The 57,671-nt window shown below is 46.2% G+C and carries 61 protein-coding genes, 1 riboswitch and 1 other annotated feature (1 of these 63 only partly in view); of the genes, 6 read left to right on the forward strand and 55 right to left on the reverse strand.

The window, feature by feature from the left end:
* The 19 genes from MHH57_RS14575 to MHH57_RS14665 form a co-directional block, all read right to left on the reverse strand.
* Window positions 1-927, reverse strand: the 5' portion of a protein-coding gene (locus MHH57_RS14575; protein ID WP_342434255.1) for an ABC transporter permease. The gene continues 60 nt to the left of window position 1, outside the view; 927 of the gene's 987 nt are visible here — the first part of the coding sequence; it begins with the start codon at window positions 925-927; the stop codon falls past the left edge of the window.
* On the reverse strand, window positions 924-2,441 hold the full coding sequence (locus tag MHH57_RS14580; RefSeq protein WP_165147000.1) for a sugar ABC transporter ATP-binding protein: 1,518 nt from the start codon (window positions 2,439-2,441) through the stop codon (window positions 924-926). Before MHH57_RS14580 ends, MHH57_RS14575 begins: the two co-directional genes overlap by 4 nt.
* Window positions 2,442-2,507: 66 nt before the next feature.
* On the reverse strand, window positions 2,508-3,623 hold the full coding sequence (locus MHH57_RS14585; RefSeq protein WP_340885733.1) for a sugar ABC transporter substrate-binding protein: 1,116 nt from the start codon (window positions 3,621-3,623) through the stop codon (window positions 2,508-2,510).
* Between the two features lie 429 nt (window positions 3,624-4,052).
* Window positions 4,053-5,531 (reverse strand): stage IV sporulation protein A, encoded by a 1,479-nt coding sequence (spoIVA, locus tag MHH57_RS14590; protein ID WP_029517326.1) that lies wholly within the window; start codon window positions 5,529-5,531, stop codon window positions 4,053-4,055.
* 38 nt (window positions 5,532-5,569) lie between these two features.
* Window positions 5,570-5,707 (reverse strand): hypothetical protein, encoded by a 138-nt coding sequence (locus MHH57_RS14595; RefSeq protein WP_013371690.1) that lies wholly within the window; start codon window positions 5,705-5,707, stop codon window positions 5,570-5,572.
* Window positions 5,708-5,951: 244 nt separating this feature from the next.
* Window positions 5,952-6,302: a 2Fe-2S iron-sulfur cluster-binding protein gene (locus MHH57_RS14600; protein ID WP_029517325.1), complete on the reverse strand. Its 351-nt coding sequence runs from the start codon at window positions 6,300-6,302 to the stop codon at window positions 5,952-5,954.
* Between the two features lie 39 nt (window positions 6,303-6,341).
* The gene (locus MHH57_RS14605; RefSeq protein ID WP_023989184.1) at window positions 6,342-6,992 is read right to left on the reverse strand and encodes a hypothetical protein; all 651 of its coding nucleotides are present in this window, start codon (window positions 6,990-6,992) and stop codon (window positions 6,342-6,344) included.
* 177 nt (window positions 6,993-7,169) lie between these two features.
* Window positions 7,170-7,445 (reverse strand): stage VI sporulation protein F, encoded by a 276-nt coding sequence (locus MHH57_RS14610; protein WP_013310741.1) that lies wholly within the window; start codon window positions 7,443-7,445, stop codon window positions 7,170-7,172.
* 166 nt (window positions 7,446-7,611) lie between these two features.
* Complete coding sequence (locus tag MHH57_RS14615; RefSeq protein WP_029517324.1) at window positions 7,612-8,652, reverse strand: NAD(P)H-dependent glycerol-3-phosphate dehydrogenase; 1,041 nt, start codon at window positions 8,650-8,652, stop codon at window positions 7,612-7,614.
* Window positions 8,645-9,253 (reverse strand): glycerol-3-phosphate 1-O-acyltransferase PlsY, encoded by a 609-nt coding sequence (gene plsY / locus MHH57_RS14620; protein ID WP_029517323.1) that lies wholly within the window; start codon window positions 9,251-9,253, stop codon window positions 8,645-8,647. The genes MHH57_RS14615 and plsY overlap by 8 nt, the downstream gene beginning before the upstream one ends.
* 11 nt (window positions 9,254-9,264) lie before the next feature.
* Window positions 9,265-10,587 (reverse strand): ribosome biogenesis GTPase Der, encoded by a 1,323-nt coding sequence (gene der, locus MHH57_RS14625; protein ID WP_013310744.1) that lies wholly within the window; start codon window positions 10,585-10,587, stop codon window positions 9,265-9,267.
* A 147-nt stretch (window positions 10,588-10,734) separates the two neighbouring features.
* The gene (gene rpsA / locus MHH57_RS14630) at window positions 10,735-11,961 is read right to left on the reverse strand and encodes a 30S ribosomal protein S1 (protein ID WP_029517322.1); all 1,227 of its coding nucleotides are present in this window, start codon (window positions 11,959-11,961) and stop codon (window positions 10,735-10,737) included.
* A 120-nt stretch (window positions 11,962-12,081) separates the two neighbouring features.
* The gene (locus MHH57_RS14635) at window positions 12,082-12,675 is read right to left on the reverse strand and encodes a lysophospholipid acyltransferase family protein (RefSeq protein ID WP_029517321.1); all 594 of its coding nucleotides are present in this window, start codon (window positions 12,673-12,675) and stop codon (window positions 12,082-12,084) included.
* Window positions 12,672-13,379, reverse strand: a complete 708-nt coding sequence (gene cmk, locus MHH57_RS14640; RefSeq protein WP_342434256.1) for a (d)CMP kinase — start codon at window positions 13,377-13,379, stop codon at window positions 12,672-12,674. The genes MHH57_RS14635 and cmk overlap by 4 nt, the downstream gene beginning before the upstream one ends.
* A 129-nt stretch (window positions 13,380-13,508) precedes the next feature.
* Window positions 13,509-14,168: a flagellar brake domain-containing protein gene (locus MHH57_RS14645; RefSeq protein ID WP_342434257.1), complete on the reverse strand. Its 660-nt coding sequence runs from the start codon at window positions 14,166-14,168 to the stop codon at window positions 13,509-13,511.
* Between the two features lie 165 nt (window positions 14,169-14,333).
* A complete protein-coding gene (gene ypeB, locus MHH57_RS14650) occupies window positions 14,334-15,719 on the reverse strand; it encodes a germination protein YpeB (RefSeq protein WP_340885743.1) in 1,386 nt (461 codons plus the stop codon).
* Window positions 15,720-15,982: 263 nt separating this feature from the next.
* A complete protein-coding gene (gene prsW / locus MHH57_RS14655) occupies window positions 15,983-16,678 on the reverse strand; it encodes a glutamic-type intramembrane protease PrsW (protein WP_029517317.1) in 696 nt (231 codons plus the stop codon).
* Window positions 16,679-16,764: 86 nt separating this feature from the next.
* Window positions 16,765-17,379, reverse strand: coding sequence for a genetic competence negative regulator (locus MHH57_RS14660; RefSeq protein ID WP_013310751.1), 615 nt, complete (start codon window positions 17,377-17,379; stop codon window positions 16,765-16,767).
* Window positions 17,380-17,576: 197 nt separating this feature from the next.
* Window positions 17,577-17,954 carry a hypothetical protein gene (locus tag MHH57_RS14665; RefSeq protein ID WP_029517316.1) on the reverse strand — a complete coding sequence of 126 codons (378 nt, stop codon included), beginning with the start codon at window positions 17,952-17,954 and terminating at the stop codon, window positions 17,577-17,579.
* 94 nt (window positions 17,955-18,048) lie between these two features.
* Here MHH57_RS14665 and MHH57_RS14670 point away from each other — a divergent pair, with 94 nt between their 5' ends.
* Window positions 18,049-18,972, forward strand: a complete 924-nt coding sequence (locus MHH57_RS14670; RefSeq protein WP_029517315.1) for a polysaccharide deacetylase family protein — start codon at window positions 18,049-18,051, stop codon at window positions 18,970-18,972.
* A 142-nt stretch (window positions 18,973-19,114) separates the two neighbouring features.
* On the opposite strand, the gene MHH57_RS14675 is transcribed toward MHH57_RS14670, so the two are convergent.
* Window positions 19,115-19,456 (reverse strand): hypothetical protein, encoded by a 342-nt coding sequence (locus MHH57_RS14675; protein ID WP_029517314.1) that lies wholly within the window; start codon window positions 19,454-19,456, stop codon window positions 19,115-19,117.
* Window positions 19,453-20,040 carry a type II CAAX endopeptidase family protein gene (locus MHH57_RS14680; RefSeq protein ID WP_069012705.1) on the reverse strand — a complete coding sequence of 196 codons (588 nt, stop codon included), beginning with the start codon at window positions 20,038-20,040 and terminating at the stop codon, window positions 19,453-19,455. The genes MHH57_RS14675 and MHH57_RS14680 overlap by 4 nt, the downstream gene beginning before the upstream one ends.
* A gap of 185 nt (window positions 20,041-20,225) precedes the next feature.
* Window positions 20,226-20,475: a binding site (T-box leader), on the forward strand.
* Window positions 20,476-20,736: 261 nt separating this feature from the next.
* Between MHH57_RS14680 and serA the strand changes: the two genes are divergently transcribed.
* Window positions 20,737-22,329, forward strand: a complete 1,593-nt coding sequence (serA, locus tag MHH57_RS14685) for a phosphoglycerate dehydrogenase (protein ID WP_013310756.1) — start codon at window positions 20,737-20,739, stop codon at window positions 22,327-22,329.
* Between the two features lie 218 nt (window positions 22,330-22,547).
* Here serA and MHH57_RS14690 read toward each other — a convergent pair whose 3' ends face one another.
* From MHH57_RS14690 to MHH57_RS14715, 6 genes are all read right to left on the reverse strand, one after another.
* Window positions 22,548-23,990: an ATP-binding protein gene (locus MHH57_RS14690; protein ID WP_342434258.1), complete on the reverse strand. Its 1,443-nt coding sequence runs from the start codon at window positions 23,988-23,990 to the stop codon at window positions 22,548-22,550.
* Between the two features lies 1 nt (window position 23,991).
* The gene (locus tag MHH57_RS14695) at window positions 23,992-24,708 is read right to left on the reverse strand and encodes a response regulator transcription factor (protein WP_029517311.1); all 717 of its coding nucleotides are present in this window, start codon (window positions 24,706-24,708) and stop codon (window positions 23,992-23,994) included.
* A gap of 109 nt (window positions 24,709-24,817) precedes the next feature.
* Window positions 24,818-25,576, reverse strand: a complete 759-nt coding sequence (locus tag MHH57_RS14700) for a pseudouridine synthase (RefSeq protein WP_023989197.1) — start codon at window positions 25,574-25,576, stop codon at window positions 24,818-24,820.
* A 78-nt stretch (window positions 25,577-25,654) separates the two neighbouring features.
* A complete protein-coding gene (locus MHH57_RS14705) occupies window positions 25,655-26,185 on the reverse strand; it encodes a spore maturation protein (protein ID WP_209947369.1) in 531 nt (176 codons plus the stop codon).
* Between the two features lie 7 nt (window positions 26,186-26,192).
* Window positions 26,193-26,948 (reverse strand): nucleoside recognition domain-containing protein, encoded by a 756-nt coding sequence (locus MHH57_RS14710; RefSeq protein ID WP_342434259.1) that lies wholly within the window; start codon window positions 26,946-26,948, stop codon window positions 26,193-26,195.
* Between the two features lie 57 nt (window positions 26,949-27,005).
* Window positions 27,006-28,268 (reverse strand): D-alanyl-D-alanine carboxypeptidase family protein, encoded by a 1,263-nt coding sequence (locus MHH57_RS14715; protein WP_165147018.1) that lies wholly within the window; start codon window positions 28,266-28,268, stop codon window positions 27,006-27,008.
* Window positions 28,269-28,478: 210 nt separating this feature from the next.
* Between MHH57_RS14715 and MHH57_RS14720 the strand changes: the two genes are divergently transcribed.
* Entirely contained in the window at window positions 28,479-29,204 is a 726-nt protein-coding gene (locus tag MHH57_RS14720) for a protein-glutamine gamma-glutamyltransferase (RefSeq protein WP_342434260.1), read from the forward strand.
* 91 nt (window positions 29,205-29,295) lie between these two features.
* Here MHH57_RS14720 and ytfJ read toward each other — a convergent pair whose 3' ends face one another.
* From ytfJ to MHH57_RS14820, 20 genes are all read right to left on the reverse strand, one after another.
* The gene (ytfJ, locus tag MHH57_RS14725) at window positions 29,296-29,787 is read right to left on the reverse strand and encodes a GerW family sporulation protein (RefSeq protein WP_029517307.1); all 492 of its coding nucleotides are present in this window, start codon (window positions 29,785-29,787) and stop codon (window positions 29,296-29,298) included.
* 132 nt (window positions 29,788-29,919) lie between these two features.
* On the reverse strand, window positions 29,920-30,633 hold the full coding sequence (locus tag MHH57_RS14730) for a DUF2953 domain-containing protein (protein ID WP_209947362.1): 714 nt from the start codon (window positions 30,631-30,633) through the stop codon (window positions 29,920-29,922).
* A gap of 168 nt (window positions 30,634-30,801) precedes the next feature.
* Window positions 30,802-31,413, reverse strand: coding sequence for an SMC-Scp complex subunit ScpB (gene scpB, locus MHH57_RS14735; RefSeq protein WP_165147027.1), 612 nt, complete (start codon window positions 31,411-31,413; stop codon window positions 30,802-30,804).
* Entirely contained in the window at window positions 31,382-32,176 is a 795-nt protein-coding gene (locus MHH57_RS14740) for a segregation/condensation protein A (RefSeq protein ID WP_029517304.1), read from the reverse strand. The genes scpB and MHH57_RS14740 overlap by 32 nt, the downstream gene beginning before the upstream one ends.
* A gap of 174 nt (window positions 32,177-32,350) precedes the next feature.
* Complete coding sequence (gene ribE, locus MHH57_RS14745) at window positions 32,351-32,815, reverse strand: 6,7-dimethyl-8-ribityllumazine synthase (RefSeq protein WP_023989205.1); 465 nt, start codon at window positions 32,813-32,815, stop codon at window positions 32,351-32,353.
* 29 nt (window positions 32,816-32,844) lie between these two features.
* Window positions 32,845-33,528 (reverse strand): 3,4-dihydroxy-2-butanone-4-phosphate synthase, encoded by a 684-nt coding sequence (ribB, locus tag MHH57_RS14750; RefSeq protein WP_080710688.1) that lies wholly within the window; start codon window positions 33,526-33,528, stop codon window positions 32,845-32,847.
* A 60-nt stretch (window positions 33,529-33,588) separates the two neighbouring features.
* Window positions 33,589-34,254 (reverse strand): riboflavin synthase, encoded by a 666-nt coding sequence (gene ribE, locus MHH57_RS14755; RefSeq protein ID WP_342418461.1) that lies wholly within the window; start codon window positions 34,252-34,254, stop codon window positions 33,589-33,591.
* A 325-nt stretch (window positions 34,255-34,579) separates the two neighbouring features.
* A riboswitch (FMN riboswitch) is annotated at window positions 34,580-34,753 on the reverse strand.
* A gap of 71 nt (window positions 34,754-34,824) precedes the next feature.
* On the reverse strand, window positions 34,825-35,289 hold the full coding sequence (locus tag MHH57_RS14760) for an IDEAL domain-containing protein (RefSeq protein ID WP_029517301.1): 465 nt from the start codon (window positions 35,287-35,289) through the stop codon (window positions 34,825-34,827).
* A 219-nt stretch (window positions 35,290-35,508) separates the two neighbouring features.
* Window positions 35,509-37,797, reverse strand: a complete 2,289-nt coding sequence (locus tag MHH57_RS14765) for a thiamine pyrophosphate-dependent enzyme (protein ID WP_165147036.1) — start codon at window positions 37,795-37,797, stop codon at window positions 35,509-35,511.
* The gene (locus MHH57_RS14770; protein ID WP_029517299.1) at window positions 37,797-38,810 is read right to left on the reverse strand and encodes a 2-oxoacid:acceptor oxidoreductase family protein; all 1,014 of its coding nucleotides are present in this window, start codon (window positions 38,808-38,810) and stop codon (window positions 37,797-37,799) included. Before MHH57_RS14770 ends, MHH57_RS14765 begins: the two co-directional genes overlap by 1 nt.
* Before the next feature lie 252 nt (window positions 38,811-39,062).
* A complete protein-coding gene (locus MHH57_RS14775) occupies window positions 39,063-39,497 on the reverse strand; it encodes a peptidylprolyl isomerase (protein ID WP_013310775.1) in 435 nt (144 codons plus the stop codon).
* Between the two features lie 162 nt (window positions 39,498-39,659).
* Complete coding sequence (gene lysA, locus MHH57_RS14780) at window positions 39,660-41,027, reverse strand: diaminopimelate decarboxylase (RefSeq protein ID WP_069012713.1); 1,368 nt, start codon at window positions 41,025-41,027, stop codon at window positions 39,660-39,662.
* Window positions 41,028-41,137: 110 nt separating this feature from the next.
* A complete protein-coding gene (locus tag MHH57_RS14785; protein WP_029517297.1) occupies window positions 41,138-42,832 on the reverse strand; it encodes a spore germination protein in 1,695 nt (564 codons plus the stop codon).
* 26 nt (window positions 42,833-42,858) lie between these two features.
* Window positions 42,859-43,281, reverse strand: a complete 423-nt coding sequence (locus MHH57_RS14790) for a stage V sporulation protein AB (RefSeq protein ID WP_029517296.1) — start codon at window positions 43,279-43,281, stop codon at window positions 42,859-42,861.
* Window positions 43,278-43,931: a stage V sporulation protein AA gene (locus MHH57_RS14795; protein ID WP_029517295.1), complete on the reverse strand. Its 654-nt coding sequence runs from the start codon at window positions 43,929-43,931 to the stop codon at window positions 43,278-43,280. Before MHH57_RS14795 ends, MHH57_RS14790 begins: the two co-directional genes overlap by 4 nt.
* A 176-nt stretch (window positions 43,932-44,107) precedes the next feature.
* On the reverse strand, window positions 44,108-44,863 hold the full coding sequence (gene sigF / locus MHH57_RS14800; protein WP_023989213.1) for an RNA polymerase sporulation sigma factor SigF: 756 nt from the start codon (window positions 44,861-44,863) through the stop codon (window positions 44,108-44,110).
* An 11-nt stretch (window positions 44,864-44,874) separates the two neighbouring features.
* On the reverse strand, window positions 44,875-45,330 hold the full coding sequence (gene spoIIAB / locus MHH57_RS14805) for an anti-sigma F factor (protein WP_069012715.1): 456 nt from the start codon (window positions 45,328-45,330) through the stop codon (window positions 44,875-44,877).
* Window positions 45,327-45,680: an anti-sigma F factor antagonist gene (spoIIAA, locus tag MHH57_RS14810; RefSeq protein ID WP_013310782.1), complete on the reverse strand. Its 354-nt coding sequence runs from the start codon at window positions 45,678-45,680 to the stop codon at window positions 45,327-45,329. The genes spoIIAB and spoIIAA overlap by 4 nt, the downstream gene beginning before the upstream one ends.
* Before the next feature lie 96 nt (window positions 45,681-45,776).
* The gene (locus MHH57_RS14815) at window positions 45,777-46,970 is read right to left on the reverse strand and encodes a D-alanyl-D-alanine carboxypeptidase family protein (protein WP_029517293.1); all 1,194 of its coding nucleotides are present in this window, start codon (window positions 46,968-46,970) and stop codon (window positions 45,777-45,779) included.
* Between the two features lie 214 nt (window positions 46,971-47,184).
* Window positions 47,185-48,831, reverse strand: coding sequence for a glycosyl hydrolase family 28-related protein (locus MHH57_RS14820; protein ID WP_342424977.1), 1,647 nt, complete (start codon window positions 48,829-48,831; stop codon window positions 47,185-47,187).
* A 203-nt stretch (window positions 48,832-49,034) separates the two neighbouring features.
* Between MHH57_RS14820 and MHH57_RS14825 the strand changes: the two genes are divergently transcribed.
* Window positions 49,035-50,246, forward strand: a complete 1,212-nt coding sequence (locus MHH57_RS14825; protein WP_029517291.1) for an O-antigen ligase family protein — start codon at window positions 49,035-49,037, stop codon at window positions 50,244-50,246.
* A gap of 124 nt (window positions 50,247-50,370) precedes the next feature.
* Here the strand turns inward: MHH57_RS14825 and MHH57_RS14830 are convergent, their stop codons facing one another.
* The 7 genes from MHH57_RS14830 to MHH57_RS14860 form a co-directional block, all read right to left on the reverse strand.
* Window positions 50,371-51,195: a purine-nucleoside phosphorylase gene (locus tag MHH57_RS14830; protein WP_013310786.1), complete on the reverse strand. Its 825-nt coding sequence runs from the start codon at window positions 51,193-51,195 to the stop codon at window positions 50,371-50,373.
* A gap of 72 nt (window positions 51,196-51,267) precedes the next feature.
* Complete coding sequence (gene xerD / locus MHH57_RS14835) at window positions 51,268-52,212, reverse strand: site-specific tyrosine recombinase XerD (RefSeq protein WP_029517290.1); 945 nt, start codon at window positions 52,210-52,212, stop codon at window positions 51,268-51,270.
* A gap of 108 nt (window positions 52,213-52,320) precedes the next feature.
* On the reverse strand, window positions 52,321-52,563 hold the full coding sequence (locus MHH57_RS14840) for a YqzK family protein (RefSeq protein ID WP_029517289.1): 243 nt from the start codon (window positions 52,561-52,563) through the stop codon (window positions 52,321-52,323).
* A gap of 166 nt (window positions 52,564-52,729) precedes the next feature.
* Window positions 52,730-53,227 (reverse strand): Fur family transcriptional regulator, encoded by a 498-nt coding sequence (locus tag MHH57_RS14845; RefSeq protein WP_013310789.1) that lies wholly within the window; start codon window positions 53,225-53,227, stop codon window positions 52,730-52,732.
* 99 nt (window positions 53,228-53,326) lie between these two features.
* Window positions 53,327-53,980 carry a stage II sporulation protein M gene (spoIIM, locus tag MHH57_RS14850; protein WP_342424978.1) on the reverse strand — a complete coding sequence of 218 codons (654 nt, stop codon included), beginning with the start codon at window positions 53,978-53,980 and terminating at the stop codon, window positions 53,327-53,329.
* Between the two features lie 188 nt (window positions 53,981-54,168).
* The gene (locus MHH57_RS14855; RefSeq protein ID WP_029517287.1) at window positions 54,169-55,365 is read right to left on the reverse strand and encodes an endonuclease Q family protein; all 1,197 of its coding nucleotides are present in this window, start codon (window positions 55,363-55,365) and stop codon (window positions 54,169-54,171) included.
* A gap of 4 nt (window positions 55,366-55,369) precedes the next feature.
* Complete coding sequence (locus MHH57_RS14860; protein ID WP_029517286.1) at window positions 55,370-55,981, reverse strand: NUDIX hydrolase; 612 nt, start codon at window positions 55,979-55,981, stop codon at window positions 55,370-55,372.
* 125 nt (window positions 55,982-56,106) lie between these two features.
* On the opposite strand from MHH57_RS14860, the gene mciZ reads away from it, so the two are divergent.
* Window positions 56,107-56,250 carry a Z-ring formation inhibitor MciZ gene (gene mciZ, locus MHH57_RS14865; protein WP_080658620.1) on the forward strand — a complete coding sequence of 48 codons (144 nt, stop codon included), beginning with the start codon at window positions 56,107-56,109 and terminating at the stop codon, window positions 56,248-56,250.
* Window positions 56,251-56,321: 71 nt separating this feature from the next.
* Here the strand turns inward: mciZ and MHH57_RS14870 are convergent, their stop codons facing one another.
* A complete protein-coding gene (locus MHH57_RS14870; RefSeq protein ID WP_029517285.1) occupies window positions 56,322-57,455 on the reverse strand; it encodes a tripeptidase T in 1,134 nt (377 codons plus the stop codon).
* 85 nt (window positions 57,456-57,540) lie between these two features.
* On the opposite strand from MHH57_RS14870, the gene prli42 reads away from it, so the two are divergent.
* Window positions 57,541-57,645: a stressosome-associated protein Prli42 gene (gene prli42, locus MHH57_RS14875; protein WP_023989226.1), complete on the forward strand. Its 105-nt coding sequence runs from the start codon at window positions 57,541-57,543 to the stop codon at window positions 57,643-57,645.
* Window positions 57,646-57,671 lie beyond the last annotated feature (26 nt).

A 57,671-nucleotide genomic window follows, 5' to 3' on the forward strand; every position in this document is an offset into this window, starting at 1 on the left:
TCCTTTGACAATATCATGGGCAAAATATTGCACATTCATCATCGTTAGTCCATTAACCAACACACCGATCAAAACCGCACCAATAAATGTACCAATGACATTGGGTTTACCAGCACCAAAGACCGAAAAACCGACGAATACTGCAGCTACCGCTTCCATAAGCAAGGGGGAACCCGCGTCAATTTGGCCTGAGCCTACGCGCGATGCATACAAAATACCGGCAATCGCCGCAAATACGCCTGAAGCAACATAGGCCAGAGTACGGACTTTTTTTACACGTATACCCGACAGACGAGCAGCTTCCTTATTTCCACCCGTTACATACATTTGACGCCCATGCTTTGTATAGGTCAAGAAAACATGCACCGCCGCCACAGCCAACAACAGTAAAATAACCGAAATCGGGATACCCAACCATTTACCTTGCCCCAGCAAAAGAAATGCAGGAGATATCTCCCCCGGCGCCTTGCTGCCATCGGGAAACTGCATATGATTATATATGGTATAGCCCTGGGCGTACGTTTTGTGAATCCCGCTTACAATATACATGATTGCAAGGGTTGCGAGCAAATCAGGAATACGCAGTTTAATGATCAATAATGAATTCAACAGTCCTACCAAAGCGCCAACAACCAGAGACACAACAATGACCACCGCAACAGGCTGCTCATACCAGACCATTAAAGAAGCGGCAACGACCGTTGTCAAAGATACTGTAGCTCCCACTGACAGGTCAAAACCGTCCACGATAAGTGACAATGTCACACCAATGGCAACGAAAGTCACAATGGCAATGGAGCCAAGAATGTCCATTAAATTATCATAAGTCCAGAAATAAGGTAATGTAGATGAAAAAAACGCCAACACACCTATAATGACAACTACGGCACCGTAACGAAATGAGATGTTTAACCATTTTTCCTTCATGAATGCACCTCTTCACCCCCGCTGGCATACAACAGAAGCTGTTCCTGTTCCACTTCGCCCCGAGCAAATTCCTTTATAATTTTGCCATCATACATCACTGCAATCCGATCACCAATGCCAATCCCTTCAGCAAATTCACAGGTTAGATAAATGATCGCTTTTCCTTGCTCCGCCAACTCACCAATGATACGAAAAATATCACTTTTTGCCCCTATATCTACACCCTTGGTTGGCTCGTCAAAAACAAATACATCCGCTCCGGAATGCAGCCATTTCCCAATAGCAACCTTTTGCTGATTCCCGCCACTTAAATATTTAACATTCTGACGGAGCGATGGTGTCTTAATACCGAGAGAGGCGACAATCCCATTACCGTTATTTCGTTCTTTACGCCGACTGATGAAACCAAGGACACTCAGTTTGCCCAAAAGCGGAAGACTAAGGTTTCTTTCCACACTCTCCTCAATTAGCACCCCCTGCTTCCGTCGCTCCTCGGGTATGGACACAATTCCTTGAGCTACCGCATCCGCTGGTTCTCTCAATCGAATGGAGCGACCTTTAAAGGTCAGCTCTCCCTTATCCGGCTTGTCTGCTCCTGTAAGAAGTCGTGACAACTCTGTCTTGCCTGCACCAACCAAACCTACAATAGAGAGAATTTCACCACATCGGACCTGTACATCAATGCCGTGCACTCGTAATCCTTTGTGAAGCCCTTTCGCTTCCAATACCGTTTCACCAATCGGTACCTCTGTTTTTGGGAATTCCTCCTCAAATGTTTTCCCAAGCATATGCGTAACGATGTCGCCTACACTTAAATCAGACGCAGGTCCCGTGAACACGCGCTCACCATCACGCATCACCGTAACACGGTCACTGTGTTCGATAACCTCCGGCAATCGGTGTGTGATGAGGATACATGCAACTCCCTCATCCTTGAGTGTATGGATTGTGCGGAACAAACGTCGCGTTTCTTCTTCGCTGAGCGGCGCCGTAGGCTCGTCAAAAATGATGGCATTGGCTTGCTGTGTCAGAATGCGTGATATAAGTACAAGCTGTTTTTCTGCCAACGTCAATTCAGACACATATCGTCGCACGTCAATATCTATCTCCAGACGTGCTAATGCCTCACGCGCTCGTCTGCGCATAGAAACCGGTGCAGTCCACCATCGACCATCAGGGGCTGACAAATCGTCCATTACAATATTTTCAGCAACAGTTAACTGTGGTACAAGCGCTGAATCGACCTCCTGATACACACAGTGAATTCCCGCTCTTTTGGCCTCCCACGGTGAACTAATGTTCAGTTCCTTGCCACCAACTACGATAGCTCCCTGATCGGAATGATACGCACCGGACAGAATCTTCATCAATGTACTTTTCCCTGCCCCGTTGGCGCCCAGCAGAGCGTGAATCTCGCCACCCTGCACTGTAAAATCCACGGCTCGCAGCGCATCTACACCAGCAAACTGTTTGCTAATTTTCTTCATTTCCAATGTATATACTTGTGAACTCATGGTGCCCCCTCACGCCTGCTTATGATAAAAGCGCGCCGAAGCGCGCCTTTGCGTTATGCAAACATTTTATTTGGACGTTTCATATTCCTTCATCCAATCCTTATAGCCCTGTTCGCTTTGGCCCCAGCCCTTCACATATTGGGACAGCTCGGATGTGGAAATTTGCTTATCCGGCAACGCTTCGCGTTGCACATATACAGCCTTCAGTACGACTTTCTCCTCCGGATTATCCCCATGCAGCTTCTGATATGCATAGCGCACTTGTACGCGCCCGATATCTGTTGGATCTACGGCTGCCGAGGCCACCCAAGGATTTTTCGGGTCTTGGATCATTTGCAAGTCCTCGTCGCTCATGTCAATGCCGTAGACTTTAATTTCTGTACGTCCCGCTTGTTGGATGGCACGGGCTGCGCCTTTGGCAAATTCATCCCAAGCCGCCCAGACGGCTGTAATTTCACCCTTAGGATATTGCTTTAATACAGCTTCCATTTTGGCTTGCGTATCCAACGCAGGATTCTGAGCCGAACCAAAAGTCGCAATTTCTTTAATATCCGGATTGGATTTCAAAAATGCACCATAAGCAACCTGACGACGTTCCATCGGCGCAAATCCGGCAACCCATACTTTCACAATGTTGCCTTTGCCACCGATATCCTTCTTCATTTGCTCCAGCGTTAGCTCAGCCATGCTTTGGTCATCCTGTGAGAGCACTACCGCACCCGGAACATTGACGGCAGCATCGAACACGATAACTGGAATATTGCGGGAAACTGCTTTTTTCAACCCTGTTTCCAGTAATGCATCACCGTGATCAGTCAAAATGACATCAAACTGCTGGTTAATCGCACTATCAAGCAGAGAAGCCATTTTAGCCTTATCGTTATCTGCCACAAACTTAGTCAGCGTACCGCCAAATTTTTTAACTTCCTCTTCCACACCTTGAACATACTGTTGCGAAAATGTGCCCGTGTTAAACTCCATGATCAACGCAACCCGTTTACCCTTTAGATTTAAGTTGTCCGTTTTTTCGTTTGTTGTATTCGATTCCGCAGTGCTTGTCCCTTGAGTGCCGCTCTCTGTTTTCGGCACGCCACATGCAGTGACCAGCAAAACCAGCACCAGTAGCATGATACCTCCCAGTCCTAGCTTTTTGTGTCTTTGGAACTCTTTTTGGATATCCATGATTTCATTTCCCCCTCGTTCAACCACAAAATGATTCAAATTTGATACTTAATATATCGCTTTAAACCAAGTATGTAAATAGGTTTTATGAAATATAGAAAAATTTCTGTTTTATAGGCCAGAACACAAAAATCAACCGTCCCCGATTGAATACCGGAAAACGGTTGCTGTTTAAATGTAAAATCAAGGCGGAGCCTAGCTCTCTACTTGTGAAACTCATTAATCGGATTGTTATATTTGAACCTACATCCTGCTACGAGAAACGAAAAGCTCAATAAAAACAGAGGTAGTCTAGGACTTTATTTTCTCGTCCATGGCTACCCCTGTCTGGTTTTGGAGGTCAGTCTAATATTTTGTTTTTGCGAACCGTAGAGAGCAAATTGCTCTCCACGGTATTTCTTTTATACATTTTTTAGGTGTGGCTTACCCTTAAAGAATAATAGCAATGAGACCGCCGGAGCCTTCATTAATGATACGACCCAGCGTTTCCTGCAGCTTATAGCGTGCATTGTCCGGCATCATGGCGATTTTACCCTGAATGCCTTCCCGTACAATGGAATGCAGCGAACGTCCGAAAATGTCTGACTCCCAAATTTTGATTGGGTCATTCTCAAAATCTTGCATCAGATAGCGCATAAGCTCTTCACTTTGCTTCTCTGTTCCGATAATCGGAGCAAATTCCGATTCCACATCGACACGAATCATGTGTATAGAAGGTGCTGTCGCCTTGAGCCGCACACCAAACCTTGTACCCTGACGAATCAACTGCGGATCGTCTAGTGCCATCTCAGATAACGACGGCGCGGCAATGCCATATCCCGTTGTCTTGACCATTTCCAGCGCCTCGGCGAAGCGGTCGTACTCTCGTTTGGCATGGGCAAAATCCTGCATCATTTGCAGCAAATGATCCTTGCCACGAATCTCTACCCCGACGACTTCGACCAAAATCTGGTCATACAGCTCATCGGGAGCATACAGATCAATTTCAGCTACGCCCTGCCCCATATTCATCCCGCTCAATCCGGCCCTGTCGATGAATTCATATTCCATAAACTGGCCAACCACTCGATCTACATCACGCAGGCGTCGAATATCTTTAACCGTATCGCGAACGGAATTTTCATAATTGCTACGCAGCCAGTGCTCTTCGTTCAGTACCATGACCCAGCTCGGCAGGTTTACATTCACCTCATGCACCGGAAATTCATACAATACTTCACGAAGTACGCCTGTAACATCATCTTCCGTCATCGTCGCCGCGCTGAGTGTCATAACTGGTATATCGTACTTGGCAGCCAGCTCACCGCGAAGCTGGAGTGTTTCATCACTGCGAGGATGCGTGGAGTTGATAACCAAAACAAATGGTTTGCCAACTTCCTTCAACTCCTCAATGACGCGTTCCTCCGACTCTACATAAGAGCTGCGCGGGATTTCCGCAATCGTGCCGTCTGTAGTGACTACCACACCGAGCGTCGAATGCTCCTGAATAACCTTGCGTGTACCAATTTCTGCCGCTTCCTGAAAAGGAATGGGTTCTTCGAACCATGGTGTGGAGATCATCCTCGGACCATTTTCATCCTCGTACCCTTTTGCTCCTTCTACTGCATATCCTACACAGTCAACCAGACGTACATTCACATCCAGTCCTTCCGTTACTTTGATCTGGACGGCATTATTCGGTACGAATTTAGGCTCCGTCGTCATGATCGTCTTGCCTGCCGCACTTTGCGGCAACTCGTCTACGGCGCGGGCACGGTCCGCCTCACTTGTAATGTTTGGCAGAACAATCGTCTCCATAAACCGCTTGATAAACGTTGATTTTCCTGTTCGGACTGCGCCGACGACCCCAAGATAAATGTCTCCTCCGGTACGTTCGGCAATGTCTTTAAAAATGTCTACTTTCTCCAATGAAATCCCCTCCTAAAAAGTCTCCGAAGGAAAAATGCTTAAAGAGCATCCGCTTCGTGTTCAACCAACTGCTTGATCCCAGATGCGGCAGAACAGCCTTTAAAATGCCCGGAAGTCGTCCGCCGCCGAGATTCAGGAGACTGATGGAATCGGCGAAACGGCGTAAACTCGTACATGCATTTGGACTGATACCATCATATGTATCCCCTCCGTAAAATATGTTTAGTTTTTTGAAAAATAGATTACGACAGAGCGATCATTGCAGAAACGATATTTTACGTTTGGTTCCACTCACCTAATATATGCGGGGCAAGACTCTCCCATGACTTCGTCGCTAGATTAAATAAAAAAAGGATGTTTCTCCTGACCGTTTAGAGTCGTCGGAAACATCCTTTTTCTATTCTCCTGATATAATCGGCATTACCACAGTTCATCATCCAGCGCCTGACGCTCCAGTTGCCGTCTGATAGCCGCCTTGAGCCTATCCTCCGGTATGGTTACCTCCATATCGCCTTGGACACGTGCCTGGCAGGATAAGCGCATTCCTTCATCCAGTAAAGGCCCCAGCTTACGCTGCTCTGCATCTCTGGGTTGGTCTGCAAATTCAGCCCATTCCGGTGATATTTGTACCTTACACATCAGACAGGCTGCTTTTCCGTCACAACGAGTGGGGATATATACACCCGCTTTACGAGCAGCCTGAAGCAATGACGTACCCTGACCGACCTGTACGCGCCTACCTGACGGCCTAAACGTAATCTGCACATTCATGAATAGTCCTCCAGTTGTCTTTCTCCTAACACACACAACTTATACTTCATTGCCCATCTGGATGACGGAGTGCAACTCTGGCCAAGGCAGAAGTTCTACAAGCTTGTCCAATTGCTCCTCATTCCAAATATTACTGACTAGTAGCTGCTTCAGTACAATTATATGACGTCGCGGGTCGCGCTTCATGACTTCTGCAATCGCTTTATATCGGTCGGGTCGATTTCGCAATATATTGAATAAAAGTTCATGACTGAGCGGCATCAGACGCAGTGAAGCACTCCCCAGCTCAAGCTGAACACCAGCCGACCAAAGTAGTCGCTCGATCTCTAAGCGGTATAACGCTCCGTCACATAATACTTCAAATCCCCCCACCAACTCGACTGGAAATCCCTCCAGATCATAGTGGCTCAGCAATGAAACGTAAGAGCCGCTACGATCAACCTGCTGTCGATCTATACTTATACCCAGGGGGTGCGCATGAAGTTGCTTTGCTGCATGAATATCCGCATAAATATCAATGTCCCGAGGCAGGCGATCCAGTTCAACTTCATGTACAAGTAGTGAACAACTCCCGCCTAGCATCCACGGAACCGACACTGTTGACCAGTTCTCAGCCAAGCTACTCAGCGCAACTGCCAGATTGTGAGGAAGCCTGTCTACTAACACCGATGATATTGCCTCCTTCAACATTGTTTCCTCCTTTGCTGTCTTTCCTTCCGTTTCCTGATGGGCATCATTATAACATGTTCGACAGGGCAGTTCGATATTTTGTGTACTGTAAAAGCGGTTACCCACTCCAAAATATAAAAAAACCGCGAACCTTCCCGGTCCACGGTGAATAATACTAACTGGCGTGCGGCCAGCGGTCTATTTTTTCATCATCATTTTCATCAACGCTTCCATATTGGAAGGATTCATTCCGCTCTTTTTGACGGCACCAACAATATCCCTTACTGTATCTTCCGACACCGGAATGTTGGCCATCGCAGACACTTGCTTGATAAGCTGACGCAGTTGCGCTTCGCTTTGAAGCGTGTCCGCCTTTACCGTGCCTGCCAGCTTTTTCACTGCATTTTCGGATATGTTTTTGCCGCCTTTTTTGTTAATGGCCTTCAATGCATCTTTCGGAAAGTTTTTATTCATAATCTCCCCTCCTCCGCCATTGCTCAACTCAGTCTATGAGTGGCGGAGACAAAAGGTGATTAAGCGTACATAAGACATGCCAAACGCCTAACTAAAAAAGGCTATCTCATTATAGAAAAAATCTACCATGAGACAGCCTTTATATTATTAAAGCTCATCTGAGCCTTTAAGAATGCCATTGCTCCCAAGTCTGAAGTGGCATGACTTCCATCTCGGTCTTAGGGTCGCGACCCATCAGCGCCTCAACGGCCTTACGGACGTCACGTCCTTCAAACAGTACTCCATACAGTACCTCTGTAATAGGCATCTGAACACCTAATTTTTGAGAGATGGCGTATGCCGCTTTTGTCGTTCGAATCCCCTCTACGACCATGCCCATAGATTCCAGCACATCATCAAGCTGTTGGCCCTGTCCTAATAGTGACCCTGCACGCCAGTTGCGACTGTGACGACTCGTTGCCGTGACCACTAGATCGCCAATCCCAGCCAGACCGGCAAAGGTTAATGGATTAGCACCCATCTCAACTCCGGCACGGGTAATTTCAGCCAATCCACGGGTCAATAAAGCCGCTTTGGCATTATCACCGAAACCAAGTCCATCTGACATTCCCGCACCCAATGCGATAATGTTTTTTAGCGCCCCGGAGAGTTCCACGCCTAGCAAATCGCGGTTTGTATAGACACGGAAATAGGAGTTCATGAACAGCCCCTGAGCAGCCTGTGCAGCCTGCTCATTGGAGGAAGCTACAACGACCGTTGTAGGACATTTCCTCACCACTTCTTCCGCATGACTCGGACCAGACAGCACGGCAATATCGCCCTCCGCGACTTCCAGTTCTTCCGAGATCACCGTGGACATACGTTTAAGCGTTTCTGTTTCAAAACCTTTAATGGCATGCACTACCAGCATATCCTTGCTAAAATGAGCTTTCAGACTACGTGCTACCTGACGAGCAGCAGCAGAAGGAGATACGATTATCACTGCTTTAGCACCAGATACCGCAGTCTGCATATCAGTTGTAGCTGAAATGCGATCAGACAAAATAGAGCCCGGTAAATAATGCTCATTTGTATGCTTCTCATTGATTTCAGCTGCTTGCTGCTCGTTTCTCGTCCAGACAGAGACATCGTTGTTATTGGCCGCAAGAACGGAAGCCAGGGCTGTTCCCCAACTCCCCGCGACCAGCACAGCTATTTTCTCAGACAAGACGATCTCCTCCTTTGGAGCCAAGCTTATTCTCATTCCCCCGTACCAACTTGACTATGTTGGTACGGTGTCTCCACACAGCGAACAGACAAATGATTAGAGCCGTCCAGAATAACGGCCATGCAAAACCAAGCACGAGTAATATCCAAGGGGTCAAAATGACAAATATGAGTGATCCAAGGGATACGTAACGAGTCATTACAATTGCAAGTATCGCAATGATTCCGGCATATAGTGCGGGCAGTAAGGCAAGCGATGCCAATACACCAATAGCAGTCGCAATACCTTTTCCTCCACGAAAGTGAAAATATACCGGCCAGTTATGGCCCGCAATCGCCGCAATGCCGCACAAACCCGGTACCCAGGATGATTCCCCACCTAACCAGTGCCCTATTAGTACCGCAATAACCCCTTTAAGAACGTCCAGCAGCAGTACCAGAATAGCTGGGCCTTTTCCAAGCACACGCAGCGTATTCGTCGCACCGGCATTGCCGCTCCCATGTTGGCGAATGTCGATTCCTTTTAATTTTCCATACAGCAAACTAAAGCTGACAGAGCCAAGCAAGTAACTGAGTACGATGGCAACGATTTGTAAAATCAACCTATTCGCTCCTAACTTTCGTCAGACTTGCGCCGTGTAAAGATTCGAATTGGAGTTCCTTCAAAATTGAAGGCGGCGCGGATTTTGTTCTCCAGATAACGCTCATACGAGAAGTGCATTATTTCTGGATCGTTTACGAATACAACCATCGTAGGCGGCTTAACAGCAACCTGGGTCACATAGTTAATGCGCAGACGACGTCCCTTGTCTGTTGGTGGAGGATTGATGGCAACCGCATCGGAAATTACATCATTCAGTAAATGTGTCTGAATACGCAACACATGCTGCTGTGCCACATGCTGTACAACAGGAAGCAGCTTTTGCAGGCGTTGCTTCGTTTTTGCAGACAAGAACACAATCGGAGCATATGTCATAAACAAAAAGTGATCGCGAATTTTCGTTTCAAACTGATGCATCGTTTTGTCGTCCTTGTCCACGACATCCCATTTGTTAACGACAAACAGCGATGCTTTACCCGCTTCATAAGCATAGCCAGCAATGTGCTTATCCTGTTCAATGATGCCTTCCTCGCCGTTAATAACGACCAATACAACATCTGCACGCTCAATAGCACGCATGGCACGCATTACACTATATTTTTCGGTCGTTTCATATACCTTGCCACGTTTACGCATACCTGCCGTATCAATCAGTACATACTTTTGACCGTCTTTTTCAAAAGGTGTATCAATTGCATCACGTGTCGTACCTGCAATGTCACTAACGATAACCCGCTCTTCTCCCAGAATGGCGTTAACCAGTGAAGACTTACCTACATTCGGGCGGCCGATCAAGGCAACACGAATAACGTCTTCATCATAGTGATCTTCTTCCAGCTCAGGCAAATTGGATGTAATGGCATCTAGCAGATCGCCTATCCCTGTACCATGGCTACCAGAAACAGCGATTGGATCACCAAATCCATAAGAATAAAACTCATAAATCAGATCGGCGCGACTGAGGTTGTCCACCTTGTTGACAGCTACGATGATCGGTTTACCCGAACGATATAGCATTTGAGCAACCTCTTCATCTGACTGTGTAATTCCTGCTTTCGCATCACTCATAAATACAATTACATCTGCTTCTTCTATTGCAAGTTCGGCCTGCATACGGATGGATTTTAAAATGACATCCTCACCATCAATCTCAATGCCGCCGGTGTCAATAATACTGAAGGATTTACCATTCCACTCCGATATACCGTATATACGGTCACGAGTGATTCCGGGTTTATCTTCCACGATGGACAAACGATCCCCGATTATCCGATTAAAAATAGTGGACTTGCCCACATTCGGACGACCAACGATAGCCACAACGGGTCTTGCCATAAATTCACTCCTCCTGTCAATTCTTCCGCTATCATCATAGCAAAAAACATACCTATTGGCGATATGGTCACGTAACAACAATCGGCGAACCCTCTGGGTCCGCCGATGGTGTACGTTATGCATATTATAAAATGTATTGATTTAAACTCATTTAAATTTGTTCAGCTTATCGCCAAAACGCTCGCCGAGCGTGATGCTCAGACCGGAATTATTGAGGGAAACGTTAGGATTATTCAGTTCCTCACGAGGTGCACGAGATGCACGTGGTGCTCTTTCTGCTTTAGGAGCAGCTTCAGGAGCTTCCTCAGTTTCTTTAATGCTCAGGCTAACACGTTTTTCGGAAGGATTCATTTCAAGAATTTTAACTTTCACTTCTTGCCCTTCTTCCAGAACTTCTTGTGGAGTTCCAATGTGTTTGTGGGAAATTTGGGAAATATGAACCAAACCTTCCACGCCAGGAGCGATTTCAACGAATGCGCCGAAGTTAACCAGACGTTTTACAACACCTGTTACGATGTCATTGTTGTTGAATTGTCCAGCAGCCGATTCCCAAGGACCAGGCTGTGCAGCTTTCATGCTCAGGCTGATTTTTCCTTTTTCAGGATCTACTTTCAAGACTTTTACTTTCACTTGGTCTCCTTCAGAAACTGCATCAGAAGGCTTATCGACATGAGTCCAAGCAATTTCAGATACGTGAACAAGACCATCCACGCCGCCAACATCTACGAAAGCACCGAACTGAGTAAGACGTTGAACCGTACCTACGATTTCTTGGCCTTCTTTCAGCTCAGCCATTACTTTAAGCTTGTTGGCTTCGAATTCTGCTTCCAGAACGTCTTTTTGAGAAAGAATCACTTTGTTATTTTCACGATCCAGTTCTTTTACAACAACACGCAATGTGCGGCCTTTGTAATCACTGAAATCTTCTACGAAGTGACGTTCTACCATGGATGCAGGGATAAATCCGCGCAGACCCACGTCTACCACGATGCCGCCTTTAACGACATCATTTACAACGACTTCAAATACTTCTTTGCTTTCGAACAGTTGCTCCAACTTTTCCCAAGCATTTTCACTGTCGATTGCACGTTTGGACAGAACAAGTTTTTCCTTGCCATCGTCAATGCTGATAATTCTAGCTTCAACCTCTTGGCCTACTTGTACTGCTTCTTCTGCGTTATCCAGACCAGAAGACAACTCGCGAATTGGAATAATTCCATCGTATTTATATCCAATGCTTACTACCGCTTGGTTATCTTCCAATTTCACGATTGTACCCTTAACGGTGTCACCTTTTTTCAGGGAGACGATTTGATCGAGCTCGTCTTGATTTGCCGCTTCAGCAGCTTCTTGATTTTTAATTTCTTCCGACATGTCAATACCCTCCTCAATTCAAAAAAAACCATTTATTTAAACCTGCGCATGGCAGAGTTCAAAACATAAATAAACTTTTGTTCTAGTTTTCCGAGCTTAGACACAATTCATACAAGCCTTTCAGTTATTCGTAGGCTTACCCGTTTCCTTCATCGTGCGAATACGAGACATAATTGCTTCTGTTGCCAGTTCAAGTGGATCTCCTTCGATATCGGCACCCTTTTGGTAAGCTTCCAAATTGACAGGTTTACCGTATAACACTTTCGTTTTACGGAAAAGCTTGTAATCACCAATAATGGCGACCGGAACGGCAGCCGCTCCACTGCGTAGCGCAAAGCTTGCAGCACCCTTTTTACCGATTCCCCCAGCTCCTCTGGAACCTTCGGGAAAGATTCCCATAACCTTACCATCACGCAAAATGTTCAATGCCAACTTAATGGATTCCTTACTTACACCGCCACGTTTGACTGGAAAAGCTCCCAGTTTCCCAATTAGTGGACCCAGTACAGGAACATTAAACAGCTCGGCTTTTGCCATAAAGTGAACCTTTCTTTTCAGCAAAATACCAACTGTAGGAGGGTCAAGATTACTAATATGATTAGAACACAACAGCACTCCACCCTCAGCAGGAACATTTTCCCTGCCTACCGCCTCAAGTCTAAACAGAACGCGGTAAATGAGACGCAAAATACTGGCGCATACAGTATATATCATTGGCTGATCTCTCCATCCTTCTCCGTTAAGCAATAAGATACGATCATATCAACGACATCCTGAATGCCCATTTGGGTCGTATCGAGCACGATGGCGTCCTCACTGCAACGAAGCGGAGATACCTCCCTCTCCTCGTCAAGCTTGTCACGTGCCGCAATGTCACGTTCCAGTTGCTCCAGAGTGATATCATCAGTTTCGCTCAGTTCTTTAAAACGGCGGGAGGCACGTTCCTGAACACTTGCGGTCATGAACACCTTGACTTCCGCATCGGGAAGTACAGTTGTTCCAATATCGCGACCATCCATAACGACACCCTTGCGTGCAGCCATCTCACGCTGGTTTTCAGTCAAACGTGTCCGTAAACCAGCAATACTTGAATACTGTGACACGTTGCTAGTCACTTCCATCGAACGGATCACAGTGGTTACATCTTCCCCGTTACAATAAACCTTTTGGCCTGTGGGGTCCGGTACTAATTCAATCACCAGCTCAGGTATATGTTGAAGCACTTTTTGTACATTTTCTGCAGGAATTTCCTTACGCATCATGTACCACGTTGCTGCTCGGTACATGGCTCCAGTATCTACATATACATAAGAAAGTGCTTTCGCCACCAAGCGGGCCACTGTACTTTTCCCTGCACCAGCAGGTCCATCAATGGCTACATTTATTTTGTTAATTGAAGATACATGTTGCCTTGCCAACAGGGAATTCCTCCTAACCTAACCTCAAGAAAAAAGCAGGCATTGCCTGCGACGTGAAAATTATACCACACATTTATAGGCGATGCAAAATAAGCGACAGGTTTACTAAAAAAGAAAATTTTCGGATGATTAAGATTTCCCCCGGAATTCCAGCTGTCTTTCAAAGCAATATTTAATCAGTTTTTGGCGCTCCTGATCAGCGATTTCCTCATATTTCAGCATAATGAGTTTGCGACCGTTTTCCATCTGCTGAATGCGCACAATTTCAGATTGGAACGGAACATGCTCCTGAGTACCGTTTTTATATGGAACTAAAATCCAGCAAGACAATGATTCTCCTTCTTCAAGATGATGAGTTCCCTGGGTGTGAAAAGAAACACCCCCGCCTCCTACATCATGTGTCTCTGCTACAAATCTGGACTCGTCCGCACCATGCTTTACAGCAATTTCCAAGTTGGCCTTAACCCGAAGAAAGTTTCGACGCTGAATTTTGCTGATGCTGTCTGGAGCAGGTTTGTGGATACGAATCATCCGGAGGATATCCTCTTTGAAACCCGTAACGTGGGTATTAAAATAATTTTTAATCCCACCCTCGCTCATAAAAAATATAGACAGTTCTTCCCCTAGAAACAATTTTTTCAAATGCCCACTTGTTTGTGACATAGGAATTTCAATTAAAAAGTTCTGTGACTCCTCTTCTGCAATACGAGACTTAAATTCAAAAATCTCGTCCTTATGGTCAGTACCTGCCACTTGTATGTATAACACATCATTAATTTTGGGAAACAAATGATCCACCATCCTTGTCCATTAAAAGCTCTAATTAAGGTATATAATACCACGACTTTGTGCCTATATTAAGCATAATATTTGTTTGATCTATGACTAAAGCACAAAAAACCTCCTTCATGAAGGAGGTTTAGAGTGACTATTGATTCATTTTCATGTAATCAACTAGGCATTACTTGCAGTAACCTGAGGTTCATCTGAATCTTTAACCTCTTCAATCGTTTCTTCCATCCCCGTATTGGCGTTAATGTATATCCGGTAAACGGAACCATTGATTTTACCACCAAATTCATAACAGAGAACTTCATTCGAAAGTTCATTTTCAATTAAGGCTTTACGGTGGTAAGTTTCACGAAACTCAGGATTCAATTTTGCTCGTGCTGCATTCAAATTCAATTTCGCTTGCGGTATGCGGCGGAGATGACTATGCTCATACACATAATCACTGGCTTGAAAACCGATCACTTGTCCGTTATCAAGGCCTGATCTGACTGCGATTTTTTCTGGATAGATAATCACATCCCCTTGTTGGCTCACAAATGTAATGTTAGCTAAATTCCCGCTTTCATCATACGCAACGGGCTTCATGTCTTTGTAACCTTTTTGTTCAAGGTATTCACTAGCATAGCGAATCGCTTCATTACGTGTTGCTTTCTTAGGACCTACTGCCCTCATGTCATGATAAGAAATAAGCTTGCCGCCTTTTTTCGTAAAATCCATACTGGCCACAGGCTGCTTCTTATTTAGCAGGGTAGCTGTATAAGATGCCCATTCCGTTCCTTTACCGTTTTCGTTCACCCTGATCTGACTTTCCGGTTTTCCTGTAAATTCAGCAGCATTTTGTTTAATTTGTTCTGCATTTACTGGCGGGAGACTCAATTTTTTCACAGAGCGTTTATCATAGATGCTGGCTACAGACGGTCCCCAATCCAGCTCTTTATAGTTTTCCACCTTTTTGTCCACGGTTTTAAAGCCATCAATAATGGTGTTGTCCTTCGGCCCAGTTTGAGAACCTGCCGCCATATCCACATCCGTCCAGCGCAAATTTTTGCTAATGACTTTCTGCTGCACTTCCTGCATGTTTTTCGAAATTTCTTTGGAATTGTTATACAACGTTTTCAGGTTCGAAATTTCTTTCTCGTTTAAAGGCTCGTGATCCAGATCACGGACAGCGGTCTGATACGAAAATGCAGATAGATGTGACAGCAAATCTTTAGCATGATTAAAAGGCATTACATTGAGGGGCAACTGATTAACCTCATTTTGAGCCTCACTTGTAATCCTCCACACGTTCATCAAACATTTGCGGTGCATCGCGTGTGAAGTATTATGGACTGCAACCGCGTTACCGAGTTGAGAATGCAGCTGATCCATATGAAACGACAAATCGTGAAACGCACGCTGGTATTGATTTTCCGCTTTTATCGACATGCTATTTGCCTGAAGAGACACCTCTTTTCTCATCTGGCTTTGCTGATAACCCCACACAAATGCTCCTATCATCATCAGGGTAACCACCGGGAACAATACGGAACTAAGTCGCTTATACATATTGGGAGTCTCCTTTCTTCAAGTACACTACCGATAGTGTGACAAGAAGAAAGCTCTCTTATGCATGGTTTTCCATGACTTCAACAATAAACTCACAGTTATCGCAAATACAGCGTTTAAAGCCGGTCTGAATCTGTCCTTGCTCTATGCGTCCTCTCAGCACAAAGCGTTCTCCGCATCTTTTACAATGAATTCTAACTTTTATACGCAAAAAAGACACCTCTTTCTCTAACAGGTTTGTCAGATCAGTGTGTCCCATTTTGTTACATGTTAACCTTTTCTTCCCGTTTTAACAAACGAAAAGGAGAACGGTTATTAGCCCGACTGATCTTCGCCATTCCTCCATACCATAGAAAGGCCATAAGTGGAATGATAAACCAGATCCAGTCATGCGAAAATTTCGTTAAAATCAAATCGTATACTCCGTGCCAGAACCATGGAAGCACCAATGACAGCAGCAACATGTATTTGCTCCTCAAGCCTTCTGAAAACTTGGCCTTCCCCATGTAGTAGCCCATCATTACGCCAAACATCGCATGACCGGATACCGGTAGCAATGATCTCATCAGCATCATGCTAACCGAAGCATGGCCCGCCCAGGCATATAACAGATTTTCAACCGTTGCAAATCCGAGTGAGACTGCGGTCGCATACAAAATACCATCATAAGGCTCGTCGAACTCGGTATGATTATAGATGATGTGATACAACAGAAACCATTTAAAAAACTCTTCCACTCCGGCTGAAATGCCGAACGCCTGGATTAACGTGTGATCCCCTAGCCAAAGCAGCAGCCCTCGTTGAAAAATCATGACAGGAAGAACCACCAAAAAGCCGAGCAAAAACACTTTAATAACCATGTGCAGTGGCTCCGAATCATACCTGTCCTTCAAGTAAAAATACATCAATAAGGCGAGACCCGGCGCTGTGGCTGCCGCTATAACTGAAAACAGAAGCACCGATCATCCCTCCATAAAAATGAGTCGGCTCTGCTTTCAGCGCAGAGCCGACAAATTCACTTCAATATCACTTTTGATAAAACGAATCAAGAACGGCTGTCAAAATGAGTGCAGATGACAGCAACTGCCTGTTCAGGAATGACCAGTTTGCCGTACTCTTCCAACATAGCTGGTGTAACGGATGAGCCTTCTCCAAATTCAGCAAGAACCGCGATTAAAGCGGCAAGCTTGGACTCCTCTACTTCTTCTGGTTCCAAATGCAGAATCCATTTTCCTCTATAATGATACAGCTTACCTGCTTCCGTAGTGTTGCTACGAAGCATATGAGCCGCTTCTATGAGTACTTCGAAATCGCTAAACGCATAAACGATGGAATCACTATGCTCCAACGTGACTTCCATTTCGTAGACTTCCTCTGGAAGCTCCTCATCGGGACCCGAACCATACTGTTGATGGTCGTATTTACCCCGAGTGACGATAACAACCATTCCTTGAGCAGGAAGCGCAAAGACTTCGACAGCTAACGGTCCCGTGGCGTCGAAGCCCAGCTCACTGTATGCCTGATCCATCATTTCGGTAAACAGCTCATGAACTCTAGGAATTTCTTGCCACATATCGTCTTTTTGAATACCGCGTTCGCTCAAATCGTCAAAGGTAAGGAAAATCCGTATCTTGTCCTGACTTAATCTTTCTATTTTCATACTGGACCCTCCTCCTGGCAGCCGAGTGTTATTAACAGATTATGATGCAATTATGATGCCTGTGATGAAAATGGTTCTATGTAATCATGTTATCATTTTATAATCGTAAATGCACGCAATAAAAAGATAAAAAAAAGAATCATTTGAACGGCTTTTACAAAAAAGCCGCAAAATGATTCGGAATAAAGGTTTCTGGGTTACAATCCCGGTACGGCTGTATGAGTTTCTTTCAAAATTTGCTCGACCTCACGTTTAACATCGGGACTTGTGCTGATGAAGTCTTTAATCAACTTCATATTCTCTTCTTTGTTCTTGGCAGTATGGGCGTTATAAGCGGTTTTATCTGTTTGTGAATGATGGTCTTGATCCTTATGGGTGTCTTCTTTATTGAGCGTAATCTCGCCCATCCCGGGGAATGCCGCGTCCATCATTTTAGTGCGGGCTTGCTGCACTAAATTGCCGCCTTTTTTTCCACCTATGTCCATAGATAAGCCCAACATGTTGCGGTTACGGGAGATCATAGAGCTTGCGACAGCGCCCAAAACGATTCCCAGGAAAAATGAAGATGTTTTCACAATTAGAACCTCCCTTTGTGGTAGAATCAAGCATAGTGTTCGTCAGTAGTGACAAACTCATACGGTATAAAATACAGGAAGGTGAGATGAAATAATGGGTACAAAAACAGCAGCCATTTTGTTCACCGCATGTCTGCTGCTTAGTGCTTGCACTGCAACCAAGCCTGAATCTGCGGCAACAAGCAACCAGCAGGATTCGGTAGCATCTGACTCAAGTAACAGCGCCAAAGATCAGAGCAACGTCTCTTCCCCAAAAAACAGCAGTAAGCAAGCAGGCAGTGATGAACATAACTCAGCGGATAAAACCAATGCACAAAATGATAAAACCAGCGAAAGCAACGAAACAGGAGCTGCGACATCTGCAACTATCAATAACAAAATGTATCACTTGGACAAAGCTTACAATGTAATCCCTGACCAACAAGGTACCGAAAAAAAAGTCGTGTTATTGACCTTTGATGATGGTCCTAAGGAAGCAGCCATGATTAACAAAATCATAGATGTACTGGACAAACACAAAGCGAAAGCAATTTTCTTCGTAAACGGTTACCGTGTAAAAAAGCATCCTGAGTTGCTTAAGCTTATCCATGACCGTGGACAGCCCATCGGCAACCATAGCTGGGATCACATCGTGCTGAAGAATAAATCTGAGCCCGAGGTCAAAAAACAGATTGAAACGGTACAAAAAGCTGTTAAGGACATTACAGGCCAAGCCCCCGTCTTCTTCCGCCCCCCTCATGGTGCAGGCGGGGATGTAGGTCGCAAGGTCGCTAAGGAAAACGGTCTCCTATACATGACATGGTCCGTCGGTTCTCTGGACTGGACAATGAAAAAGAATCAGCCTAATAAAACGGAGGCACTTCTCAAAAATGTAACAGAACAACTTCATCCAGGCAGCAATATCTTGATGCACGAACTGCCATGGACAGCTGAGGCGCTGGACAGTCTATTGACGCGCCTTGAGCAAAAGGGTTACCAATTTGTCGATCCGCAAGGGATTGAGGTTCCTGCTAGCTAGTAGACACTTGCGTATACTCCGGATTAACTATAGATGATGCAATAAAGGCCTCCATTCTCCGTTATTCATGTGGAGATGGAGGCCTTTTCGCCGTATCATTACGCGCCTTGACCTAAGCACAGACGTCCATAATAACTTTATATTACCAAAGCATTTCACTGATGGGTGGTGCACCCTTGACGCCCCACCACAGTAATGCTGCAGTAATCAGCACAAAAAGAGTGCTCAAAAAATTTAAAAACCACTTGCTTACCCGAATACGGCGGGACGGAAACATTTCTGCCCGCGTTCGGTACTCACTGGCAGGAGTGTCACCCTCCATCGTCACAGCAACTTCTGGTGCAGCGGCAACGTGAGCCAATTCTGGCACGGGCCGTGAAGCACGGGAGCGAACTGGTTTAGATTTTGACCTGTCCTCTTCCTTGCCTTTGCGACCATTTCGACGGCTACCATAGGTCTGCACTCTGCTAAGTTCCTGATTCATTCTTCATACCTCCGAAAACGTAACGCTAAACCAGATATAAGGTCAATCACAAAATGACAAATGATCGGTGCCCACAGACTACCGGTCTGCACATATATGTAGCCCAATCCATAACTGCTAAGAAAAACCCAGCCAGTGGGAATCCAATGCCGTAAATATCGGATATGAATCACCGCAAATAAAATGCTTGTCCAATAAGGACCAAAGCTGTACTGAATCGCACCTCTGAACAAGAGTTCCTCACAGATAGAAACGATAGCTGCTATACAAATAATATGCCAAACCGGACGATTTTGAAATAGCATTTGGTTAATACCACCGTCATCCATAGCATCCTCAGGCATAATCCGGGATAGCAACAGATCCACAAGTAACATAGCGGCGGCCAATCCCAATCCCCACCATAAGACGTGCAGAGTGTTCGGCAATGCAAATAGTTCTAACAAATTTCTTTTCTGAAAAAATATCCAGATTGCGCCAATCAGCAGGGTCAGCCCCTGAGTTAGATACAAATTGTAAAGCAGCAAGCGGTCGTTCAATTCATGAATTTGCGCTCTTTTCCATTTCACTTTAAGCTTTTTCATAGTTAGTTAGTCCTCTGCATAGTCTTCTTTAGCATCATAGCCAAAAAGTCGGGCGGATTCAAGAAGACTTAAATCTTAATTTTCCGCATTCTGTAGCTATATATCTAGCCTGCTATCCTCACATGTCGCATGTCCTATTGACATGCCCATGTAAGCCATGATACATTATGAAAAAATTATTAGCGACAACAACAATGATGGAGAAAAGGTATTGATTTCGTCCTCAGAGAACCGGTGCTTGGGTGGAAGCCGGTGACGAAGTAACTACTTTCAGCGCTCCTGAGTTATTGCACCGAGGTCTGGGGAATATTTCCCGGCATTAGATGCAATCGGCAGAAAACCGTTATCCTTTCGGTCATTTTATGACCGCTGAAGGCAGTCCATTGCGAAATGGCTGCGAATTAGGGTGGTACCACGATAACTCTCGTCCCTTACTATGGAGATAGTATGTGATTCGGGGGTTTTTTTGATGCCCGAAAACCGCAAAGCGTCTCCGCATAAGACTTTTGGTCGTTAGTTTGGTGCATAATGCTATTCCATCCCTTTTCTGCGTCAATGCGTTATCACACTAGTATTTCACACCGCTCTCCTGTACTTTTAGAAGCATTTCAAGTTTTTTCATGTTCTTTATGGAATGTATTTCAGTTTGAAGTGCATCCTGTCCATAAAAGAAGTTAACTTTGAGGAGGAAACCAAATGTTTAAAGTGTTAGTATCCGATCCAATCAGTGACCTGGGCATCCAGCAACTGATGGATGCAGACGATGTCACGGTGGACAAGAACACAGGTCTCAGCGAGGATGAATTGGTTCAAATTATTGGTGACTATGACGCATTACTCGTTCGAAGCCAAACTCGGGTAACCGAACGCATCATGACGGCAGGTAAGAACCTCAAGGTTGTAGGGCGAGCTGGGGTCGGAGTGGATAACATCGACCTCGAAGCAGCAACACAACGCGGGATTATCGTTATTAACGCTCCTGACGGCAACACGATTACGACATGTGAGCACACTTTTGCGATGATGATGGCTCTAGCACGTCATATTCCACAGGCATATGCCAAAACCATTGGCGGTACATGGGATCGTAAAACATTCCTCGGTGTCGAACTGCGTAACAAAACACTTGGAGTCCTCGGCATGGGACGTATCGGCAGTGAGGTGGCTAAACGTGCCAAAGCATTTGGCATGAGTATCCTCGGCTATGATCCATTTCTAACGGAAGAACGCGCTGAGAAGCTGGGCATTAAGCTTGCGAGCGTGGATGAAATTATCCGCAACGCAGATTTTATGACCGTACACACACCATTAACACCGGAAACGAAACATATGATTGCTCGTCCACAGTTTGAAGTGATGAAAAAAGGAATGCGCATTATCAACTGTGCCCGGGGCGGAGTTATCGATGAAATGGCTCTTGTTGAAGCCATTGATGAAGGTATCGTTGCCGGTGCAGCTTTTGACGTATTTGAGTCAGAGCCGCCAGCACAGGACCACCCATTCCTGAGCCACCCGAAAATTATCGTTACACCACATCTGGGTGCCTCGACTGTCGAAGCTCAGGAGAATGTAGCTATCGACGTGTCCGAGCAAGTGCTGCATATTTTGCGTGATGAGCCTTTTAAAAATGCGGTCAACATGCCTCCAGTACCATCCAACGTCATGACGCAATTGCAGCCATATTTCTCGCTTGGAGAGAAGCTGGGCAGCTTTGCCGCTCAGATCACGAATCAGGCTGTACGTGAAATTCAGGTAGATTACGCTGGCGATTTGTCCTCTGTGGATACACAGCCGCTGACACGGTATATTTTGAAAGGCGTACTTAGCCGTCATCTGGGCAGCGATGTGAACATTGTAAACTCTGTACATCTGGCCAAAACACGTGACATCCATCTTGTCGTATCTCAGGCGCCCGCCACCAAGGGTTTTACCAACCTGATTACCGTTACACTCAAAACGCAGAGCGGCGAAGAGCAACGTGTATCTGGCACCCTGCTGGCAGGCTATGGCGAACGTATTGTTAGGTTGAACCAGTTCCCAGTAGACGTGGCACCGGAAGCTCATTTCCTGCTCATCTCGCACAATGATAAACCAGGCATTATCGGTCGTGTCGGCACCTTGCTTGGGGAGAACGGCGTCAATATCGCTTCTATGCAAGTAGGGCGTAAAATTGTCGGCGGAGAAGCTATCATGATCCTGACCGTCGATAAAGCCGTGCCGAAAGACGTACTTATTCAACTCGTTGGTTTGCCAGAACTAAATACTGCCCAAGAAGTAGTGCTAGATTAGTTCCAGACCCTATTGAGAAGTCCATGGTTTTATAATAAAGAGAGGCGCCTGGCTACCCAGGCGTCTTTTTCTTATACCGAGTTATCTATCATGTGAGTAATCATTTTGAAACAGGATGTTCCACGTTGAACAAGATAAATGTTGATTTTTCAACAAAAAGCACCCTCTTCCGAGGATGCCTGCAAACCGGGGTATATCAGATTGGGCTTATAAGCCTGTTACAGACCCAGCTTAGTTTTGCTGGAGATGGGCAGCAAAATAGTAAATTCCGTCCCTTCCCCCAATACGCTGGCAGCAGAGACAGAGCCTCCGTGAGCCTCTACAATATTCTTGACAATAGCAAGCCCCAAGCCAGTCCCTTTATCCTCACCACGTACTCTGGCTTTATCTGCCTTGTAAAAGCGGTCGAAAATATAAGGTAGATCCTCGCTGGCAATGCCTACACCTTCATCCTTAATCCGAATACGGATTAACTCATGCCGTTCTCCCAAAATTCGATCCGCCGCAATAGTAACCTTTTTCCCACCGGGTGTGTGTCTAAATGCATTATCCAGCAAATTGGTCAATACCTGTTCCAATCGGTCTTCATCTGCCTCAGGCAGCAGCAAACGTTGGCCATGCTCATGGTAATCGAGTGTCAGTCCCTGTTCCTTTGATCGTACCGTAAATTTACGGTGAACACGCTCGATCAACTCGTTCACATCCACTTCCTGTCGGTGCATGTCTGTATGACCAGCCTCCATTCGGGCCAGATCAAGCAGATCCTTGACTAACCTTCCCATGCGTAATGACTCATCATGGATGACCTGCACCAGTTCCTCGGATTCTTCTGGTGAACCCGCCATACCATCCAGCAACGCCTCACTGTAGCCCTGCATCATAGATAAAGGTGTACGGATTTCATGAGATACGTTGGCCACAAAATCGCTCCGCATCTTCTCTAGCTTCACTTCTTCCGTAATATCTCTAAGCACAGCTACTGCACCGCGGATTGCATTATCCGTATACAGAGGCGCCATCTGCACCGACCAGGAGCCCTTCTTGACATGGATATAGTCTCCGACATCCTCTCCCCTGTCCATAACGGTATGGAACAGAGACTGCAAAGGCTCAGGTACAGAAGCTCCAAACTCCTCCAGATCACGTTCCTGCCACTCCAGCTTTTCCCAGATATTCAGCAAACTTTGTGCCGGCGGATTCGTCAAGATGATTTGTCCGCTTCTGTCGAAGGTGATTACTGCATCAGACATGCTTCGCAGTACGCTGGATAAATGGTTTTTCTCCTCATTCAGACTGCGGATCGTTGCTTCCAGTTCCGTAGACATATGATTAAAAGTTTTCGCCAGTTCTCCAATTTCATCACTGGTCACCAGCGAAAGCCGAGTATCATACCTTCCCTCACGAATGGCATTCGCCGCCTGAATCAACAGCTGCATAGGCTGTGTGATTTTAGTAAAAAGAAATAGGGCAAAAAAGGTCGTCAATAAAAATCCGACTATACATGTATAGGTGAACAAATGCTTGATTTCCGTCGATTCATACGCCGCAAAATTTCTGTTGATGTACGGCAATAAAAAAAGCCCTAAAAAAATAAGCACAGAGCCTACAAGGCAAATGATGGTGATCCACAGCTTGCCTACCAGCGATCTCCAGAAGTTCACGTTATTTTGGAACCTCCAGCTTATAACCTACGCCCCACACGGTCGTAATCATAGCGGCTGCCTCTGGCGATACCTTATTCAGCTTTTCACGAAGCCGTTTCACATGCGTATCCACAGTGCGCAGGTCACCAAAAAATTCGTAATTCCAAACGTCTTTCAGCAGTTCTTCGCGTGAGAAGACTTTATCTGGTGACACCGCCAAATAATGCAACAGCTCGTACTCTTTAGGCGTGAGACTGATTTCAATCCCACCCGCAGTTACCCGGTGCGCATCATGCTCAATGATAAGATTCGGAAAAACAATACTATTGCTGGGTACCGCCTCTTTCGTTAAAAAGGCAGTTTCCGACGAACGGCGTAAAATCGCCTTCACCCGGTAAATGACTTCTCGCGGGCTAAAGGGCTTAACCACATAATCATCAGCTCCGACTTCAAAGCCTTGTACACGGTTCACTTCCTCGCCTTTGGCAGTCAGCATAATCACAGGTGTAGCTTTGGTCTGACGCAGCCGTGTACACACCTCAATCCCATCCATCCCTGGAAGCATCACATCGAGCAAAATAATGCTGTAATCGCTTGCAGTCGCTTTTTGGAGGGCAATCTCGCCATCCTCAGCTTCGTCAATTGCATATCCTTCTTTTTCCAGATACATCCGCAGAAGGCGTCGAATGCGTTCTTCATCATCTACAATTAATATGCGGTTGCTTTGTTCTGACATATTCCCAGCCCCTTCGCTAAAAAAAGCATTCTCTCTATTTTACTATTTTCCCGTGCTTGGTCAAACTTTACTCTCATCCAACAGTCTCTTTACACCAAAAAGGCCGGGGTTATGACCCCCGTCCTGTCCGTTTCTTTTTCGTGTTGTCTGATTTGGCAAGTTGAATGAGACGGTTGATTTCGTCCTTGGTTAGGGGTCTGGTCAGACCGCGCTTCAAGTTTTGTAGCAAAAGATCTCCGAAGGCTATCCGCTTGAGTCTGATGACTGGGTGTGAAATGGCCTCAAACATCCGTCTTACTTGGCGATTTCTGCCTTCATAAATGGTAATCTGGATCACAGACTCCTTACCATTCGGATCTACATCTTTATATTCTACCTCGGCTGGTGCAGTAATGCCATCTTCCAGCACGATTCCCTTTTTCAGCTTGTCCAGCTCAGTACCATGTGGAACGCCTTTGACTGTTGCCACATATGTCTTGGGCACATGATGCTTGGGATGGGTCAGCAGATTGGCGAACTCGCCATCATTGGTGAGCAACAGCAGTCCTTCGGTGTCGTAATCGAGACGTCCCACCGGATATACGCGTTCCTTAACGCCTTTCAGATAGTCTGACACGATTTTACGGCCTTCCGGATCGGAAGCGCTCGTAATGACCCCTTTAGGTTTGTTCATCATCAAATAGATTTTTTTCTCGGTTTTGATCGGGCGTCCCTTTACCGTAATCATATCTTGATCAGGGTCTGCCTTCGTTCCCAGTTCAGTTACGACAACCCCGTTCACTTCCACGCTACCCGCCTGAATAAGCTCCTCACATTTACGTCTGGAAGCTACACCAGCTTGGGCCAATATTTTCTGCAATCTTTCCATGTTCGCTAATTCACCTCATGCTAATGATACCCATCCATGAGCAAAATCACAACCCCCGTTCAAAAAACGATGCAGAAATTAAAATACAAGCAGGCAAATCGCAATGGCTGCCACAAAACCAACCACATCTGAAAATAGTCCTACCTTCAAAGCATACCGTCCATTGCGGATACCTACCGCACCAAAATATACAGTTAGCACATATAGCGTCGTGTCTGTGCTGCCCTGAATCGTTGAAGCGATCCGACCGATCATGGAATCCGGGCCATAGGTGCGAATTAGATCCGTCGTAAACGCAAGTGAGCCAGTGCCCGTCAATGGACGAAGCAAACCTAAAGGCAATATCTCGCCCGGTACACCCCAGTGTTTAATCCAAGGGGTAACCCAAGAGATCAAATAGTCCAAGGCGCCGGATGCTCGAAAAATGCTAATTGCCACCATCATGCCTACGAGATGAGGAATAATGCTGATGGCGGTAGAAAATCCGTCTTTGGCTCCATCCACAAAAGAATCGTAGACAGGGACCCTTTTAGCATATGCATATAAAGGAATAAAAGCGAGAATAACCGGAATGGCCCAAGTCGATACGAGGTTTATAAAATTAAGCATGCCTCCCTCATCCTTTCCAAGTGGTGTCCCTGCCCTTGGCAGCCGTGATTCCCGTTCGCGGAACGGCAGGTAAAGATGCGGGCAACGTCGTTGAAGAGGCAGTAGATGTTGATGTTGGTGTTGGTGCTGGTGGGGCGAGTGGCGCCAAGGATGACTGGGACGGCGGAATCGCTGGAGGACGGCGGCGCAATTCTCGACTACGGTACCAACGATCCGCCGCAATTGCAGCAAAGGTGGCTATTGCGGTCGCTACCAGTGTCGTACCGACGATTTCTGCCGGATGTGCGGAATGAAAATTTAGCCGTATCGCGATCAACGTCGTAGGAATAAGCGTAATACTGGCTGTATTCAGGGCGAGTAGCGTACACATGGCTGGTGTGGCGGTTTGCTTATCTGGATTGAGCGTCTGCAGCTCTTGCATCGCCTTGATTCCCATCGGTGTGGCTGCATTCCCCAGGCCCAGCAGATTGGCGCTCATATTGGACAAAATGTAACCCATAGCGGGATGATTACGCGGAACATCAGGGAAGAGAAAGGCAACCAAAGGAGAAAGAAGCTTGGATATTTTCTGTAAGAGCCCGCCATCTTCAGCCAGCCGCATCATGCCCATCCAGAACACCAGCACACTTATCAGTCCAAAGCACACTGTAACCCCCGTAGTTGCCCCGTCAAAAGCCGCTTTCGTCACCACCTCAATATTTCCCTGCGCGGCAGCAAATACAAATCCAATACAAATCAAAGCCACCCATATGAGATGAATCATGGCTGATTCCTCCTTTTCCCAATGATGTGACACGTACAGCTCTATTTCCTGGTTGCCCTATGCTCCAAACAAATTTTTAAGGATTTCGTTCCATCTGCTCGTCCAACCTCGTTGCTGAGTATTGTTCGCAGGTTCTTGTGCAGTTGGAGTCTCCTTCTGTGGCTGTACGGTATTTTGAGCAGGCAGCTTACTACCTTTTGCATACACAGGAACAGAACCGATAAGTTTACCTTCCAAAAGGAATTCAACCCGTCCTCGTAAGCCAAAAGATACGTCCGCTCTATCGGCAGAAGCGGAATTTTTATACAACACCAGTCTTTTGTGCAACTGGGTTTTCTCGCCATCATGTAAAGGATAGGCAAAGCTTGTACCTGTTAATAGTGGGTAACCATCGATAGGTTGCTGCTTGTCCGTAATCGGAATGAGCGGATAATATCGGAATCCGTAATCAAGCATACGGGCATGATCGTTCCAATCGTCCCCGTCATTCAAGGTAACAGCAGCGAGCTGGCGACCGTCCCGTGTAGCCGAACTGACCAGACAGCGAAACGCTTTTTTGGTAAAGCCTGTTTTCACCCCGTCAGCTCCGTCATACAGCCGCAGCATTTTGTTTTTATTGTGCCATGAGTAGTCCCAAGAGTCGTTGGGATTCGGTGCTTTTTTCAATTCTGTTTTTACGATACGTGCAAAAGTTGGATTATGCAGCGCATAAGCAGTAAGCCGGGCCATATCATTGGCTGAGGAATAATGTCCCTCGGCATCCAGCCCGTGCGGATTAGCAAAATGTGTATGGCTTAGCCCAAGCTGAACCGCCTTGTCGTTCATCAAATGAACAAATCCCTCTTCTGTCCCCCCCACATGCTCAGCAATGGCAGAAGCGGCATCATTACCAGAACGGAGCATTAAGCCGTACAGCATATTTTCCAATGACATTTGTTCACCCATTTGCAGAAAAAGCGAGGACCCTTCTTTGGCATACGCGGTTGGGCTCACCTTTACCCGGTCCTGCAAGCGTCCATGTTCAATAGCCACGATCGCTGTCATAATTTTGGTCAGGCTGGCAATACGTAGCTCCCGGTCACCTTCGGTAGAATAAATGATTCTTCCTGATGTGACATCAATTAAAGAAGCAGCCTGTGCATGGGTTCCTAATGCGGGCGGCGCTACTTCTGTTTTTATCGCTCCCCGAACGGACTGCGGACTTAGCAACGTAAGCGGCAATGATAAAATAAGCAGTAGTACCAGCGGCAAAACAAATGCGCGTGCCTTATTCAAGAAATGGCTGTGGTCCGCGTGAATGTGTTGCTTTTTTTTAAACATTTGGATTCCTCCGGTTTTGAGCAAGTCTTGTACCATTCTATGTCCAAGCTGTTCAAAGTATGTCCACCTTTATAACAGAAAATTCCTTTTACAGGACTAGCCATTAGCTGCTCCTTTTTCGCTTTCTTTCTACACAAACCAAGCAACATGCCCTCCTGAGCACATATATATTAGTTACTAAACGTTAAATATGGATCGAGGGGTTATAACATGCAGCGACTACAGTTTGAAATGATTTTAAGATCGCGGATTGTAGAGTCCGCAGAAGCATTGCATCGAAGCGGTGTATCCTTTGCCACTTTTGCTACCGCACGTTGCAACCCGCATTTTTGGGATTTAACGGAAAAAGGTGGCTTTCAGATCAAAGCAGGTGTCACACCGGCACAGGGGATCAGAGATATCTTTTTAAACGGACATCAATACGCTTTTGAATGTGCAACAGCTATGGTTATTGTGCTGTACAAAGGAGTGCTGGATTCCATTCTGGAAAGTGAGTTTAATCGGATTTTTGCAGATATGCTGCTGTATGACTGGCACTATGACAGCGACCTCAGGCTCATACAGCAGGAAGGAAGTCATAAAGCGGCTCCTGGCGATATTCTGTATTTCAACAATCCTGATGTGTCGCCTGAAACATTAGAATGGAAAGGAGAAAATGTCGTTAAGCTGAAGGAAGACTTGTTTTATGGACATGGGATTGGCATCTTGCCGGCGAAGGGTATTATCGATTCCCTGAATCAACATCGTCGACCGGAAGCCACGGTATCTGCTTATTTGACGGATGAAGTGATCTATCCGGACTTCATCTACCTATCGCAGTTTGCTGCCGAAGGAAATCGAAAAAATGAAATCTCCTCGCTGCATACTTTGTATCAACTGGAATACTGTCACCAAATACATGCTGTCATTGGGGGAAGGCAGTTTATTCGGGGATAGGCCCAAGTACAAGCAGAAAAGAAGGTATTCCTTAGCCTATACTCGGCTTTGGGATACCTTCCTGAGAGAATGCTTTTAATTTCAATAACTTTTACAAGTAAGCCGGGCCAGAATTACTGTGATCCGTAGCAACATCTACAGGTACCTGTGGGGGGGGAGTCTGCAAGTCGCCGCCTGAATTCCGGAAGATAGACTGAACCTTATCAATCAGGTATGGCGTGGAGTCAATCAGCTTCTCAATCAGATGCGTTTGATTGTCCAATGGAACGATTTGTGCCCCCTGTTTGCCAACAACCAGAAAAGCAATGGGATGAATAGATACACCACCACCGCTACCGCCTCCAAAAGGATGCCCTTCCTTCCCGCTATGATTACCCGACGCCGAAGAAGTATGAAGTGCCTCTTCGTCTACGTTAAAATCACTTCCCCCGGCAGCGAAACCAAATCCCACCTTACTGATTGGCAAAATAACAGAACCATCGGGTGTTTCCACTGCGTCTCCTACAATCGTATTCACGTCTACCATGGCTTTGATGTTTTCCATTGCGGTTTGCATGAGCCCTTGAATCGGGTGATCTGACATGATTTATTCCTCCTCTGCTTATCTCAAGCGTAGACTGCCTTTTCTTTCGCTATTGTGCGCAGGGGTTCAAGGAAATATGTATGTCATTCGATAGTTCAGAAAGGATTGAGTCTCACCTCTCTCCACTGTTTATCATTCATTGTTAGCTTGACGATCCGCCGCATTTTTTTTGAAAAAAACCCGTTTCCATGCCTCCGGTCCACCCGGAACGCGCCATATGCGGTAAGATAAGATGAGCATGGAGAACATTAAATAGCCGAGCGATACGTTTGCTTCACAGTTCAAAGTGGTGGTAAAACGCAAGCGATCCACCCAATAGGGCACAACATACAGCTTAGGGGTACAATCCATGCGTACAAAGCTTGAAGCATAACCGATCAAGGTTGTTTTTAATCCCCACAAAATACCAGTTGAGGTAGCTGTATATGCCGCGTCAGCAAGACTAATGTTGGTAGACCATTCCACTTTGGACATCGTCACATGTGCCAATGTATGTCGCAACCATTTATTAAAGGATTTCGTTCCCTTGAGCAAAACCCGTATATCATGTATAAATTGCTTGATTTTTACTGTATCAATATTACCGCTATCCACGGAAGCATCCGTTTTATGTATGTTTTTGTTGCGATCTAGCCGATAGAGAAGCCCTTTTTTCAACCCTGTTATGAGAATGGCCGGCACATCGTAATTCATTTTTATCATCCCGTATAGAAATCTGATCTCTAGATGCGCCCGATCATCATTGTCATGTTTGGCAATATTCAGCTTCAAACGAATACGAGAGAGCAGAACTGCCAGTACAAGTAATATAACGACGATGATGGCGATACTGATCCATTTCCACACTGGCGTGTCCTCCCTACCTTTTTGCTATAGAATATCATGGCAAAAATAGTATGACCGTTCGCCGGAAAATCATGCATCTTAAAATACCAACAGCCAGCCCCCAACGATATGAGGACTGGCTGTCTGTTTGAACTTTTACATAAGTGAGCCGCAAGATCCGGAGCAACTTTATTGGAATTCAAGATCTAGATCGTTGGCCGCAGGCTGGCTACTCTCCAGACGCTCGAACAATAATTGAGTCTCTTCCTCCAAATTGTCCGAATTCTCGAACAGCTCCGGTTGCGGTAGATCTGCCAGAGAGCCCAGACCGAAATAATCCAAAAATGATTTCGTCGTTCCGTACAATATCGGCCGTCCGATGGCTTCAGCTCGACCTTTCTCTTCAATGAGCTCCTTGTTGACCAGTGTATGTATGGCCCGCTCGGATTTAACCCCCCGAATCTCTTCGATTTCAACTCTTGTAATGGGCTGGCGGTAGGCCACAATGGCCAGCGTCTCCAAAGCAGCTTGAGACAGTGACGCACGTGCCGGAGAGTATGCGAGCTTTTCAAAGTAAGGTGCATGTTCGGATAAAGTTGCAAGCTGATAATGACCGGCAATACGGACAAGTTGCAGGCCTCTTCCCCCCTGCTCCATGTCCTGCTTCATATCTTCCAGGCACTGTTCAACCAGCTCTTGCTGCTGCTCTACAATGTCGGCGATCTGCTTGGTGGACAACCCTTCCTCTCCTGCTAGAAACAGCAGTCCCTCAATAATTGATTTCAGCTTCAGATAATCCATTAACCCGTAAATCCCCTCTCCACTCCATTACAATATCATCGAAAAGCTTCTCCTGATAACAGAAAATTTGCTTCATTTTCATCAGTTCAAGGATAGCCAAAAAGGTCACAACCACTTCATGCCGATACATATCCTCATGCATCAGCTTGGAGAACAGCAGCCGTCCTCCATTCCCCACCATCTCTAAAGCCCCGATAACTTGCCGGATACGGTCCTTGACTGAAATTTCGTCCCGATGAACACGGGTTACCGTCGTACGTCGTTCTGCTTTGCGCAAAGCACGCTGAAAGGCTGCGACCAAATCGCTTGCATGCAGCCCATGCACCGGATTTACGGGTTCAGTGGGCAGGAATGCACTCAGATCTTCTGGCTCTTTGCCATAAATTAGACTCCGCTCCCACTCACGTTCACTTAGATGGCGAGCAATCCCTTTATATTTACGATACTCCACCAGCTTGCGGACCAGTTCCTCACGTGGATCATAATCCTCTTCCTCATAAAAATCCAAATCGTCATATTCCATCACAGGTGGCTTGGGAAGCAACAATTTACTCTTAATGGATAAGAGCGTCGCCGCCATCACCAGAAACTCGCTCGTAATGTCCAGTTCCAGCTCCTGCATACTGTGCAAAAAAGCCATATACTGATCAGTAATATCGCTAATCGGGATATCCTGAATGTCGATTTCGGCTTTATCAATCAGATGCAACAGTAGATCCAGCGGACCCTCGAATGTTTCCAGCTTGTAGTTTACGACTGTCAATGTGCTTCCCCCTGCCTTACTCCAATCATCATTCAACAATACCTTTCCCTATAGCACTTATGCTCTGCGTTATCAATCCCTCTTTCTGTAGTATATACGTCATCGCCTTGCTTAACAATCCAATCCCTTTTTTCCCCTTGCAGTTTATACCGTTCTATTCAGCTATTCCTATCATTAAAATTGCTTGCCGAGATTGGCCATTTCAATCGCAGCCAGTGCTGAATCCCAACCTTTATTACCAGCCTTCGTACCTGCTCGTTCAATAGCCTGTTCAATGTTTTCTGTAGTCACTACCCCAAAAATAACAGGTACTCCCGTTTTTAGGCTGCTCGCTGCCACACCCTTGGCCACTTCATTGCAGACGATATCATAATGTGAAGTAGAACCACGGATGACCGTACCCAGCGTAATTACGGCATCATATTTGCCGCTTGCAGCCATTTTTTGCGCAATTAGTGAAATTTCAAATGCACCCGGAACCCAGGCTACATCAATTTCATCTTCCTGTGCACCATGTCGTTGAAGTGCGTCAATTGCACCGCTTAACAGCTTGCTCGTAATAAACTCATTAAATCTGCCCACCACAATACCATATTTTAAACCGTTCGATACAAGATTACCTTCTAGAAAACGTGCCATATTAATCAACCTCTCTTAATTTAAATTATTTACAATGACAAACGGCGACGGTAGTCCACCAAATGCTGAATACTGATCAGTTTCAATTGATGTCGCTTGGCGACCACTGCCAGATCAGGCAGGCGGGCCATTGAGCCATCTTCCTTTATAATTTCGCAAATGACCCCAGCAGGCTTGAAGCCACTGAGTCGGGCCAGATCAACAGCCGCTTCAGTGTGACCAGCACGCTGCAAGACACCACCATCGCGAGCAATCAGCGGGAACATGTGACCAGGCTTGCGGAAATCACTGCCTGTGACTGCTTCGTCTGCCAAGGCGCGTACAGTCAAGGAACGCTCGGCCGCTGAAATACCCGTTGTTGTCTCCATATGATCTACCGATACCGTAAAGGCAGTACCGTGGAAATCTGTATTTTGCTCTACCATAGGATGCAATTCCAAGGCCTCGGCTCTTTGTCGTGTAATTGGCACACAGACCAACCCGCGACCTTCTGTAATCATGAAATTAATGACCTCAGGCGACGCTTTTTCAGCCAAAGCGATAAAATCGCCTTCATTTTCGCGCTGTTCATCATCCACCACAATAACAACTTTACCGTTTTTTAAGTCCTCCAACGCTGCTTCGATGGAATCCAAACGAATCTCTTCGTCATGTTCCAACTCGCCATGCTCTATGACGTTTGCCATTGCACTTGTTTGGCTACCTCTATCCATAACACTTTCCTCCTTATGTCTTGTGCCACGAATGCTCCTAAACAGGCTTACCCTTCAATATCAGGCAAAGCCGTGTTTCGCCAAATAGTCCAAACTGAGAGGAGCTTCTTCTACTCTCTCCGCCTCCGCTGCACCTCTGTAATTTAAAAGCTGTTCTACATATTTGCCCAAAATATCGCATTCGATATTGACGGTATCTCCCTCACGTTTGGCTTGTAAGGCCGTTTCGGATAAGGTGTGGGGAATAATGGATACGGCAAAGGTATCTCTCGTACGCTGTGCGACTGTGAGGCTGATACCATCAATTGTGATTGACCCTTTGAGAAGAATATATTTAAATAATGTTTGATTTTTAGGCTCAATTTCGAACACAACTGCATTCTGATCTGATGTTACCCCGCGAATCGTTCCCGTCCCGTCCACATGTCCTTGCACGATATGTCCTCCGAACCTTCCGCTCGCCGTCATCGCTCGCTCCAGGTTGACTCGGCTGCCTGATCTCAACTCTTTCAGATTACTGCTGCGAAAGGTTTCCGGCATCACATCAACCTTAAAGTCTTTCGTACCGATCTGTATCGCCGTCAGGCAAACGCCATTCACTGAGACACTGTCTCCTATTTTCAAATCGCCCAACACCACGGAACCCGAAATCCCCAGCACCATCGCTTCACCGCTTTTGGAAATAGTTTGAATGCGACCCACTTCCTCGACCAATCCGGTAAACATGCCTTCACTCCTTTCCACTACATTCAGTTTATCCCTAATTCATCAGCTATAAGCGCAAAAAACCCCCAGTTCGGATTCAATCCGTCATGGGGGTGATGAGAGTCACATTTGTAGTATACAAGCGCAGTTCATATGCATCTTAAGACGACATGAAATCATAGGTTTGCCAATAGAAAGCATGACTGAGGATACAACCAAATACGCTCTGAACACCATCAAAAAGAAAGCTTAAGCAAGCTATCGCCCGATGCTGTCCTACAACGAAATAAGCCGTACGCACAATTGGGTATGCTAAAAATTGGCACATGTCACGTCACATGCGCTTCGTATCCTTCTCCCATCCAGACTATACTGTCGGTCCCGGATTTGCACCAGGTCCACCTTCTGCCGATCATTCAGCATCCGGGTCACGGACTAAGCCATGCTGTTTCTCACAAAAACGATCCACAAACATGTCATCACCGCCGGTGGGGAATTTCGCCCCGCCCCGAAGGATCTTGCTCTTATTTAATTGAATTAACATTAAACTTGTTACGTATATTAGCACCGACTTCTAAAAAAAGCAAGTTATCAAATAGAAGCTCCTGCTTTGGTTTTGACATATTGGCTGGAGAGTTCTTCAAACCAGGTTTTATCGTTCATATGAAGCGCCAAGTCAATCAGATCGGCCAGTTCCTCGACTCCCAGCTCTGTTGCATGATCAAAGGTAATTACGGCTGAAGCAACCGGTCCTCGCCCTTCCTCAGAACATGCTTCATAATCCAGTCGTACATCAACATGTCCGTCAATAAACTCGCATTTTAGAAAATAAATAATTTCGCACATTAAAATGGGGCGTACTTGTGTTTCTAACACGCAATCCATCACCTTGGCAGAATAATGCTGGTTCGTCAGCGTAAATTTGTGTTCTGTCGCTGCCAGCGAGGTCCGTCCAAAATCATCCGTAAACTTGAGTTCCACTGGCTTGATGTTCATAACCTTAGGGATTTGCTTCTTTATAATTTCGATTATTTCAACTGTATTCAGCTTAATCATTACCTGCACCTCATTGCATCTTAAAATTCAGAAGAAAACTTTTTAACGTGCCTCTTATAGGCCTCCACTCCTATATCGGAAATCATTACCTGTTTTTTTATGCTTCAACCCATAAACGACAAAAAAGATTCTTTGCGCAAAAAGCGCAAAGAATCTTGATCGAGCCACTACAGTAACAGCGGCTAACAATGTTAATCGATGATTATGCAAAAAACAGGATTATAGCTCTGAAATTTCATGTTTCTTTTTCAGGATAGTCCAGCGACGCTCAATCTCCTGTTCAAAGGTCGCCAGCGTAGCCTCCTCCTTAATAAGATGCTTCGTTTTACCCATTAATTTCAGCCATTCAGCAGCTGGAATTCGTTTTCCTTTGTCCTCCGGATTGTACGTAATCGTCGTACTGCCTTGCTCTATTTCGTACAAAGGAAAGAAACAGGACTCGACTGCGGCGCCCACAATGCTGGTACCCAGTCTGTCTTCGGATTTCCAATTCAGCGGACAGGCGCACAGGATTTTACCATAGGCCGTACCCACGTTGTTTGCATACCATTGAGCCTTGGCTGCTTTACGCAGCATATCCTGCGGATGACTTTCAGCAGCGGTAAAAGCATACGGAATGTTACAAGCAGCCATGATTTGCACGGTATCCTTGTGATGCCCTTGCTTTCCTTTTTGCATTTTACCTACACCCGACGTACTGGTCATGTGACCGAGCGGAGTGGAGTAAGATTGCTGTGAACCTGTATTCATGTACCCCTCGTTATCATATTCCAGCATGATTAGCTTATGATTACGCAGAGCCGCACCAATCGCAGAACCCATACCAATATCCATCCCACCGTCACCACTAATCATGATAAAGGTCGGATCGTCCGACATCTCAATTTCATTACGCCGTTTCATTTCCATGTAAGCTTCTAGCGCTCCTGAAAGGGTAGCGGCCCCGTTTTGAAAAAGATTGTGGATCATCGGTTGTTTGTGTGATGTATATGGATACCCTGTCGTCGTCACATATACGCAGCCTGTCTGGAACAGCACGACAATATCCCCTTCAATACCTTTGAAAAACAGTTCCAGCGCAGACAATGCCCCACATCCTGGACAAGCTCCGTGGCCTGGTGAAAGACGCCGTGGTTTGGTTGTCAACGACCGCAAAGGGGGTACCTTGACCTTGAGCTTCCCGGTCTCCTCGTCCGGCGTAACCTGAATCAGACCCGTACGGTAATCATTACCACGTGGCGGCTGCATAACTTGCGGCATCACCTTGTCCGGTGAACCCGAATTAATTCCGTAGTAATCAAAGGGCTTCTCTACTCGTCCGGCCTCTGCCGCCTCGATTGCAAGCTGGAAGAACGCCTCTGCATCTTCTGCATAAAAATCTTTGCCGCCCAAGCCAAAGATACGGCTCAACACGAGTGTCCGATTCAGCGGGTCCTCCTGCAAGGCCGCTTTAATTTCATGCGTTAAATTACCGCCGTCTGCCCCATACGAGTCTGCACGCTCACCTACCAGCAACGCCTTGACATTGCGTAATGCTTCCCGCAGTTGTGCGGCTGGGAACGGTCGGATGATGTTCGGACGTATCACACCAGCTTTAATTCCGCGCGCGCGGAGTTGATCCGCCACATCCTTGGCCGATTCAGCCGCCGAATTCAACAGAAATACCGCAACCTCAGCATCCTCCATTTGATACAGATCTAAAATCGGGTATTCCCGACCGGATAAAGCGGCATATTCTGCTGCTACCTGCTCATATACTCCTTCTGACAGCTTCAGTGCTTCGGACAGCTGAACATGATTATTCGTCAAGTCATCGCCGTTCATATGCGCGCCCACAGTAACAGGATGATCAAAATCCGTAATATTCGGATAATTTAAGTTCGGGTTAGGACCTACAAAACCACGCACGGTCTCAGCATCGGCAAAATATTGCACTTTACGTTTTTGATGGGACGTATAAAAACCGTCATATGCGACCATTACAGGCAGCCGAACATCGCTGTGCTCTGCAATTTTTAGTGCCATAATGTTCATATCATACACAGCCTGTGGTGTACTTGCCGTCAAAATGACCCAGCCTGTATTCAAACCATAGTACAGATCCGAATGATCTCCGCGAATATCTAGGGGACCACTGACAGCTCGTGTCACCAGATTCATAACCATAGGAAAACGGGTACCTGACTGAACAGGTAACTGCTCCAGCATGTACAGGAAACCTTGCGAACTAGTGGCGTTCACCACCCTCGCTCCCGCTGCGGCAGCTCCATAACAAATCCCTGCCGATCCGTGTTCTCCGTCTGCTGCAACCAGCTTAATATTATGCTGACCTCTCGTTCTCATCTGATCTAGATACTGCGCTACCTCGGTAGATGGAGTAATCGGGAAATATCCCATCATATGATAATTAATCTGCGCAGCCGCCGTTGCTGCCATTTCATTACCGGATTCGAACGTTGTCACTTGCGCGGCGCCTGTCTGTTTGAGTTCTTCCTCCAGTTTTGCCATTACGCACGCCCTCCTTCATATACCGGAAATTGGTGGGCAACTCGATTCTGTTCAGCCCATCCCCATTGCTCGCGACGCGAGCTTAGTGCCCCCGATGGGCAAATATCTACACATTTCAGACATCCTTTGCAATACTGGTAATCAATCCCTTGCAAAAATGGCATCATTCTTCCGCGTTTGTCTGCTTGCTCTTCCCATACAAAACAGTAATCCGGGCAAATCGAATCACACTTGGCACAATGGGTACATTTATCAACTTCATATTCAGGCACATACCCCTGACGTGAACCACTAACATCTCTCGTTATGCTGTTTCCCTGAGTTGCAATAACGCCCCCCAGTAATTGCGTTTCGTATCCCAGCAATGGCTGCGGACGTTCAAAAACCCGATCCTGCGCGTCATCAGTAACCGGATATACGTGCAGTTCCATTTCATCATAACCACGGTTAAACGTACGCAGATTAGGTTCCACTAACAGTGGATTTTTCTTTTCAAAGGTACTGCGTATAACCGATCTCATCGCTTCCGGGTCCAGGAAGTCACAGACACGGAACAAGGCACCGAGCATGGACGTATTTAGTTTGGTTCGCTCTTCCAGTGCGATGCCCATCGCATCCACCACCGCTAATGTTCCGGATACCAGTCCCAAATCAGCCCGTATTTCTTCTGCTGGACGCGTGGAATTAACCACTACAATCCCATCCGCTGGCAGTCCGCTGATTACATTTACCGTTTTGTATAACGTTTCATGGAAAATGCCTACCACATGCGGTTGCTCAATCGGACTGTGATCCCGAATATCGACTTCTGGCTCACAGAAACGGACGAAACTTTTAACCGGAGTTCCCTTTTTTTCCGAACCGTAGGACGAAAAATTTGAAGCATTCAGCCCCAAACCAAGCACCCCGGTTTCGGCCAACATTTTGCCAGCCAGATTAGCGCCGAGTCCACCAATGGATTCCAGCCGGATTTCAAAAAATCCGAGTCGATTTGTGCTCGTTAAAATAGACAATGTGATAAGCCCCCTTCTTTTCCAATCCTTAACGAGTTTGAATACTCATATAAAAAAAATTGGAAATTGCATTCTTATGAAAAGGCTATCACAACACTTACTTTTCGAATGTGATCTTACGCACTGTAATGCCTACGTGATTGCGAAAATCAATAAACCGTCAAACAAAAGACAACAAAAGCCGCCCTGTCCAAAGACAGAACGGCTTAGGTGCAACGCTATTAAAAAAAGATCATGTAATTAACGGTAAAATTACACGTCAAATACTTTAACCTCTTTCATTTTGTCGCCTTGCTTTACAGCATCAATGAATTCCATACCTTTGGTTACTTTACCAAATACAGTATGTACTCCATCTAAATGTGGTTGTGGAGCGTAGCAGATAAAGAATTGGCTGCCACCTGTGTTGCGACCTGCATGAGCCATGGACAGAACGCCTTTGGCATGCTTTGTTGTATTCGTAGCTGTTTCACAGTCAATCGTGTAACCAGGACCGCCTGTACCGTTACCGATCGGACAACCACCTTGAGCAACAAAGCCAGGAATGACACGGTGGAAGCTCAAACCGTTGTAGTAACCGCTGTTTGCCAGCTTTTCAAAGTTAGCAACGGTGTTTGGAGCTTCTTCTGGGAAAAAGTCAATTTCGACGATACCGCCGTTTTCAAGATCTATTCTACCTTTTTTCATTGTTTGTATCTCCTTTTCAACCTGTTTTGAGAACTAAATAACATCAAGTTCCAGTTTACTATGAATTGCCGCGCTTAGCAAAGTCTTGTCCAAAAAAAAGGGCCATTGACCCCGGTATATGATTACCGACTCAATGGCCTGCTTGATCTTACAATGTTAAAATCAGGACGAAACCGTAATCTTGGCGTTGGGCTGAACCGCCGGACTGGCTTGATCACGAACCAAGCGCTGTGGCACAACATCGTTGCGTACGATATCTTCGTAGGTTTCCCGACGCACCACCAACTCGGCCTCACCGTTGTTGACAAATACAACTGCAGGTCGACGTATTCGGTTATAATTACTCGCCATCGAGTAATTGTAGGCTCCGGTTGAGGCAACAGCGAGCAAGTCGCCGCTATTTATACGAGGCAGCTCTACATCCCAAATCAGCATATCGCCGCTTTCGCAGCATTTGCCCGCAATGGACACCGTCTCTTCGTTCGTATCCTGCGCTCGATTAGCCAGCATCGCTTCATACTTGGCCTGATACAGTGCAGGGCGTGGATTATCTGTCATCCCACCATCTACCGAAACATATTTACGTACTTGCGGAATATCCTTGATGCTTCCTACTGTATATAAGGTCGTGCCTGAATCGCCTACAATACTGCGTCCCGGCTCAATCCAAATTTCTGGAAGTTCATCGTAAAGTCCTGAAAAATAAGTTTTCACCGCTTCGCCGATAGCCTGCACATAGGTGGAAACTTTCAGCGGTGTGTCCTCCTCTGTGTAGCGAATGCCAAATCCCCCACCCAGATTAATCACTTTGAAAGAAAACTGAAGCTGTTCCTTAATTTCTCTGGAAAAAGCTGCAACCCGTTCAGCAGCCATTTGGAAGCCATTCACTTCGAATATTTGCGAACCGATATGAGAATGTACCCCCAGCAGGTTAAGATGATCTAGCTTGATAGCCTGTTCCACTGCTTGGCGTGCTGTACCGTTCCCAATGTCAAAGCCAAATTTCGAATCTTCTTGACCTGTGGCCATATATTCATGCGTGTGCGCCTCAACCCCTGGTGTAACCCGCAGTAAGATATTCACCTGCTGTTCCTTCTCAGAGGCAAGGGCCTGCAACAAATGCAACTCCATTTCGCTATCGACGACGAAGCAACCAATTTGCGCATCTAACGCCATTTCAATTTCTTCCGGTGTTTTGTTATTGCCGTGAAAATGGATTCGTTCTGCCGGGAACCCTGCTTGTAGCGCAGTAAATAATTCTCCACTGGAAACAACGTCAAGCGACATCCCTTCTTCAGCAGCTAAAGCGCACATCGCCATAACACAAAACGCTTTGCTTGCATAAGCAACTTGAAACTTCAATCCAGTTTCACGAAAAGCTTCTATGAATTCCCGGCAACGCCGGCGGACTAACTGTTCGTCAACAATATATAGCGGCGTGCCAAAACGCTCTTTCAAAAGCGTTGTATCACAACCGCCGATCTCCAAATGTCCATTGCTGTTAATTTTACTGCTTCCATGCAAATACATGTTCTGGCGCCTCTCTTTCTGGAACAAGCTAGTCATATTCCATCGAATGTTTACACCAGTATAGCAAAAAAAACATCAAGAACAATGGATTTTTATGCAGATCATTTATATTAATGCTCCTGTCCATTGCCTGAGTTCGAATCTGTGTCGGCATCCGTATGGGGCATACGCGTATTGTCCCTCGTTTTGTTAGATGACGGGCGGTTAGCCGCATCTAGTACAGGCATACGGAACAAGATGGAAGCTAACGCTTTGGCATTAAAAGGAATGAACGGCCACAAATACGAAGAATTATATGACCGATGCAGCGTCAGCATCAAAATGATCAGTGTCGTACCCACGACAAAGCCCGGTACGTGAAAAATCGCAACAGCAACCAGCAGGAATAGTCGAATCAGTCTATTTGCCAGCCCCAGCTCGTAGCTCGGTGTTGCGAACATTCCTATGGCAGCGACAGCCATATACAGCACGACCTCATTCACGAAAAGTCCCGTCTTAACCGCTATATCACCGACCAGAATGGCTGCGATCAAGCCCATAGCGGAAGCCAGTGGTGTCGGAGTATGCACAGCCGCCATTCGCATGAGATCGACCCCTAGTTCCACGATGATAAACTGTGCAATCAGCGGAAGATGTGCTTCCTTTTGAGGACCAATAAAATCAAGAAAAGCTGGTTTTAATTCGGGATTGATGACCATTAGCAGCCACATCGGAAGCAGAAACATTGAGGCGAATATGCCTAAAAAACGTACCCACCGCAAATAACTTCCCATAAAAGCGGTTTGCCGATTTTCTTCTGCATGCTGACACAAGTCAAAAAAAGTGGTAGGCAAGATCATCACGCTGGGTGAGGTATCTACGAAAATAACGAGTCTCCCTTCCATAATATGCGATGCCACGACATCTGGTCGCTCCGAATATCGTACTAATGGATATGGATTCCAACCTTTATTGATAATCGTCTCCTCTAATTGCTTATCGGCCAGCGGAATACCATCCAAATTAACATTTTTAATTTTGTCTCGTACAGTATCCACCATCACCTTATCTACAATATCGTCAATATAGCCCAAGCATACGTCCGTTCGAGTTCGGCGTCCGACCTGCATAGCCTCAAATTTAAGTCCTGGGTCCCGCAAACGCCGGCGTACCAGACCTACATTTGTAAGCATTGTTTCAGTAAACCCGTCGCGGGCACCGCGCACAACCCGCTCCAAAGAGGGTTCCTCTGGACTACGCACCGGATAATTACGGGTATCCAGAATAAGGGAAAAACGTTCACCTTCCATGAAAAAGGCACTCATCCCCGTCAGTACCTTGTTAATGACGACTGACATCTTATCTGTCTTCTCCACCTGAATATGTGGAATAAAGTTTTCGAAATACGCTTGTAGTCCATCGGAAGAGAGATTATCCGGCGTCAGATAGGTGAGCCGCTTTAGCACTTCAAGCATAATTTGATCCTTCGCAAAGGTATTCAGGAACAGATATCCAGTATGACGCCCTCCCAGTGTCATTTCCCTGAATACGACATCAAAGGTCTCCCCCAAACCTAATACTGTTTCAAGTGTATTCTTGTTATCCTTCATCCTCGGCGATATATTATCTTCGGCCTGCCAGTAGCGAACGGACTCCTCTACGTTATCAGATCGCTCACTCTCTTTTTTGTGTTTAAAACGTGCAGATTCCTGCGCCTGCTTTTCCTGCCATGGACTCAACTTTTCTTCGCCAGTATGATATTCCCTTCCGATTACCCCGTCTTCTTGATGCTGCTCCCGATGCTCTTGATCCGCTCTGTGATCCATATTCCTTGTCCCCTTCGCTTTCGTTGTTAACGGTTGTATACAAACCAGTCAAATAAGGAACCCGTCACCTTACCAAGCACCATTGCCATTAGCAGACCGAGCATATACACGGTCATGTGGAGTCGCTTGGCGAGTATAGGCAGGAGATTTAATACCTCCGTTAAAGCCGCGGCGAGCAAACCAATAAACACTCCGCAAAATAGCCCAGGTATCCATGTAAATATGCCCGGTAGTGGCAAACAAATGTTCCAAAAATCGACCACAGTCCCCAGCACTGAACCTATAATCATTGCCTTTTCGTATGCACGTGATTTTTTATACGTACGGGTGAGTTGAGCTAATCGCGGCATGATATCCAGCACAATAAAAAAAGCAATTACACCGCTACCCACCGCAAGGCCCCCAGCAATACCTAAAATAATCTGAAGTGCAGCCTGTACAAATATCATGGTTTCTTAGCCTTTGTCTGCAGACGGGCCATCTTTTCATATTCCTCTGCCACAACATACTGATCCACATTTTCCTGGTACAGATACATTTCCACCTCCAGCGGTGTCGGCTCCTCGTTCCAATTTTTCTTGAACAAGTGATTAAAAAAAACGATCATGCCAAAGCCGATGCCGATTGAGTAAGCAATTTGAAACAGGTACGGATGCTCATCCTTATGTCCCGTAATCATCTCCACAATCCGAACCTGTACTTCCATCATGCTAACGTCGGCATGAAAATTCATAATTGTCAGCGCAGAGCCAAAAAACAGAAGCACCCATACCAAAACAAACAGTATTTTGGACGGCTTACGGGGTTTCTCCACGAGTTCGACAAGTACATGCGGCTTCCCAAGAGATTCAACTACGACCCCCGGAATATGATCTCTAATTTTTGCTATGATCTGCAGCATATCTATCAGTATCAGATTACCGTCCTGGTGCTGCGGCCGCTTGAGAACAAGCTCAAGCAGTTCCTTTTCCCATTCAGGATTAGTCAGCAAATTGGCTACATCACCCAAATGTAAATCCTGTCCTTGTATCATGCGGACACGGCTGCGGAGCCGCAAGTAGACAATAGGAGCTACTGTAGGAGCCGGAGTATGAGTCATCCGATCCCCTCCTTATCCTCGTAATTATCAGTTAGTATGGAACGAAGCAAGGAAACCTATTCTGTGTATTGTCTTTTATCCCACGCAAAAAAGAGTACCCCTGACCATTAAAATGGCTTTGGAATACCCTTTAAAAATACGTAAGCATAAGGATTTCACTAAGATCCTGACTGTTATTATTGGGCAATCTGATCGCGGATCAGTTGTAAAATCTTTTTTTCCAGCCGTGATACCTGCACCTGAGAAATACCAAGCCGACTTGCAACCTCTGATTGCGTCTGATCCCGGTAATAGCGCAGGTACACAATCAACCGCTCCCGCTCAGATAGTCCGCCAATGGCCTCATTGAGTGCCAGCTTGTCAAACCATCTTTCCTGGGATTCGTCAGCAATCTGATCCATAAGTGTAATCGGATCACCGTCATTTTCGAACACCGTTTCGTGAATTGAAGTAGGCGGCTTATTGGCCTCCTGCGCAAAAACAACGTCCTCTGGCGTCACTCCCAGCTCATCAGCAACTTCCTTGACTGTAGGCAGGCGGTTGAGCCGTTTGGATAGCTCGTCCTTCATTTTGCGGACCTTATTGGCCGTTTCCTTCAAGGAACGGCTAACCTTGAGTGTACCGTCATCACGCAAGAACCGTTGAATCTCACCGATAATCATCGGTACTGCATATGTTGAAAATTTGACTTCGTAGCTGAGATCGAATTTATCCACCGATTTTAACAAGCCAATGCAACCAATTTGAAAAAGATCGTCAGGTTCATACCCCCGGTTCATAAAGCGCTGCACGACAGACCAGACGAGCCGGATATTACTATTGACCAGTGTCTCACGAGCCTCATTATCACCGGATTGACTCAATGCAATAAGCCGCTTGACTTCCGCATCCTCTAAATAGCTGTGCGAAGTTTTTTTTCCTCCTGCTTCCATAGGATCAACTCCTAATTATATAAAGCTTTCTTGGATTCAATCCTTTTCTTCATCCGGACCGACGTGCCTCTGCCCGGCTCACTGACTGCTTCAAACTCATCCATGAAATTTTCCATAATTGTAAAGCCCATGCCGGAGCGTTCCAATTCAGGTTTGGACGTATATAAAGGCTGCTTGGCGAGTTCTAGATCCTCAATTCCTCGGCCTGCGTCCTCAACAACCAACGTGATCACGTCCGCTTCAATCCCGACTCTAATCGTTACGACACCTGACGGGTCGCTGTCATAGCCGTGAATGATACTGTTTGTCACCGCTTCAGACACCACGGTTTTCAAATCACTTAGCTCATCCATTGTGGGATCAAGCCTGGAAATAAAGGCCGCGACAGCCACACGAGCAAATGCTTCATTCTCGGATTTTGCAGCAAACTGCAAGCTCATGAAATTGTTACCCGTGCCTTCTCTCATGACACTACCTCCAGTTCCGTGAGCGCATTTCCCTCGTTGTCATAAATGGGCATGATTTTGAACAGCCCTGACATATCCAGCAGTCGGTGTACTGGCGGATTGACATCACAGACTGCCATTTTTCCGCCCTTTTGCTTGATCAGTTTGTACCGTCCCAAGATAACGCCAAGGCCGGAGCTATCCATAAACTGAAGATTCTTCAGGCTGAGCACAATATGCTCGCATTGCCGGCGCTGAATCGCCTCATCCATTTGCATACGGACCATGTCCGACGTATGGTGATCAAGCTCACCAGACAGCCTTACAATCAGTACCCCCCGGTGATGCTCCATTTCAATTTGCAGGTTCATGCTTGCTCACTCTCCTCCCGGTCTTGGACAAGGATTTCTACGTAGCCGCAGACGATTCCTGCCCTCCGACAAAACTAGAAGAAAACCCCGTAAAATCTACAAAGAAAATAGGTTCGACATGGTACGTTTAAACAATTTCCACCATCCGGCCTTCTCGATAGCCACAGGCGAAGTGATATTAAACTCCTTAAGCCGTTGTCCATCCTGATAGACGACCAGCTTACCAACTGGATCACCAGCCCGGACAGGAGCTTTGAGGCTTGGGGCCAGTTGCAATTCATGACGCAACGTTTGTTTGTTGCCACCTTTTTTCACCAGCACACTGTAAGAACGATCAGCCTGAATTTTCAGCTCTGGCAACACGCCTTTTTCAACTTTTACGCTGCCCAGCAATTCACCCGGCTTGTATATGGATTTCATTGTATATTGAGAAAATGCATAGTCGAACATGGAAGACACTTCATTGTTGCGTATCTTCGTATTTGGCTCCCCGAGCACGACAGCCACGACACGCAAGCCATCACGCTTCGCGGTAGCGGAAAGACAGAACTTTGCTTCTGCCGTATAGCCTGTTTTCAGCCCGTCTGCTCCAGTATAGAAACGGACAAGTTTATTCGTATTCACCAGCCAAAAGGGCTTGACTGAGGACTTACGCAAATAGTCCTGATAGGCTCCCGTATATTTCGTAATTTGCGGGTATTTCAACAACTCCCGACTCATAACCGCAATATCATGCGCAGAAGAATAGTGATTCTCTACGGGTAAACCGTTGCAATTGGCAAAATGCGTATCCTTGAGCCCGAGTTGCTGCACCTTGGCGTTCATCATCTCAACAAATGCCTGCTCAGACCCTGCAAGTTTCTCAGCCATCGCCACAGAGGCGTCGTTGCCTGAAGCCATCGCAATTCCCTTCAGCATCTCATCGACCGTCATTTCTTCTCCCGGCTCCAAGAAAATTTGCGAGCCCCCCATTGAAGATGCATATTCGCTGGCACGAACTTTATCGGTCAGCTTAAGCTTGCCATCCTGAATGGCCTCCATTGTTAGCAACATCGTCATAATCTTGGTGATGCTCGCTGGAGGAAGCTTTTCACGACTGTTTTTTTCATAGATGACTGTGCCCGTATCTGCATCCATCAGGATCGCCGAGAGAGCCTGGGGAGCTAGCTCAGCCGCTGATCCCTCTTTGGTTTTGCTATCAGGTATGCTTTCTTCGGCCCAACCGCCGACAGGGACGGCAGTCAAGGCTACCAGGCAAGCCAGGATGAACGCCACCACTTTTTTCTTCACAATCGGTTCCCTCCTCAACATATTGGCGTAAACCACCGGAGCCTATTTACTTACTCCTCCGGCCTATTCGCTGTGCTGCTAACCATTGTCGTCAGAATGAAAGAAAAATATTCCATATGACTAAAAACATCAAATAGCACCAAGCTGAGTCAGCATGGTGCGCATTTTCCAATATCTAAAATGACAGAACATCTATCGTCTGTGAAATAATTGTTTAAATTCGGCTTACGTTGAGATATGTGATACCTCCACCTGGTAGAATATCCATTGCATTTTGACTGAACACCCGTATATCAATAAAAGAATTCGCTTCCAGTCTAAGTTCCATTGCTCCACTCAATGCACTATAGTTCAGTCCGCCAATTATCCTGTCATCGAGATAAGCATAGGCGGAACTCCCGGCAAGCTGCTCATCATTCAAGTGAAGTGCTAACCGTGTACGGTTTCCATCAACTTGGGGATCGGTCGAAATGTAGACTTGTATTCTGTATTTCCCAGCTCGCTTGGCTCGCCATCGACTATTCACCGCATCGAATTCGATCAGCTCATCCTGGTTGATTTGATTGAACTTCACCTTCTGCCAACTACCTGCCGGAAGATTTTGTCTCGCTCCCAGGTAGGCTTTAACAAAGGTTTCGTCCAAATGCTCAATTCCGTTGTTCGAGTATTTCTCGACCAGCAGCAAAGCCTGCCCTGTCCCATTATTCTCGTCATAACGATTATTGTTATAGTTAAAATCCAAATGTGAGCGAAGTGTCACCTGCTGTGTGGAAGAACTACCAGAGAAAGAAATAAGCTTTTTTAGATTACGGGGATACCCTCCCACCTCGTCCACCAAAACTTTTTTGCCAATGACCACATCTACAAAATAGTTACATACGGATTGGGTATCATTGAATTTATCCGCTATCGCTAAAATGGAGTCACGCAATGCCACATTTTTGGTTTCTTTAGTAGCACCAATTTGAATAAAAGAAGGTACTGTCATCTTATGCTCTCTGCTTAGTCCCTCAAACCAGCAGCCTATAAATTCAGCGTTCATAAAATCATTAATGAGAATGGGAATATCATTGGAACTTCCATCCTTAATGTGCTGGCTAGCCAAAAATCTAGCCCCGTTGGAGCTATTCAGATCCAATGCCGTATCGTTCCCCAATGTAAAAAGCGCTATGCTAGTAAACTGTGAACTTCTATTCTGCAAGTGAATCCCTGTTTTATTGTAATTAATCTCTGTGCATTTAAATAAATTGACATCACTTTCGTAGCCCCAAAAAGCCGTTTCGAAATGCTCAATTAGGACATTATCCAGGGCAACTCCGCCGCCCTTCCAATCCTGAATACCCAAAGTACCTTTACCATAATATCCACGCTTCACCGACTGCGAAAACGGATTATTTAATGTGGCTCTGTCAGCCCCCTCGTACCGGATCGATAAGTCATGAAACTGCACATTTTGAAATCCGCTAAACGTTGGTAGACTTTCATCTCCAATTTGAAAACAAGGGCCCGTACCATAATATTCAATCGACGTAACCCCTTTGCCTTGTCGGTATCTGCCCTTATGAATGCCAAAAATGCGTACACCCTGCTTGCGAATCTGTAGGGTAGAGGTTATTTTGTATCGTCCACTGGGAATGTGAAGAATAGAATAATCGGGGGTCTTATTAATCAATTCCTGCAAAGCTGCCGTATCATCCTGAATACCATCACCAGCAGTTCCAAACCAGCTTACGTTTACACTGCGTTCAATGAATTCTTTTTCAATGGTTTTAAAATTTTCATTTAATTGCTGCGGCGTTAACTCTTTGCCCGTACCACTCAAATTCAACTTCAAACGGTCTGTAAAAAAATGATCCGCCACCCGAACACCCCCATGTTTAAAAACGTAAAAAGTTCCTCTTTGACCAGCCGAAGAATCCTTCATTTTCTTAGCATGGACTGAGTATATGCACAAGAGGGCTTGCTCTAGGCGTGGGAAAAATGAAAATAAATATTTTATTATTATTGTACAAGAAGATACGTTTTGTATATTATAGATACATAACGTATCTAGGCGGTGGAACCGTGAAACATATACTTACAGTAGCTGGTTTACTGGCTTTTTCGATTCCCTATGCTTGTCAGGGTTTGTCTCCCAGAGTTATCACGATTTCCCTGCTCATCTTGTTGTTTAGCTATATCATGCTACTACCTTCACTCAGATCATTGATCGCAACCTTAGCCGACAATCCGTTGCTGACTTTACTCATGCTGTACATCGCTGCCTCCTGTTTGTGGGCTGAACAAGAGCAGACCTCTTCCTTGCTGATGGTTCTCAAATTTCTTGCCTTCTCTACCTTTGGGCTCTATTTGGCCACCCATTATACAATACAGGGCTGCATTCGTCTCTTAGTCGTTACGTTAAGTATTTTGAGCATACTCAATTTACTCGCCGTTTTGCTCGTTCCCTCCTTTGCTATTCATGGTGGCGTGGAACATACTGGGCTATGGAAGGGCATCTCTGGTCATAAAAATACACTCGGAACTCTCTCTCTGTTAGGTTTTGTTTCACATGTCATTTACTTTTTCAGGGGTAAACATAAAGTTTTGCATATTGGCTTCATCTTACTCAATGCCTTATTGCTCATCAAGTGCCAATCTACCACCTCTTTGATGCTGACATCTTCGTTCTTCGTATTTATATTGTTTATATTGCTATTCAAGAGAATCCGAAGCATTGCGTTGCGTGGTTTCTTCATTAGCTGTTCCTGCTTGCTCGTTCTTTTGGGTTTGGTGTTCACTTTTACTTATGGAGATGCGATTGCGTCGGAATTCGGAAAGACAACGACCTTAACTGGAAGAACGGAAATCTGGCAGGGGATTGCTGGTGCGATTCAGAGCCATTACTGGTTCGGACATGGTTATGGCTCCTACTGGGCAGCCCGGCCCAGTATCTATGCGAATGGAATTCGTTTTGATCTGACAAGCAGCCATAGCGGTTTCCGAGATCTGTGGATCGATGTGGGCCTTACAGGACTACTGGCAACCATTACACTCGCCATAACCACTTTATTTAAATTTAGAATTGGCAAAGCAGATATGTATACATGGCTGACGGCAGCTGTTTTTTTCCTGTTTATCATATTGAACAATATAACGGACAGCCGTTTCCTGAACTCGCTATCCATTTACTGGATTATTTTTATGGTTATTGTGATCAAGGTGCAAGAACGACATACACTGGCTGTAGCAGAAAAAGCGAATTCAACTGCATTGAGCACACAGCCTCTCCATTAGGAGATGTTACTCAAATCAACCGCTGTATGTAAAAAAGAACCCCATACCCACGCCATCAAAAGGCGTTTGGATATGGGGCTCTTGGGATATATGTCCACCACTTCGGTTGAACATGATCCCCAATCTACATTTGTGGAATAATCGCTAGCACAAGTTTTAAAAATTGCTCACGTACCTTCTCTGCCGTCTCCATCACTTCACCATGGGACAAAGGCTGATCCAGAATGCCTGCGGCCATATTTGTGATACAAGAGAAGCCCAGTACCTCAATTCCTGCATGACGGGCTACAATAACCTCAGATACGGTCGACATACCCACTGCATCTGCACCCAGTGTACGCAGCATGACGATTTCAGCAGGCGTTTCATAGTTAGGTCCCAGCAATCCAGCATATACACCTTCCTGCAGGCTGAAGCCCTGTTGGTTAGCCGTTTGCTTGGCAATTTCACGCAAACGGCGGCTGTACGCCTCCGACATATCTGGAAAACGAACGCCCAGACCGGCATCGTTTGGTCCAATCAGCGGATTTTGTCCTGTCAGATTAAGATGATCCGAGATGACCATCAGATCGCCTGCTTCGTAGGAAGTATTTACACCACCTGCTGCATTCGTCACCAGCAGACTTTGAATCCCCAATTGCTTCATCACCCGAACTGGGAAAGCCGTCAGCTGCGGGCCATAGCCCTCATACATATGGAAGCGCCCTTTCATCATGACGACAGCGCGACCTTCAATCGTGCCTAACAGTAATTCACCCTCATGACCTTCTACCGTCGATACAGGAAAATGGGGAATATCCTGATAAGGAATACTAATTCCATCCTGAATTAAATCGGCCAGAATACCGAGACCCGATCCCAGAATAAGGCCAATCTCTGGACGTATTCCGCTCTTGGCGCGGATATAATCTGCTGCTTCCTGAATTGTAGCTTGGTTGGCTGTTGACATTAATATCTCTCCTGACTTGTACAATCGTAAAGTTATAGTCATTATCACATTTTCTATGAAACCAAAGTATCGTTATGTTCGATCTTTGCTTTCATGAGAAGTGCGGTTGCCGCCGTGCGGGTGATGCTTTTCATATACTTCCTTCATATTCCGTCTGGCCGTCTGCGCATATACCTGCGTCGTTGACAGATCAGCATGACCCAGCATTTCCTGTACAGAGCGTAAGTCCGCTCCGCCCTCCAGCATATGTACCGCAAAGGAATGCCGCAGCGTGTGGGGCGTGATATCCTCGCTTATGCCTGCTTCCTGGCCGTACTTCTTAATCATTTTCCAGAAGCCCTGTCTACTGAGACGCTGTCCAGATACGTTCAGGAACATGGCATCCTGCTCTACCTGAGCTTCTTCACCCTGCCCGGATCTCAGCAATAATAGACGCTGCTCGTCCATATAGGCTTGTGCCCACTGTGATGCCTCACGGCTGATCGGTACAACACGCTCCTTGCCTGCCTCGCCGCCACAGTGCACAAAGCGCAGATCGGTGCGCACGTCACGCACGTTTAAGGCAATCAGCTCTGATACGCGAATGCCCGTCGCATACAGCAACTCCAGCATCGCCTTGTCTCGCACCCCTTGCGGGGCAGTCACATCTGGCGCGGCCAGCAAACGCTCTATCTCATCCTGCGTTAGCACCGAGGGCTTCTTTTTAGTCGCTTTGGGCAGCTCCAGCAGAACAGACGGATCATGGATCGTAATTCCCTCCCGAATAAGAAAATGAAAAAAGGAGCGAATGGAGGCGACGCTACGTGATATTGTCGCCGCAGCCTTTCCCTGTTCCTTCAAATGGCCCAAATACAGTACCAGATGTGACCGTTGGACATTATCCGGCTGCTCAATACCACAGCTTTCTGCGAACTCGACAAACTGCTGTACGTCTCGTTGATACGCTTCCAAAGTGCTGCGCGACAAACCCTTTTCCTCTTCCATAAATTGAACGAAAGGTTGAATGTACATTTTCATGAGTTCCAAAAGTCTCCTTGTTCTGCATACAGCGGTTCAGTCTCAGCGCCTGCTTCTTCGTGTGCTACCTTCATCATTTCATAAGCTCATCAAGACCGATTACTTAGACTATTCACCATACCAGTAAAAGAAACGTAAACGTTCCAACACTGCTATTCGATGCTCGGACCCTTCATTTACTTTTTGTCCGCCAAATACCTTCACTGCATGTCCTTCCGGTATTCGGTAATGATCTACAGGTGTTATCCAATCTGTAAACAGCCTGAGGCTAAAAAAGAACATACATGCCAGCGCCCCGAACAAGATTACCAAACGTAGCCATTTTAGTCCTCTCCGCAACGATAGTACCATGTGGATCAGCCGCCTTTTCCCCAGAATATGGTCCTAATTAGGACTCTCTATGGAAGGGTATGACAAGCTATTCCTTTTTATACCGCTTAATCCCGAACAACAGGCTCCGAACCAAAAAAGCTCTCCCGAACGCATCTTCGTCGGTGAGAGCTTGGGTAGTCAGCTTTTAGTCCTGAGATTTGTTTTTTCTGGATTTGCCCAAAGATTTCTGAGCGGTCGTATCGTTCTTCGCCTTACAACGATAACAAATACCGTGGAAGTCCAAACGATGATCCACTACGGTAAAGTTATATTCCCGTTCCAAGCGCTCCTCCAATGGTCCAAGCCAATCTTCCAGTATTTCATCTACACTGCCACACTGCACACATATCAAATGGTGATGGTGATGTTTGGTTGTATCGCCGCGCAAATCATAACGCGCAACGCCATCACCAAAATTAATTTTCTCCACGACATGCAGTTCACTTAGCAGTTCTAGGGTACGGTATACGGTTGCCAGACCGATTTCGGGAGCTTTCTCTTTGACGAGCATAAATACATCTTCCGCACTCAGATGATCATCTTCGTTCTCAAGTAAAACTCTGACGGTGGCTTCCCGCTGAGGCGTTAGTTTGTAGCCCTGGGATTGCAGCTGCTGCTTAATTTTTTCGATCCGTGCTTCCATGTGTCTCCCTCCCCCTGCAAAGCTACTGCCTACTGCACTTTTTTCACTCCTATTATTATAGGGGGTCTATACAAATAAAGTCAAACATTTTGAAAGGGATCAAGATGACACGGAAGCTGTCAGCATAGGAGTGACCCATTGCATCATAACCGGGGTGATCCAAGTTTCAAAGGACGCGCTACCAATAAGAAGCACGATCATCACAGCAGTCAACCCTGCGTAAGACAGCAACGGACGCAGCATTCCGTCTGACGGCCGGGTAGCGAGTATTTTGGTTTTGATCATATGGATGGAAAAAGCCATCGCAGCCACGCTGCAGACGAGCAGTACCGGAATCACGAGCAGGTTATGGGGAGCAACTGAAACCAAAGAAAATAGCAGTCCTTTCCACGAATATTGCCCCACCAGATAACCTACTGAAAATCCGATTAGCACACCCTTGAGGAAATTCAATACAAGAATACCCGGTAGACCAATAACCGAAAGGCCACACACCCAAATTAGGCCGACCCATTTCAGATGTAAAGATACGCTATCCCAAAAGGTCGAAGCCGCCTGCGAATCAGCGAATCCCTGTTCGTTTTGATTGACCGTTACAAAAAAATCCTTCAGGTAACGGGACAAATCCTGTAACTGCTCCAGCGAGAGTGCGTTTACCATAAGTGCGCCAAAGACGACTCCCACCAGAAACAGCACAGCCAAGAACACATAATATGGCGTCTGATCCTTTAACGTATGACGAAACCATTGCATCGGCGTCCTGCCCCTTTCATCTGCTTGTTTGTCCAAAAAACAACCGTAATCCGACGGCTGATGGCTAGAAATGGGGCAGCTTTCGCTGCGGATCAAACATCACGAATGATGTGCCAAGCCAGCGGCATAGATAATTTATGGTTATGAACAAGCAGACGCTGATATGCCTTTAGAGGGACAAGACTTTACTAGGACTTAGCTATTTTGCCGTATGTTCCACCACCACCGGATACAAGCGACAGTCGCCCCTCGCGTGAAAGCACAATTTGCTCTGCCAGCACTTTTCCGACGACTGCTGCTAACTCCTCCTGTGTAACCTCATGTAAAATATTCATTTCTGTTCCAAATGCAGCCAATAGCTGGTTCAGCTTGGCTTTGCCCAGACCTGGAATAAATTCCAGTGGAATCTGGTAAATGTACGGCGGACGATGGGAGGGAATCATGGGTTGCTCACGGTCGGCAATGCTCCATATTCGATCCAGCACTCCTCGCACCAGCTTGGTATGACCACAGTCAGGACAGCGTTCATCCGCCATCTGTTGCTCGTCAATAATCGTACCGCAGCTTTGACAGTAAGAGCGATGGTATTTGCCCAGTTTTGGATTTAATCCGTAGTTGGCACGCACCCGTCGTCCTTCCCGCCGCTCCAAAGCCATTCTGAATTCATCAAAACACGGCTTCGCCAGTGATAATTTATTGTATTCTCGTCCGATTTTCCCGAGTGAATGGGCATCTGAATTCGTGAGAAAGCTGAAGCGATCCAGTTCCGAAATTAAACCGGCCATAGACGAATCTGCGCTCAGTCCCAGCTCCACCCCACTAATGAGCTCCATATCCAGCAGTTCCTCCATACGGGCCGCTGAACTGCCGTATATGCCCTTATGAGGAGTAAACACGTGCGCTGGCACCATAATGCCTCCACGTCCGTAAATTTGCTGCTGCAACTCGCGTGGCGGTGCATAGATTCGTTGTGAGCTGAGATTAACATTTTTCATATGCCGGGCCAGCCATTGGGTAAAATCCTCCATCGCCGCCAGATCTGGAAAGTAGGCCAGTACGTGCGCCTCAGGGCGACCTTCAGCACGTATTTCCAGCTCCGTGCCAAGGAGAATAACCGTATCCTGGTATGCGATACCGCCGCCGCTGATTTCCTTCATTTCACCCGTATGTAAATAGGTACGAATATCCTCCTGTACATTAGGTGCATGGCAGTCAATGATACCGATCAGCCCAATTCCTTTGCGACCGGAGGCTTCCTTAGCTATGTTGGCAAAGGTCAGATCGCGACTGCCACTAATTTTGACCGGATTTCCCTTCTCTGTCCTGCCAATATGAATATGCAAGTCTGCAAAGTAGTCGTTAAGTTCTACTATATTTTCATCCATACGCTTAGAAGCTCCCTGTAAGTTGGCGGAGTTGCCATGCATAGACGGCCAGAATCGTTTTGGCATCACTAATCCGTCCTTCACGAATGAGCGTCTGTGCTTCTTCCAGCGTCACCTCAAACAGCTCCAGAAATTCATCCTCATCCGGTTCCATCTCACCTAACTCCAGCTCTTCGGCCACATACAGATGAATGATTTCATCCGCAAACCCAGGAGAGGTATAAAAGGAATGCAGCAGCTTCAACGACTTGGCAGTATAACCTGTCTCTTCTCTCAGCTCACGTCCCGCTGCTTCCATCGGGTCTTCACCCCGCTCCAGCTTACCTGCAGGAATTTCCACCTCACAGCGCCCCATCGCCTGTCTGTACTGGTCCACGACCAGCATTTTCCCTTCATGTAGAGCCAAAACAGCCACCGCACCTGGATGCTTTACGATCTCACGCTTTCCAGTGGAGCCGTCGGGAAGCTCTACCGTGTCCACCTGTAATGTAATAACCTTTCCCTCAAAGATAGGCTGTGTGGACACGGTCTTTTCGTCTAGCGCAGGATTCGAATAAGGCTTGCGAGGTGCATCGTTTGTTGAATTGTTCAATTGTCCATTCGTTTGCTCGTTCATCAGTAAGTTTCCTCCTTCATATCTATCTTTCTTTATTAATTATCACCAAAGTTAGTCTAACTTGTCCACTTTGTACATAAGTTGGTGGTAGAATAACAAACTTCCTGTCATGAGGAGATGCAGAAATGAAAAGCTACCGTACTGAAAGCACCCTCCATATCGTTGGTAAAGCTTGGCAGATTCAAGCACTCTTGCGCCAATGGCAAAAGGAACACGGACCTACAGCCACTATCGCTTCGCTAGTTGTTCCAAAAAAGGTTCAGGTCTAAAGACGAAGGAACACTGTTCCTGTCTTTAACCTGAACCTTTTTTCAATATATTGCAAGTGTATGATACAAGTTTATTTTGTGGTTTCTTGAATCAGAGCTACGACAACTTCAGCAACCTTCACCAGGTCATCGGCCTTGATCTTTTCCTCTGTTGTATGGATGTTCTGATAGCCCACAGCCAAATTCACCGTCGGAATTCCAAGCCCGTTGAACACATTTGCATCTGAGCCACCACCGGAATGAAAGGTTGGCGTTGCCAGTCCCAGTCCTTGAATTGCACGTTGTGCAACCTGTACAACTTCATCATGCTCCGTAAAGCTGAATGCCGGATAGATGACTTCACTGCGGAACTCTCCCTGTGCACCAAATTCGCGTGCGGTGGTTTCCAGCGCTTCACGCATATGCTGAATTTGATGATTAACCTTTTCCTGCACAATACTACGTGCCTCTGCACGGATCAACACAAAATCGCATACCACATTCGTCGCGCCGCCGCCCTCAAAACTGCCGATGTTAGCGGTCGTTTCCTTATCAATCCGTCCTAGTTTCATTTTAGAAATTGCTTTAGAAGCGACCTGAATGGCACTAATGCCATCTTCGGGATTTACCCCCGCATGAGCGGACTTCCCAGTAATCTTCATTTCAATACGTGCCTGCGTGGGGGCAGCTATACAAATAGAGCCGACCTCACCATTCGAATCCAAAGCATATCCGAAATCAGAATCTAGCACGTCTGGCTTCATCGCACGTGCCCCCATCAAACCAGATTCCTCGCCAGCCGTAATCACGAACTGGATTTGACCATGGGGAATATTCTGTTCACGCACGACACGAATCGCCTCGAACAAAGCAGCAATTCCCGCCTTGTCGTCAGACCCCAGAATCGTTGAACCGTCACTACGAATCCAGCCATCCTCACCCAACTGCGGCTTAATGCCTTTACCCGGAGTAACGGTATCCATGTGGCAGGTAAAAAATAATTTGGGTGCTTGCTCTACACCTTCCGCTTTCCAGGTGACGATCAGATTGCCTGAACCATGTCCAGTTCTTTCACGAGAATCGTCTTCCATTACTTCCAGCCCGAGAGCATTAAACTTTTCTTTTAGGACGCGTGATATTTCCTGCTCATTTCTCGTTTCGCTATCCACCTGTACGAGTTCCATAAATTCCTGTACGATTCGGTCTTTTACTACTTTTACTGTCATTAAACTTTCCTCTCTTTCCCGATTACGCTACAATACGGATAGATGTTCTTATCTATGACTTAAACCTATCCTAAAGGAGTTACACATGTCGAACAAAAAATGGGTTCGTTTTTTCGTCTACATTATGCTCGCAGCTATGATTGGTTCTACACTGTTCATGGTAATTGAGCCGTTTATTATGCCACTATAATAACTATACCGCTCAAGGTATCCGGC

The sequence above is a fragment of the Paenibacillus sp. FSL H7-0442 genome (assembly GCF_038593105.1).
Taxonomy (GTDB): domain Bacteria; phylum Bacillota; class Bacilli; order Paenibacillales; family Paenibacillaceae; genus Paenibacillus; species Paenibacillus polymyxa_D.

Coding starts and splice junctions, on each gene's coding strand:
- MHH57_RS14580 (WP_165147000.1), bottom strand. CDS start 2,441: ATGAGTTCACAAGTATATACATTGGAAATGAAGAAAATTAGCAAACAG.
- MHH57_RS14585 (WP_340885733.1), bottom strand. CDS start 3,623: ATGGATATCCAAAAAGAGTTCCAAAGACACAAAAAGCTAGGACTGGGA.
- MHH57_RS14595 (WP_013371690.1), bottom strand. CDS start 5,707: ATGTACGAGTTTACGCCGTTTCGCCGATTCCATCAGTCTCCTGAATCT.
- MHH57_RS14600 (WP_029517325.1), bottom strand. CDS start 6,302: ATGAATGTGCAGATTACGTTTAGGCCGTCAGGTAGGCGCGTACAGGTC.
- MHH57_RS14605 (WP_023989184.1), bottom strand. CDS start 6,992: ATGTTGAAGGAGGCAATATCATCGGTGTTAGTAGACAGGCTTCCTCAC.
- MHH57_RS14610 (WP_013310741.1), bottom strand. CDS start 7,445: ATGAATAAAAACTTTCCGAAAGATGCATTGAAGGCCATTAACAAAAAA.
- der (WP_013310744.1), bottom strand. CDS start 10,587: ATGGCAAGACCCGTTGTGGCTATCGTTGGTCGTCCGAATGTGGGCAAG.
- rpsA (WP_029517322.1), bottom strand. CDS start 11,961: ATGTCGGAAGAAATTAAAAATCAAGAAGCTGCTGAAGCGGCAAATCAA.
- MHH57_RS14635 (WP_029517321.1), bottom strand. CDS start 12,675: ATGATATATACTGTATGCGCCAGTATTTTGCGTCTCATTTACCGCGTT.
- ypeB (WP_340885743.1), bottom strand. CDS start 15,719: ATGTATAAGCGACTTAGTTCCGTATTGTTCCCGGTGGTTACCCTGATG.
- MHH57_RS14660 (WP_013310751.1), bottom strand. CDS start 17,379: ATGAAAATAGAAAGATTAAGTCAGGACAAGATACGGATTTTCCTTACC.
- MHH57_RS14670 (WP_029517315.1), top strand. CDS start 18,049: ATGGGTACAAAAACAGCAGCCATTTTGTTCACCGCATGTCTGCTGCTT.
- MHH57_RS14675 (WP_029517314.1), bottom strand. CDS start 19,456: ATGAATCAGGAACTTAGCAGAGTGCAGACCTATGGTAGCCGTCGAAAT.
- MHH57_RS14680 (WP_069012705.1), bottom strand. CDS start 20,040: ATGAAAAAGCTTAAAGTGAAATGGAAAAGAGCGCAAATTCATGAATTG.
- serA (WP_013310756.1), top strand. CDS start 20,737: ATGTTTAAAGTGTTAGTATCCGATCCAATCAGTGACCTGGGCATCCAG.
- MHH57_RS14695 (WP_029517311.1), bottom strand. CDS start 24,708: ATGTCAGAACAAAGCAACCGCATATTAATTGTAGATGATGAAGAACGC.
- MHH57_RS14700 (WP_023989197.1), bottom strand. CDS start 25,576: ATGGAAAGATTGCAGAAAATATTGGCCCAAGCTGGTGTAGCTTCCAGA.
- MHH57_RS14705 (WP_209947369.1), bottom strand. CDS start 26,185: ATGCTTAATTTTATAAACCTCGTATCGACTTGGGCCATTCCGGTTATT.
- MHH57_RS14710 (WP_342434259.1), bottom strand. CDS start 26,948: ATGATTCATCTCATATGGGTGGCTTTGATTTGTATTGGATTTGTATTT.
- MHH57_RS14715 (WP_165147018.1), bottom strand. CDS start 28,268: ATGTTTAAAAAAAAGCAACACATTCACGCGGACCACAGCCATTTCTTG.
- MHH57_RS14720 (WP_342434260.1), top strand. CDS start 28,479: ATGCAGCGACTACAGTTTGAAATGATTTTAAGATCGCGGATTGTAGAG.
- ytfJ (WP_029517307.1), bottom strand. CDS start 29,787: ATGTCAGATCACCCGATTCAAGGGCTCATGCAAACCGCAATGGAAAAC.
- scpB (WP_165147027.1), bottom strand. CDS start 31,413: ATGGATTATCTGAAGCTGAAATCAATTATTGAGGGACTGCTGTTTCTA.
- ribE (WP_023989205.1), bottom strand. CDS start 32,815: ATGGCACGTTTTCTAGAAGGTAATCTTGTATCGAACGGTTTAAAATAT.
- ribB (WP_080710688.1), bottom strand. CDS start 33,528: ATGGATAGAGGTAGCCAAACAAGTGCAATGGCAAACGTCATAGAGCAT.
- ribE (WP_342418461.1), bottom strand. CDS start 34,254: ATGTTTACCGGATTGGTCGAGGAAGTGGGTCGCATTCAAACTATTTCC.
- MHH57_RS14760 (WP_029517301.1), bottom strand. CDS start 35,289: ATGATTAAGCTGAATACAGTTGAAATAATCGAAATTATAAAGAAGCAA.
- MHH57_RS14765 (WP_165147036.1), bottom strand. CDS start 37,797: ATGGCAAAACTGGAGGAAGAACTCAAACAGACAGGCGCCGCGCAAGTG.
- MHH57_RS14775 (WP_013310775.1), bottom strand. CDS start 39,497: ATGAAAAAAGGTAGAATAGATCTTGAAAACGGCGGTATCGTCGAAATT.
- lysA (WP_069012713.1), bottom strand. CDS start 41,027: ATGTATTTGCATGGAAGCAGTAAAATTAACAGCAATGGACATTTGGAG.
- MHH57_RS14785 (WP_029517297.1), bottom strand. CDS start 42,832: ATGGATCACAGAGCGGATCAAGAGCATCGGGAGCAGCATCAAGAAGAC.
- MHH57_RS14790 (WP_029517296.1), bottom strand. CDS start 43,281: ATGATATTTGTACAGGCTGCACTTCAGATTATTTTAGGTATTGCTGGG.
- MHH57_RS14795 (WP_029517295.1), bottom strand. CDS start 43,931: ATGACTCATACTCCGGCTCCTACAGTAGCTCCTATTGTCTACTTGCGG.
- sigF (WP_023989213.1), bottom strand. CDS start 44,863: ATGGAAGCAGGAGGAAAAAAAACTTCGCACAGCTATTTAGAGGATGCG.
- spoIIAB (WP_069012715.1), bottom strand. CDS start 45,330: ATGAGAGAAGGCACGGGTAACAATTTCATGAGCTTGCAGTTTGCTGCA.
- spoIIAA (WP_013310782.1), bottom strand. CDS start 45,680: ATGAACCTGCAAATTGAAATGGAGCATCACCGGGGGGTACTGATTGTA.
- MHH57_RS14830 (WP_013310786.1), bottom strand. CDS start 51,195: ATGTCAACAGCCAACCAAGCTACAATTCAGGAAGCAGCAGATTATATC.
- xerD (WP_029517290.1), bottom strand. CDS start 52,212: ATGAAAATGTACATTCAACCTTTCGTTCAATTTATGGAAGAGGAAAAG.
- MHH57_RS14840 (WP_029517289.1), bottom strand. CDS start 52,563: ATGGTACTATCGTTGCGGAGAGGACTAAAATGGCTACGTTTGGTAATC.
- MHH57_RS14845 (WP_013310789.1), bottom strand. CDS start 53,227: ATGGAAGCACGGATCGAAAAAATTAAGCAGCAGCTGCAATCCCAGGGC.
- spoIIM (WP_342424978.1), bottom strand. CDS start 53,980: ATGCAATGGTTTCGTCATACGTTAAAGGATCAGACGCCATATTATGTG.
- MHH57_RS14855 (WP_029517287.1), bottom strand. CDS start 55,365: ATGGATGAAAATATAGTAGAACTTAACGACTACTTTGCAGACTTGCAT.
- MHH57_RS14860 (WP_029517286.1), bottom strand. CDS start 55,981: ATGAACGAGCAAACGAATGGACAATTGAACAATTCAACAAACGATGCA.
- mciZ (WP_080658620.1), top strand. CDS start 56,107: ATGAAAAGCTACCGTACTGAAAGCACCCTCCATATCGTTGGTAAAGCT.
- MHH57_RS14870 (WP_029517285.1), bottom strand. CDS start 57,455: ATGACAGTAAAAGTAGTAAAAGACCGAATCGTACAGGAATTTATGGAA.
- prli42 (WP_023989226.1), top strand. CDS start 57,541: ATGTCGAACAAAAAATGGGTTCGTTTTTTCGTCTACATTATGCTCGCA.